Annotated in this window: 49 protein-coding genes and 3 tRNA genes (1 of these 52 running past the window's edge); 30 read left to right on the plus strand and 22 right to left on the minus strand. The window is 38.3% G+C overall.

The window, feature by feature from the left end:
- A protein-coding gene (gene dnaA, locus ABFX33_RS11880) for a chromosomal replication initiator protein DnaA (RefSeq protein ID WP_077436883.1) crosses the window boundary here: on the minus strand, window positions 1-836 show its 5' portion. The gene continues 589 nt to the left of window position 1, outside the view; only the first 836 of its 1,425 coding nucleotides appear in the window; its start codon is at window positions 834-836; the stop codon falls past the left edge of the window.
- Window positions 837-1,382: 546 nt separating this feature from the next.
- Window positions 1,383-3,311, minus strand: a complete 1,929-nt coding sequence (gene dxs, locus ABFX33_RS11885) for a 1-deoxy-D-xylulose-5-phosphate synthase (RefSeq protein ID WP_346086232.1) — start codon at window positions 3,309-3,311, stop codon at window positions 1,383-1,385.
- A gap of 161 nt (window positions 3,312-3,472) precedes the next feature.
- Here dxs and ABFX33_RS11890 point away from each other — a divergent pair, with 161 nt between their 5' ends.
- Window positions 3,473-4,261 carry a segregation and condensation protein A gene (locus ABFX33_RS11890; RefSeq protein ID WP_257096017.1) on the plus strand — a complete coding sequence of 263 codons (789 nt, stop codon included), beginning with the start codon at window positions 3,473-3,475 and terminating at the stop codon, window positions 4,259-4,261.
- Between the two features lie 123 nt (window positions 4,262-4,384).
- On the opposite strand, the gene thiL is transcribed toward ABFX33_RS11890, so the two are convergent.
- The gene (thiL, locus tag ABFX33_RS11895) at window positions 4,385-5,437 is read right to left on the minus strand and encodes a thiamine-phosphate kinase (RefSeq protein WP_346086233.1); all 1,053 of its coding nucleotides are present in this window, start codon (window positions 5,435-5,437) and stop codon (window positions 4,385-4,387) included.
- A gap of 158 nt (window positions 5,438-5,595) precedes the next feature.
- A complete protein-coding gene (gene nadA / locus ABFX33_RS11900; RefSeq protein WP_120261293.1) occupies window positions 5,596-6,591 on the minus strand; it encodes a quinolinate synthase NadA in 996 nt (331 codons plus the stop codon).
- Window positions 6,592-10,019: 3,428 nt separating this feature from the next.
- Here nadA and nadB point away from each other — a divergent pair.
- Window positions 10,020-11,612 carry an L-aspartate oxidase gene (gene nadB, locus ABFX33_RS11905; RefSeq protein WP_346086234.1) on the plus strand — a complete coding sequence of 531 codons (1,593 nt, stop codon included), beginning with the start codon at window positions 10,020-10,022 and terminating at the stop codon, window positions 11,610-11,612.
- A gap of 5 nt (window positions 11,613-11,617) precedes the next feature.
- Window positions 11,618-12,124: a gamma carbonic anhydrase family protein gene (locus tag ABFX33_RS11910; protein ID WP_120261297.1), complete on the plus strand. Its 507-nt coding sequence runs from the start codon at window positions 11,618-11,620 to the stop codon at window positions 12,122-12,124.
- Window positions 12,125-12,178: 54 nt separating this feature from the next.
- Here ABFX33_RS11910 and ABFX33_RS11915 read toward each other — a convergent pair whose 3' ends face one another.
- The 4 genes from ABFX33_RS11915 to apaG all read right to left on the minus strand — a co-directional run bounded on the left by ABFX33_RS11915 (window position 12,179) and on the right by apaG (window position 18,503).
- Complete coding sequence (locus ABFX33_RS11915) at window positions 12,179-13,777, minus strand: Ig-like domain-containing protein (RefSeq protein WP_346086235.1); 1,599 nt, start codon at window positions 13,775-13,777, stop codon at window positions 12,179-12,181.
- Window positions 13,778-13,935: 158 nt separating this feature from the next.
- Window positions 13,936-15,795, minus strand: a complete 1,860-nt coding sequence (mnmG, locus tag ABFX33_RS11920; RefSeq protein ID WP_346086236.1) for a tRNA uridine-5-carboxymethylaminomethyl(34) synthesis enzyme MnmG — start codon at window positions 15,793-15,795, stop codon at window positions 13,936-13,938.
- 93 nt (window positions 15,796-15,888) lie between these two features.
- Window positions 15,889-17,754, minus strand: coding sequence for an ABC-F family ATP-binding cassette domain-containing protein (locus ABFX33_RS11925; protein WP_346086237.1), 1,866 nt, complete (start codon window positions 17,752-17,754; stop codon window positions 15,889-15,891).
- Window positions 17,755-18,116: 362 nt separating this feature from the next.
- On the minus strand, window positions 18,117-18,503 hold the full coding sequence (gene apaG / locus ABFX33_RS11930; RefSeq protein WP_223584040.1) for a Co2+/Mg2+ efflux protein ApaG: 387 nt from the start codon (window positions 18,501-18,503) through the stop codon (window positions 18,117-18,119).
- A gap of 148 nt (window positions 18,504-18,651) precedes the next feature.
- On the opposite strand from apaG, the gene ABFX33_RS11935 reads away from it, so the two are divergent.
- The 10 genes from ABFX33_RS11935 (at window position 18,652) to ABFX33_RS11980 (ending at window position 28,957) form a co-directional block, all read left to right on the plus strand.
- The gene (locus tag ABFX33_RS11935; RefSeq protein WP_346086238.1) at window positions 18,652-19,362 is read left to right on the plus strand and encodes an SAM-dependent methyltransferase; all 711 of its coding nucleotides are present in this window, start codon (window positions 18,652-18,654) and stop codon (window positions 19,360-19,362) included.
- Between the two features lie 217 nt (window positions 19,363-19,579).
- On the plus strand, window positions 19,580-20,335 hold the full coding sequence (locus tag ABFX33_RS11940) for an alpha/beta fold hydrolase (RefSeq protein ID WP_346086239.1): 756 nt from the start codon (window positions 19,580-19,582) through the stop codon (window positions 20,333-20,335).
- A gap of 19 nt (window positions 20,336-20,354) precedes the next feature.
- Entirely contained in the window at window positions 20,355-20,840 is a 486-nt protein-coding gene (locus ABFX33_RS11945; RefSeq protein ID WP_120261304.1) for a hypothetical protein, read from the plus strand.
- The gene (locus ABFX33_RS11950; RefSeq protein WP_346086240.1) at window positions 20,830-21,930 is read left to right on the plus strand and encodes a Nif3-like dinuclear metal center hexameric protein; all 1,101 of its coding nucleotides are present in this window, start codon (window positions 20,830-20,832) and stop codon (window positions 21,928-21,930) included. Before ABFX33_RS11945 ends, ABFX33_RS11950 begins: the two co-directional genes overlap by 11 nt.
- On the plus strand, window positions 21,930-22,682 hold the full coding sequence (locus ABFX33_RS11955) for a zinc ribbon domain-containing protein (RefSeq protein WP_223584035.1): 753 nt from the start codon (window positions 21,930-21,932) through the stop codon (window positions 22,680-22,682). The genes ABFX33_RS11950 and ABFX33_RS11955 overlap by 1 nt, the downstream gene beginning before the upstream one ends.
- Window positions 22,683-22,823: 141 nt before the next feature.
- The gene (locus ABFX33_RS11960) at window positions 22,824-26,144 is read left to right on the plus strand and encodes a S41 family peptidase (RefSeq protein WP_346086241.1); all 3,321 of its coding nucleotides are present in this window, start codon (window positions 22,824-22,826) and stop codon (window positions 26,142-26,144) included.
- A gap of 224 nt (window positions 26,145-26,368) precedes the next feature.
- The gene (locus ABFX33_RS11965) at window positions 26,369-27,292 is read left to right on the plus strand and encodes a CPBP family intramembrane glutamic endopeptidase (protein ID WP_346086242.1); all 924 of its coding nucleotides are present in this window, start codon (window positions 26,369-26,371) and stop codon (window positions 27,290-27,292) included.
- The gene (locus ABFX33_RS11970) at window positions 27,267-27,476 is read left to right on the plus strand and encodes a putative signal transducing protein (protein WP_346086243.1); all 210 of its coding nucleotides are present in this window, start codon (window positions 27,267-27,269) and stop codon (window positions 27,474-27,476) included. The genes ABFX33_RS11965 and ABFX33_RS11970 overlap by 26 nt, the downstream gene beginning before the upstream one ends.
- 1 nt (window position 27,477) lies before the next feature.
- Window positions 27,478-28,278 (plus strand): phosphatidate cytidylyltransferase, encoded by an 801-nt coding sequence (locus ABFX33_RS11975; protein WP_346086244.1) that lies wholly within the window; start codon window positions 27,478-27,480, stop codon window positions 28,276-28,278.
- 7 nt (window positions 28,279-28,285) lie between these two features.
- Window positions 28,286-28,957 carry a DUF2461 domain-containing protein gene (locus ABFX33_RS11980; RefSeq protein WP_120261311.1) on the plus strand — a complete coding sequence of 224 codons (672 nt, stop codon included), beginning with the start codon at window positions 28,286-28,288 and terminating at the stop codon, window positions 28,955-28,957.
- 1 nt (window position 28,958) lies between these two features.
- Here ABFX33_RS11980 and ABFX33_RS11985 read toward each other — a convergent pair whose 3' ends face one another.
- Window positions 28,959-30,155, minus strand: a complete 1,197-nt coding sequence (locus tag ABFX33_RS11985; RefSeq protein ID WP_346086245.1) for an anhydro-N-acetylmuramic acid kinase — start codon at window positions 30,153-30,155, stop codon at window positions 28,959-28,961.
- A gap of 100 nt (window positions 30,156-30,255) precedes the next feature.
- Here ABFX33_RS11985 and gcvH point away from each other — a divergent pair, with 100 nt between their 5' ends.
- Window positions 30,256-30,636 carry a glycine cleavage system protein GcvH gene (gene gcvH, locus ABFX33_RS11990; protein WP_120261313.1) on the plus strand — a complete coding sequence of 127 codons (381 nt, stop codon included), beginning with the start codon at window positions 30,256-30,258 and terminating at the stop codon, window positions 30,634-30,636.
- Between the two features lie 59 nt (window positions 30,637-30,695).
- On the opposite strand, the gene ABFX33_RS11995 is transcribed toward gcvH, so the two are convergent.
- The 3 genes from ABFX33_RS11995 to mqnB all read right to left on the minus strand — a co-directional run bounded on the left by ABFX33_RS11995 (window position 30,696) and on the right by mqnB (window position 33,306).
- On the minus strand, window positions 30,696-31,451 hold the full coding sequence (locus tag ABFX33_RS11995) for a DUF6263 family protein (RefSeq protein WP_346086246.1): 756 nt from the start codon (window positions 31,449-31,451) through the stop codon (window positions 30,696-30,698).
- 103 nt (window positions 31,452-31,554) lie between these two features.
- The gene (locus tag ABFX33_RS12000; RefSeq protein WP_346086247.1) at window positions 31,555-32,541 is read right to left on the minus strand and encodes a pyruvate dehydrogenase complex E1 component subunit beta; all 987 of its coding nucleotides are present in this window, start codon (window positions 32,539-32,541) and stop codon (window positions 31,555-31,557) included.
- 123 nt (window positions 32,542-32,664) lie between these two features.
- Window positions 32,665-33,306 (minus strand): futalosine hydrolase, encoded by a 642-nt coding sequence (gene mqnB, locus ABFX33_RS12005; RefSeq protein WP_346086248.1) that lies wholly within the window; start codon window positions 33,304-33,306, stop codon window positions 32,665-32,667.
- 172 nt (window positions 33,307-33,478) lie between these two features.
- Between mqnB and ABFX33_RS12010 the strand changes: the two genes are divergently transcribed.
- From ABFX33_RS12010 to ABFX33_RS12045, 8 genes are all read left to right on the plus strand, one after another.
- Window positions 33,479-33,892: a 6-pyruvoyl trahydropterin synthase family protein gene (locus tag ABFX33_RS12010; protein ID WP_282251461.1), complete on the plus strand. Its 414-nt coding sequence runs from the start codon at window positions 33,479-33,481 to the stop codon at window positions 33,890-33,892.
- Window positions 33,893-33,920: 28 nt separating this feature from the next.
- Window positions 33,921-34,550 carry a GTP cyclohydrolase I FolE gene (folE, locus tag ABFX33_RS12015; protein ID WP_104384782.1) on the plus strand — a complete coding sequence of 210 codons (630 nt, stop codon included), beginning with the start codon at window positions 33,921-33,923 and terminating at the stop codon, window positions 34,548-34,550.
- A gap of 241 nt (window positions 34,551-34,791) precedes the next feature.
- Window positions 34,792-35,427 carry an O-methyltransferase gene (locus ABFX33_RS12020; protein WP_346086284.1) on the plus strand — a complete coding sequence of 212 codons (636 nt, stop codon included), beginning with the start codon at window positions 34,792-34,794 and terminating at the stop codon, window positions 35,425-35,427.
- 22 nt (window positions 35,428-35,449) lie between these two features.
- Window positions 35,450-35,971, plus strand: a complete 522-nt coding sequence (locus ABFX33_RS12025) for a glucosaminidase domain-containing protein (RefSeq protein ID WP_120261318.1) — start codon at window positions 35,450-35,452, stop codon at window positions 35,969-35,971.
- Between the two features lie 15 nt (window positions 35,972-35,986).
- Window positions 35,987-36,820 (plus strand): glucosaminidase domain-containing protein, encoded by an 834-nt coding sequence (locus tag ABFX33_RS12030; RefSeq protein WP_223584024.1) that lies wholly within the window; start codon window positions 35,987-35,989, stop codon window positions 36,818-36,820.
- 61 nt (window positions 36,821-36,881) lie between these two features.
- On the plus strand, window positions 36,882-37,643 hold the full coding sequence (locus ABFX33_RS12035; protein ID WP_346086249.1) for a hypothetical protein: 762 nt from the start codon (window positions 36,882-36,884) through the stop codon (window positions 37,641-37,643).
- 22 nt (window positions 37,644-37,665) lie between these two features.
- Window positions 37,666-38,727, plus strand: a complete 1,062-nt coding sequence (locus tag ABFX33_RS12040) for a DUF3078 domain-containing protein (protein WP_257096050.1) — start codon at window positions 37,666-37,668, stop codon at window positions 38,725-38,727.
- A complete protein-coding gene (locus tag ABFX33_RS12045) occupies window positions 38,727-39,593 on the plus strand; it encodes an N-acetylmuramoyl-L-alanine amidase (protein ID WP_346086250.1) in 867 nt (288 codons plus the stop codon). Before ABFX33_RS12040 ends, ABFX33_RS12045 begins: the two co-directional genes overlap by 1 nt.
- 185 nt (window positions 39,594-39,778) lie before the next feature.
- Here ABFX33_RS12045 and ABFX33_RS12050 read toward each other — a convergent pair whose 3' ends face one another.
- The 6 genes from ABFX33_RS12050 to ABFX33_RS12075 all read right to left on the minus strand — a co-directional run bounded on the left by ABFX33_RS12050 (window position 39,779) and on the right by ABFX33_RS12075 (window position 45,969).
- The gene (locus ABFX33_RS12050) at window positions 39,779-41,512 is read right to left on the minus strand and encodes a sodium:solute symporter family protein (RefSeq protein WP_346086251.1); all 1,734 of its coding nucleotides are present in this window, start codon (window positions 41,510-41,512) and stop codon (window positions 39,779-39,781) included.
- 97 nt (window positions 41,513-41,609) lie between these two features.
- Window positions 41,610-41,819, minus strand: a complete 210-nt coding sequence (locus tag ABFX33_RS12055; RefSeq protein WP_104384789.1) for a hypothetical protein — start codon at window positions 41,817-41,819, stop codon at window positions 41,610-41,612.
- 9 nt (window positions 41,820-41,828) lie between these two features.
- Window positions 41,829-44,282 (minus strand): PIG-L family deacetylase, encoded by a 2,454-nt coding sequence (locus ABFX33_RS12060; RefSeq protein ID WP_346086252.1) that lies wholly within the window; start codon window positions 44,280-44,282, stop codon window positions 41,829-41,831.
- A 392-nt stretch (window positions 44,283-44,674) separates the two neighbouring features.
- Window positions 44,675-44,929, minus strand: coding sequence for a DUF6952 family protein (locus ABFX33_RS12065; RefSeq protein WP_346086253.1), 255 nt, complete (start codon window positions 44,927-44,929; stop codon window positions 44,675-44,677).
- Window positions 44,910-45,224, minus strand: coding sequence for a thioredoxin family protein (locus tag ABFX33_RS12070; RefSeq protein WP_257096061.1), 315 nt, complete (start codon window positions 45,222-45,224; stop codon window positions 44,910-44,912). Before ABFX33_RS12070 ends, ABFX33_RS12065 begins: the two co-directional genes overlap by 20 nt.
- Window positions 45,225-45,309: 85 nt before the next feature.
- The gene (locus tag ABFX33_RS12075; RefSeq protein WP_346086254.1) at window positions 45,310-45,969 is read right to left on the minus strand and encodes a peroxiredoxin; all 660 of its coding nucleotides are present in this window, start codon (window positions 45,967-45,969) and stop codon (window positions 45,310-45,312) included.
- 260 nt (window positions 45,970-46,229) lie between these two features.
- Here ABFX33_RS12075 and ABFX33_RS12080 point away from each other — a divergent pair.
- Both ABFX33_RS12080 and ABFX33_RS12085 read left to right on the plus strand, forming a co-directional pair.
- Window positions 46,230-46,310, plus strand: a tRNA-Tyr gene (locus tag ABFX33_RS12080).
- 317 nt (window positions 46,311-46,627) lie between these two features.
- Window positions 46,628-46,699: transfer RNA gene (locus ABFX33_RS12085), tRNA-Arg, on the plus strand.
- Between the two features lie 112 nt (window positions 46,700-46,811).
- On the opposite strand, the gene ABFX33_RS12090 is transcribed toward ABFX33_RS12085, so the two are convergent.
- The gene (locus ABFX33_RS12090) at window positions 46,812-47,021 is read right to left on the minus strand and encodes a SymE family type I addiction module toxin (RefSeq protein ID WP_346086255.1); all 210 of its coding nucleotides are present in this window, start codon (window positions 47,019-47,021) and stop codon (window positions 46,812-46,814) included.
- A gap of 732 nt (window positions 47,022-47,753) precedes the next feature.
- On the opposite strand from ABFX33_RS12090, the gene ABFX33_RS12095 reads away from it, so the two are divergent.
- Entirely contained in the window at window positions 47,754-48,317 is a 564-nt protein-coding gene (locus ABFX33_RS12095) for a phosphatase PAP2 family protein (protein WP_487047294.1), read from the plus strand.
- A 183-nt stretch (window positions 48,318-48,500) separates the two neighbouring features.
- Here the strand turns inward: ABFX33_RS12095 and ABFX33_RS12100 are convergent, their stop codons facing one another.
- Both ABFX33_RS12100 and ABFX33_RS12105 read right to left on the minus strand, forming a co-directional pair.
- The gene (locus ABFX33_RS12100) at window positions 48,501-49,688 is read right to left on the minus strand and encodes an MFS transporter (RefSeq protein ID WP_346086256.1); all 1,188 of its coding nucleotides are present in this window, start codon (window positions 49,686-49,688) and stop codon (window positions 48,501-48,503) included.
- Between the two features lie 24 nt (window positions 49,689-49,712).
- Window positions 49,713-50,018, minus strand: coding sequence for a hypothetical protein (locus ABFX33_RS12105; protein WP_257096065.1), 306 nt, complete (start codon window positions 50,016-50,018; stop codon window positions 49,713-49,715).
- Between the two features lie 190 nt (window positions 50,019-50,208).
- On the opposite strand from ABFX33_RS12105, the gene ABFX33_RS12110 reads away from it, so the two are divergent.
- The 4 genes from ABFX33_RS12110 to ABFX33_RS12125 all read left to right on the plus strand — a co-directional run bounded on the left by ABFX33_RS12110 (window position 50,209) and on the right by ABFX33_RS12125 (window position 54,909).
- Complete coding sequence (locus ABFX33_RS12110; protein ID WP_346086257.1) at window positions 50,209-53,394, plus strand: S41 family peptidase; 3,186 nt, start codon at window positions 50,209-50,211, stop codon at window positions 53,392-53,394.
- A gap of 273 nt (window positions 53,395-53,667) precedes the next feature.
- Window positions 53,668-54,498, plus strand: a complete 831-nt coding sequence (locus tag ABFX33_RS12115) for a peptidase associated/transthyretin-like domain-containing protein (protein WP_346086258.1) — start codon at window positions 53,668-53,670, stop codon at window positions 54,496-54,498.
- Window positions 54,499-54,531: 33 nt separating this feature from the next.
- Window positions 54,532-54,777, plus strand: a complete 246-nt coding sequence (locus ABFX33_RS12120) for a hypothetical protein (protein ID WP_346086259.1) — start codon at window positions 54,532-54,534, stop codon at window positions 54,775-54,777.
- Between the two features lie 59 nt (window positions 54,778-54,836).
- Window positions 54,837-54,909, plus strand: a tRNA-Lys gene (locus tag ABFX33_RS12125).
- 240 nt (window positions 54,910-55,149) lie between these two features.
- Here the strand turns inward: ABFX33_RS12125 and ABFX33_RS12130 are convergent.
- Window positions 55,150-55,683 (minus strand): MFS transporter, encoded by a 534-nt coding sequence (locus ABFX33_RS12130; RefSeq protein ID WP_346086260.1) that lies wholly within the window; start codon window positions 55,681-55,683, stop codon window positions 55,150-55,152.
- A gap of 425 nt (window positions 55,684-56,108) precedes the next feature.
- On the opposite strand from ABFX33_RS12130, the gene ABFX33_RS12135 reads away from it, so the two are divergent.
- A complete protein-coding gene (locus ABFX33_RS12135) occupies window positions 56,109-57,671 on the plus strand; it encodes a serine hydrolase (protein ID WP_346086261.1) in 1,563 nt (520 codons plus the stop codon).

The raw sequence follows: 57,671 nt of genomic DNA on the forward strand, positions 1-57,671 counted from the left end.
GGTGCTTTGTCAGAAGTCAGAATGATTTGTTTTCCAGATTGATGCAAATGATTGAATATATGGAAGAAAATATCCTGTGTTTTCTCTTTACCAGCAAAATTGTGCACATCATCCATGATGATCACGTCCATTGCCTGATAGAAATTAACGAAGTCATTGATTGTGTTATTTTTCAATGAATCCACAAACTGCTGACAGAATTTTTCACAGGACACATAAATGACCAACTTATCGGGAAGATTTCTTTTGATTTCATTACCGATAGCTTGGGCAAGGTGTGTCTTTCCCAAACCTACATCACCATAGATCATTAAAGGGTTGAATGAAGTACCTCCCGGTTTGTTTGCTACAGCGTAGCCTGCAGAACGAGCAAGACGGTTACATTCACCTTCAATAAAATTCTCAAATGTGTAGTTTTGATTCAATTGCGGGTCAACCTGCAATTTCTTTAATCCAGGAATAACAAATGGATTTTTGATATCTCTATTCAAAGATACCGGCACAGGAATAGATTGTCTCTTACCCTCTGCCCCATTGCCATTCGATGGAAGATTAGTCGTATAGGGATGAGAAGCCGATGACTTCTCAACTACAATATTGTATTCCAATCTACCTTGTTCTCCTAGAAACTTCTTTACGGTCTTGCGAAGAATACCTACATAGTGTTCTTCCAACCACTCGTAAAAAAATAAGCTAGGTACTTGAATAGTCAAAACGTCACCCTCCAAACGGACTGCTTTCACAGGTTCAAACCAGGTCTTGAAACTTTGTGCTGGGATATTATCTTTGATAATCGAAAGACAATTATTCCAGACACTTGAATACGTTTTTTCCATTCTAAAATTGTTAATAAGTTGATTTACAATACGCGACAAAAAATATGTTGATAACTTTCTCTGAGAACGAAGATGACAAAAAAAAATCAGCTAAAAAACTAAAATATAAAATAATTAATAAAACCTTATATATCAGCAAATTACCTTGTAAAATTGTGGAAAACTCGCGCTAAAATTGATCTCTAAAAATAATTATTAACATTCCAAATTTATTTCAAAAAAAAGAACAAAAAAAGTAGCAAACATACTACAGCTCAGTCTTAAAGGTATAGAACTAAATTAACCAAAATAAAAGCGAAATACAACCTTTAGTTCATATATTTTTAATATTAAATTTATAAGAATTTAAACTCTACTTAACAACATTACTCAACATCTTTCTACTCTATTCTGAAGACCTTGTGAAATAAGAAAGTATAATAATGACGGGTCATTGAACAATCGTTTTTGTAACATAGTCGATGAGAAAGTAAACCGATTTCAATCCATAAAAAAAGGAAATCCCTGTAGAGGATTTCCTTTTTGGTAAATTATAAGTGACTGGATCTATCCAACCATTGTATGGGTGAATTTTCCGTCACACATCTTTTTTCCCTCTTCGACAATTGCAGCAGCATCGTAATGAGAACTTCGCCATTGTGCATTCTGTTCCGCGTGTTCTACAATTCGGTCAGGAATACCTAATCGTACAATCTGACTATTGTAACCATGGTCTGCCATAAATTCTAATACAGCAGAACCTATGCCCCCCTGCAGACAGCCATCTTCAACGGTGATTATCTTCTTGAATTTTTTAAAGACTTGATGCAATAGGGCTTCATCCAAAGGCTTAGCAAATCGCAGATCATAATGCGCAGGATGTATTCCCAATTCATTCAATTGCTGTACGGCTTTGACGGCTTCATTTCCAATAGCACCGAAGCTTAAGATAGCGAGTTCCTCCCCTTCAGTAATCACTCGTCCTTTTCCTATTTCTATTTCCGTAAATGGACGGCGCCAATCTGGCATCACCCCATTTCCTCTCGGATAGCGAATGACAAAAGGTCCCTTATTAGGTAACTGTGCAGTATACATCAAGTTTCTAAGCTCCTCTTCATTCATCGGAGCAGAAACAGTCATATTCGGAACACAACGCATAAAAGCGATATCATAAGCTCCATGATGTGTTGCACCATCAGCTCCCACTACGCCAGCACGATCTAAGCAAAACACAACATTCAAATTTTGCAGGGCGACGTCATGGATAACCTGATCATAGGCACGTTGCATAAACGATGAATAAATATTGCAAAAGGGTAATAAGCCCTGCGTCGCTAAGCCCGCACTAAATGTGACGGCATGTTGTTCAGCAATACCAACATCAAATGCTCTGTCAGGCATTGCTTTCATCATGATATTCATCGAGGAGCCAGAAGGCATTGCTGGCGTGATACCAACAATTTTTTCATTTGCTTCAGCAAGTTCCACCATAGTATGTCCAAAAACATCCTGGTATTTTGGTGCTACAGGTTTTTCACTTGAAGATTTCTTTATCTCCCCAGTAATTTTATCAAATAAGCCTGGCGCATGCCACTTCGTCTGATCCTTTTCAGCAAGCGCAAATCCCTTTCCTTTCATTGTTACAACATGTAGCAATTTAGGACCAGGTATATGTTTAAGATCTTCAAGCGTCTTAGCTAACTTCTTTACATCATGTCCATCAACTGGACCAAAATATCTAAAGTTCAATGACTCAAAAAGATTAGCATTCTTCAATAGGGTACCTTTGATGCTTTTCTCTAGTTTTTTAACAATACCAAGCGCATTTGGCCCCACTTCAGAAATTTTAGTCAACACAGCAGCTATATCATCCCGAAATCTATTATATCGTTTTGATGTAGTAATACTTGTTAAATACTCTTTCAGCGCGCCAACATTGGGATCTATGGACATACAATTGTCATTCAAAATCACCAATAAGTTAGATTTAGAAATACCGGCATGGTTCAAAGCTTCAAATGACATACCGCCAGTTAAAGCTCCGTCTCCAATAACCGCAATATGCTGACGATCTTTTTCTCCTTTTATTTGGGAAGCTACAGCCATACCTAAAGCTGCTGAAATTGACGTAGAAGAATGCCCTACCCCAAAAGCGTCGTATTCGGACTCAAAACGGTTGGGAAAACCCGAAATTCCGTTTTCTATGCGATTCGTATGAAATATCTCACGACGTCCAGTCAAAATTTTATGACCATAAGCCTGATGACCTACATCCCAGATCAATTGATCATAAGGTGTATTCATTACATAGTGTAATGCCACGGTTAATTCAACGACTCCCAAACTTGCTGCAAAGTGACCACCATTCACCGAAACTTGATCAATAATAAATTGACGTAATTCCTGGCTTAGTTGTTCTAATTGGTCTTCCTTTAGCTTTTTAAGATCAGAGGGATCGTTTATTTTACTTAATAGTTCTCCAGCCTCAAATTGCATAGTACTGCTATTTTACATTAAATGTTTACACAAAGTAACGACAATTTTATTTAATCTTTAAAATAAATCGCATTTCCATATTGAGCTACAACAAATAAAAGCACCAATAGTTTCTATATGAACAATTCCAAAAGATTTTATTATGTAAATTTGTATTAGATATGCAAGTAGAAGAAGGTTACGAAATCAAGCTTCCTCAATTTGAGGGACCTTTTGATTTATTACTATTTTTTATCGAGCGGGATGAATTGAACATTCATGATATCCCTATTTCGAAAATTACCGATGATTTTTTGTCTTACGTAAGTCAAATGCAGGCACTCAATATGGAGATGGCCAGCGAATTTATTTTTGTAGCCTCTACATTGATGCGTATTAAGGCGAAGATGCTACTGCCTAGACCAGATCTTGATGAAAACGAAAACGAAATAGATCTGAGAGAAGACCTCGTTCAGAAACTTATCCTCTATAAACAATTTAAAGAGGTATGTGAAGGCTTAAAGGTAATGGAAGAAAATCGTCTCCAGTTATTTAGTAGAGGCAACATCCAATATGATATACGACAACGACTACAATTGGATGCAACAGGTGAAAACCTAGACAGCTTTGATCTCTATGGACTAATGATGATCTATGAGCAAATGATGTATCAATTTCGCAATAGACCAGCAGAAGTAACACATACTGTTGTAAAGTATCCCTATACTATCGAACAACAGAAAAAGGCGATAGCTGAGCTTATTGAAATCAATAAGAAATTGGATTTTCAGGAGATATTGAAAAACTCAGAAAACAAGATTCAGTTTGTATATAATTTTCTGGCCATACTAGAGATGCTCCAACAGCGTTTACTGCAGATAGAAGTAGGTCTTGGATACAATAATTTCAATGTTGGTGAGCGAGATCCACAACAAGAAGATTTGGTGCTTGAAGAAGAATTAGAGCAATAAAAAAAGGCTGCCAAATTAGTTTGGCAGCCTTTTTTTATCTTGCTTTAACGAAACATTCCACATCGAACTTTTTCAATATTTATTCGTGGAAAATTCGTTTCTTGTTTTTTAGATATCTTCTTTTTAATCCTTTTTCTTGAAAGCATTCCAGCCTTGGGCTGTAATCGGATATAGATTTCCAGATTTCGAAATCATTTCACAACCCTCTGAAGCCGCTGTCATATAGCCTATGATACTGATATCGGGCAAATTCTTAATCTTATCGTGATCTGACTGTGCTATTGTAAACAGCAGTTCATAGTCCTCTCCACCATTAAGAGCTGCAACGGTTGGGTCGATACCAAATTCACGTCCAGTATCATAAGTCATCTGATCCAATGGAATTTTTTCCTCATACAGTCTACAACCTTTATCAGATTGGCGACAAATATGAAGTACTTCGGAAGCCAAACCATCTGAAATATCCATCATTGACGTAGGTATAATGCCCAATTTTGCAAATAATTCAACAATATCTTTTCGTGCCTCTGGTTTTAACTGACGTTCCACGATATAGTCTTTACCTTCCAGATCAGGCTGCACATTAGGATTTTCTAAATAAATATCTTTTTCTCTCTCCAGTAGCTGTAATCCCATGTATGCTGCTCCTAAATCTCCGGATACACACAATAGGTCACCTTCTTTTGCTCCGTTACGATAAACGATCTTTTCAGCATCGGCATAGCCTATACTTGTTATTGATATAACGAGCCCTTGGGCTGAAGCCGAGGTATCCCCACCCACGAGATCAACATTATACTTTTTACAGGCAATCAAAGCGCCCTGATAGATCTCTTCCACCGCCTCCAATGGAAATTTGGAAGATAAACCAATAGAAAATGTAATCTGAGAAGCAATTCCATTCATGGCATAGATATCACTCAAATTTACCTGTACAGCTTTATAGCCCAAGTGTTTTAATGGAACATATCGCAGATCAAAATGAATTCCCTCGAGGAGCAAATCAGTAGAAATTAAAGTCTTCTTTCCTTCAAAATCCAATACTGCTGCATCATCACCAATTCCTTTAATGGTCGATTTCTCGGTCAGCTCTACTGCTTTACTTATATAGTCAATTAAACCAAACTCCCCCATTTCTTCCAAATTGGTACGTTCAGTATTATCAAAATCAAACATGTTAAAAAATTTAAAATTTCAAAATATCATGTAATGCTTTATCAGGATATTCCCTCGATCCTCATCAAGATAACGTGATGAATAGCATTATAAAATAATAATCGATATGAAAACCAATTTGTTATCATATCGATTATTATCAAAAATTATGCAAATTACTACAGTCCCAAACTTGCCGATATCTCTAACATCCGTTCAATAGGCCGTTGTGCGCGAAGTATGACATCTTCAGGAAGTAAAATTTCAGGCGATTCATATTTCAAACAATTATAAAGCTTCTCAAGCGTATTAAGCTTCATGTGAGGGCAATCATTACATGCACAGGCATTGTTCGGGGGAGCAGGAATAAAAGTCTTCTCAGGGCTTGCTTTCTGCATCTGATAAAGAATTCCAGATTCCGTGGCAACAATATAAGACTGGGCACTATCTGTCTGTGTAAACTTAAGCATTCCGGCTGTGGAACCAACATAATCTGCTTTAGCTAAAATATGGTCTTCACATTCTGGATGTGCAATAAATTTAGCCTCAGGGTATTCGCTTTTCAAACGATCTATTTTGTCCTGAGAAAAAATTTCATGCACCATACACGCTCCATTCCACAACACTAGATCACGTCCAGTTTTTTTCTTTACATACGCCCCAAGGTTACGATCTGGCCCAAATATGATTTTTTGGTCTATCGGAAGACTCTCGACGATTTGTACAGCATTGCTTGAGGTACATACGATATCCGAAAGCGCTTTCAATTCAGCGGTACAATTTACGTAAGTAATCACCAAATGATCTGGGTATTGCTCTTTAAACTTAGCAAACAAATGTGGTGGACATGAATCCGATAATGAACAACCAGCTTTAGCGTCTGGCAAAATAACTTTTTTTGTTGGTGAAAGTATCTTGGCTGTCTCGGCCATAAAATGTACTCCAGCAAACACTATCAAGTCTGCATCCGTTTTCGCCGCTTCTTGCGACAAGCCCAAACTATCTCCAATATAATCTGCTATATCTTGAATTTCAGACTCTTGATAATAGTGTGCTAAAATTACAGCATTCTTTTCTTTCTTTAATCGTTGGATCTCAGCTACTAAATCCAATGAGGGGTCAATCGGAGCATCATTATATCCTTTTGCCTGAAGCTCATAATTTACAATTTCCATGCGGGTACTTTCAACAGTTTATGAGCAACAAAAATAAGCATTGTTACATATATAAAAGTCAGCAAAAAGCAAATTAATCAAATATGTTGATAGCGTAATTTAAAAATAATACAAAAACTAAAGTTAAATTATTATCGTAAAACAAAATAACTTCAGAAATATTCAATTTTAAACCCTCTTAGAGTCGTATATCCTATAAATAACCAAGCTATATATCCTATATCAAAATCTCAGCGGGTTTGTTTCAGAATCTTTCTAACACAGAAAACGATTTTCTATAAATTTATAGCCTTATGAACGTTCTTAGGCATGATACAAAACAAGGAAAAATATAGCATAAACGGAAGCTTTATTTATTAACATTTTCTATCCGATCGAAATTTGTAGCCGTTAGAATCCACTATTCAAAAACGAATTTATGCAGGAAAAAAATATTGATGTCTAGGGAAATTTAGGAAGAAACTTCAAGAACCATCCAGCCTTCTAATAACTAACATATCGAGCCGCTATAGAGGATAAAAATATGTCGACTTCAAAGAGAATAGCATCCTCGGCTATAAAGTCGTTTAGAATTGAATATTCATATACTGGAAGTCAGCCGCAAGTTTTAAGAAAATCTGAAAGACTTATTTTTAAATCGACCCGTTTTTGAAAAAATAAAAATCTAAAAAAATTGATAAAGGATTGTCTATACAGAATCCACCCTCAAATAAGGCCGCTGAGATTTGAATATTCGCGTACTAACAGTAAACGCTGAAGTTTTACGAAAACCTGAAAGACTTTATTCTAAATAAACCAATTCTTGAAAAAATAAAAATCTAAAAAATAGGGAAAAGGATTATCTATACACAATTCATTCTCAAATAAAGCCGCTGAGATTTGAATATTTACATATTGGTAGCTAGTGATGAATTTTTAATAAAACCTGAAAGACTTTATTTTTTTAATAGAGCCATTTTTTTAATGTGCGAATCGAAAAGAGTAAAACAAGCGTAAACTAAACGCTATCCATTATCAAATAAAGTCGCTGAGAATTGAATATCTGTCTCCATTGTCAACATAATGTGCTGCAGCAAAATCTCGAAGACTTTAAATTCTCAAGTAAAGTGTTTTATGCCTCATAATTTCGAAAATAAAAATTTGTATTATGAATAGGTTTAGACAGTCAGAAGTAGTTGATTAAATAATCCAGATCGATTTTGAAAATAAATCGATTCCGAAAGACAAATATTGGTTATTCGGAATAAAAAGTCTTTTAGAATCCAATTTTTTAATAAAATAAGAAAGTAAAAAGTTATATAGAAAGCTAGGAGGCTTTGGTCTTGTTATAAGGTCAAAATTCAGCTAAATAAAGGCTGTAGGAATAGGATATCCTTATGAAAAATCTGTAAATCGGAATTTATTCAAGTCTAGCAGGCTTTACTATTTTACAAGACCCTTATGGATAAACTATTCAATTTAATAAATAGAAAATAGGCTTATATCGGAATCTAGAACGCCCAATAAAAACTATTAGTCGAATAGAATTGAATTAAGTGTTTATAAATAATGTATTTCTACAAAAAGCGTCTACTAATACGTTCAAAATAACTCAGAAATATATAGAAAAGATAGCCATTTCTATGCTTTCTATCGGCGTAAAGGAATATTATTTAAAAAATTTCTATATAATTAAATATAAAACTATATTACAACAACATTATTAATATAATTTAAAAACTATAAAATTTTATTATAATTAACTATTGTAGTTTGTAAAGTCTCTTATAGGCTCTAAGAATTCAATAATCTATAAACATAAATCCAATAATTCGAATAAGCCAATCTTAAAGCCTTTAGAATCCGCTGCCAGCACAAATAAACTCCTTTAGAATCGACCAAAATTTATATGTTACAAAGTATATAATTCTATTGCATTCATAGAGACCTTATTTTGAAAATAAACTCCTTGACATTGTCATAAAAAATATACAATATCCAATAATACCATTTATCAAAAGCTAAAGCACTTAAATTTTAAATTTCCAAAGTGCCCAGTCGATACTGGGTCGCAAATATAGTAAGAATGTTCATTTCTCAATAAACTTTTTTCAAATAACACAATCATATTCGATTTCAGTGTATCTGCTGTGAAATTATACTAAGCTCATCAAATGCGCGGTTCATGCGATTCGATTAGTATATTTCAAAATGTCATTTAGAATCAAATAACAATTTTTAAGAAAAATTCAATGGTAAATATTCAATTCTAATCGCGTCTATATTACAAAAATTTATAATAAAGCCGCTGAGAATAGCATAAATACCAATAAATGCTTCAAAAATTTTAATATCTCAAAGAAATCGATAATAAATCACCACTAAATTGCATTTTTCAAAATTTTCACTCGTATAAAATTATCTTTTTTTAATTATTCGATCTCAAAATAAATTTTTCTTGTTTTAAACCCAGTAAGAATCCGATATAACGTCGAAAGTATACTAACGAATCGTTTATCTGATTCTGAAAGGGTCAAAAATTTCAAATTTCAAAATATAGAAATCACCAAAAATTACTTTCGAAATTCAATAAAAAATGCTCGTTTAAACTATTTTAAACCTAGTAAATCAAGAAAATTCTTAAAAAAAAGTAAATATTAAAACCAAAACGGCCTAAATAAACAGATTTTTTCATTTAAAATGATTTTAAACCCATTAAGATTCAGATAAAATCCGAATAAAGTTATCAGAAGTGAAATAAACAAATCTAATAGCCTCAAAAACGAAATTCCATAATAAAAAGCATAAAAATGCCAATACAAACTCTTTTATAATCTCATAAAATTTTGTTTTTTAAATTTTTAAAAAAATATTCAATTCTAAAGAGCTCAAAAATCCCTCAAGAATTTGATTTCCGAAAATAAACCCGTTTAGATTTCGATATTTCAATAGGGGAGTTAATCACTTCCAAATATCGTAACCTAAAAAGGTTTGATTCGATGTTGACAAAACTAAACAAAGATTTTCGAACGTATTCCACAATCTTTTTTTTTAATAAATACTAATATTTTAAATTAAAGAATCTCTTATTGTTTATTAGGGTGTGGAAAAGTGGTATAAATTGATTTGAATCGATTTTGATTTTAGGTTTTTATAGAGTTTTCAACAATTTTTCAACAGAAATTTGGTATTAAATAGCTGATTTTTAAAATTCTAATTTTTCCTGTTTTTTATTTTCCATATTTTTTTGTTGAATAGTTAATGTTTGTAAAATGTGGAAATCTGCCAATTTTTGTGCGGAAAAATAATTGGAATTCGTAGTGAAAGTAGGGGATTTGTGGAATGTTAAATACTTTTCATTTTTATTTAACCTTTTATTTACACGTTTTCCACATTTTTCGTTAATTTGAACCATCACTTTTGGGGATAGTTTGTGAATTTTAAAATATATGGCAGATAGAAAAGTAGATTTTTTGGTCATTGGATCAGGTATTGCCGGATTGAGCTTTGCATTGAAAGCTTCTAAATTTGGTAAAGTGTTGATAGTCACTAAGTCCAATGAGGATGAGTCTAACACGAAATACGCACAGGGGGGAGTAGCTGCCGTTGTGGATAAGTCAGATAGCTTCGAAAAGCATATCATTGATACTCAGATAGCTGGAGATGGATTATGTGATGTGGAAATTGTGGAAAACGTGGTCCGGGAGGCTCCGGATCGGATTGCCGAACTTATTTCTTATGGAACCTCATTTGACAAGGAGGAATCTGGAGTTTATGATCTAGCTAAAGAAGGGGGGCACTCGGCTCATCGTATTCTACATTATAAAGATATAACGGGGTATGAAATCGAACGAGCGTTGTTGGTGCAAGCACACAACGATCCTAATATCGAAATGGTTACTCATTATTTTGCTATCGATCTGATCACCCAGCATCATATGGGGGAGTATGTTGATAAGAATAGGGAAGATATTACCTGTTATGGTATCTATGCATTTGATACCTCATCGCATCTCGTAGACAAGATTTTGAGCAAGGTGACTGTCATGGCATCCGGTGGTGCGGGACATGTGTACTCGAGTACAACTAATCCGACTATTGCTACTGGTGATGGTATAGCGATGGTTTACCGGGCGAAAGGCAAGGTGCGTAATATGGAATTTATGCAATTTCACCCGACCTCATTATATAATCCGAAGGATTCACCCGCTTTTTTGGTTTCGGAGGCCGTTCGTGGTTTCGGAGGGATTCTTAGAAGGATAAATGGTGAGCCTTTTATGGAGGAATATGACGAAAGAGCCTCTTTGGCTCCAAGAGATATTGTTGCGCGCGCTATAGATGCCGAAATGAAGAGGTCTGGTATAGATTATGTGTATCTGGATATTACCCATAGGGATAAGAAGGATATTATTAAGCACTTTCCAAATATTTATGAAAAATGTCTTTCTATAGGATTGGACATGGCTACAGACTTTATACCGGTCACTCCGGCTGCCCATTATTTATGCGGTGGAATTTATGTAGATGATTTTGGACGAAGCAGCATACGTAATCTATATGCCTGTGGAGAGTGTTCATCGACTGGATTGCATGGAGCAAATCGATTGGCTTCTAATTCCTTACTTGAGGCTCTTGTATATGCTCATCGGATCTTTTTGGATGCTACAAAATCCGTTGGAGCTATAAACCATGTTTCCGATGTTCCCGAATGGGATGACTCGAAGACCTCCCTTTCCAATGAGGATATTCTAGTCAGTCATAATCTACGTGAGTGTCAGAAGATCATGAGTGATTATGTTGGTATTGTTCGATCAGATTTTAGACTAGAAAGGGCCCTTAAACGCCTACATTTACTATATGAGGAAACAGAGGAATTCTATCGCAACACCCGGCTTTCTGTGAAGCTTTGTGAACTGCGGAATGTGATCCAGGTTGCTTATATTGTAACCAAGTCGGCTATGCTTAGAAAAGAAAGCAGGGGCTTGCATTATACAACAGATTATCCCCAGCATTCGGATATATTACAAGACACGATATTTTAGTAGATATGGCACTTATTTTACCTGTTTTAGATAAGTCTCCAATGATAGCTGAGGAATGCTTTTTGGCCCCCAATTCGACTATTGTTGGCGATGTAGAGATTGGACACCATTGTTCGGTTTGGTTCAATGCGGTAATTCGCGGGGATGTTAATTATATTCGTATAGGTCATTATACCAATATACAAGATGGTGCTGTTATCCATTGTACCTATAAAAAATGCGGAACTACCATTGGTAATTACGTTAATATTGGCCATCAGGCTATGGTACACGGATGTGTCGTGGAAGATCATGTTCTGATCGGGATGGGCGCTATAGTAATGGATAATGCAGTGGTGGAATCCAATGTAATTATTGCTGCTGGTGCTGTTGTTTTGGAAAATACCCGTTGTGAATCAGGATATCTATATGCTGGAGTTCCTGCAAAAAAAATAAAAGCGCTGACTGATGAACAGAAAGCGCTTTTACAGCAGCTGCCACATAACTATGTATTATATAGCTCTTGGTTTTAGCTTAAACGTATTAGCAATATTTTTTTTCTTGTTTTTTTACAATTAGTCTCAATTTTATTCCTTTTTGAGTCCACTTAATGAAAAGCTATCTTTTTGTTCCCAGTTTGCACGTATCGTAAAAACCTTATTTAGGTAGACAACAGGCTCTGGGAAAGTCTTCTTCTCAACATCTCCGGTATCCCATATTCCATTATTATTGTCATCGCGGATGACACGTATGGTATATCTTCCTCCTGGAAACTGTTTGTAAACTACTGATGGATTAACACTATTGATCTTATCCATTCTATATATCCTATCTTTTTTCTCATTGATCAATTCGACCAAGTAGGTAGTATTGCTGTCCAGATCCGTAAAGTCAAATGTTAGATCCCCATAGTTTTCACTATCATCGTAAGTCAGATCGAATTTCTTCTCTTTATTTTGTTCCCCAAAATATCCTGTTATGGCACCTTCTGTAAATTCTATCTGATATTTTTTATCTTTTCTCCAATTATAACGGATATGGTAAATATTGGAGTCATTTGTATCCACTGCCAATTGATAGTTCGTTCTTATAAGAGAATCTTCTTTGAACTTTAACTTCGCTTTATCTATATTTTTTATCGGAGTAAAAGCTGATACCTGAAGATGATTGATCCTATCTACTTTACCATTATTTGGTGTAAATTGTGGGTCTATAACCTGCTCTATTTTCACATTTCCTCTTCTGACAAGAATAGTGTCCAAAGGTTTCTCACCTTCTGTTAGAACGAGTTTGAGTGAGTCTATTTTTAGGTTGGGAAGAAACAACGTTGCAGAATCGGAACTCTTCGAGAATCGTACTATTTTATCCTTATTATTGACTTCATCGTTTAGAATATTAAGCTTTGGTTTATCCACTCTTCTATTGAAAATGAGGAGCACACTTCCATTTTTCTCAAATTTCTTTTCTTGCGTGCGGAATTTTTTTGGAACAGCTTTGAATACTTCTAAATTGATATTGGTAAGGTCCCGTTCTAATACGATGGAATCTTTTAGAAAGCCTATTTCTTCATCGGGTGCATTATAGATCCGATCGTTGTTCTTTTCCTGAAGAGCATATATACGATACGTTCCCTCACGGAGGTTATTTAGTTTGTAGTTTCCAGCAGTATCTGTTATGGTGAAAATATTGGCTTTCTTTTTTCCAAAAATAGAATCTTGGCTTGTGGGTATTAGAAGAACTTTAACCTCTTTTAATACTTCTTTTGTCATCGCACTTTTTACATTGCCCGATATACTGAGTGAGTCAATTTTGTCACCTGTTGCAAATACATAAGCGTAATTTACCAATGCATTCCCTGCATTATAATCTACTAGGCCCTTGCCGAAATAGATGCTATAAGTCGTATTTTTTTCCAATGAATCTGGTAATGTGATTTCCAGATTTTTTTTCTTGACTTTGAATTGGGGATTACTTCCCATATCCGGTGTGATGCTAAACTCTTTTTGCTGATTGGCCAGCTTGACATACTCATCAAAAGTTATGACGATTTTTTTTTCGGTAAAATTCTTCGAAAAGTTCGTAGGGCTTTCCTGCAGAATTTTTGGAGGAATAGAGTCTTTAGGTCCTCCTGTTGGCTGTTGTATACTCGCACATTGTATAGACAAGCCAATGAGCATTATAAACATGCTTAAAATAAGTAATCTCGTTTTTAAGCTACTTTTTAGCCTTTCTGAACTACTTTTATTACTTTTTAAAGAAGTTGTCATAAAAAATAGAATATTGTCTTAAATCGCTTATTTTAAGCTTGTTTATTTTTATTTATAATTATCTGTAAATCAATTAATTAACTCATGTGTACCATTAAAACACTGATATCTGATGGTGATACACCCGAAATTCGGGAAGCTTGACCTAATGTTCTAGGTTTTACCTTCGCTAATTTTTGTCTTGCTTCAATTGACAGTGAAGTTAGTAAACCATAATCGAAATCAGGATTAATTTCTCTATCTTCCATCTTCTTCATGCGATTGACTATTTCTATTTCTTTTTCGAAATAGCTCTCGTATTTCATGTTAATTTCTGCCTGCTCTATTGTTTCATTATCAAATTGAGAAACATATTGAGCAAAGGCTTCATCGCCTTTGACGATATCTTGTATGCTGACCTGTGGTCGGGCTAGTACATTACTTAAACGTGTTTTTTGAGCAAGTGCACTGGATCCAACTTCTGCCAATACCGTATTCATCTTTTCAAGATTCGTTGAATTCTGTTTGAGGTATTCAATGATGTTATTGGAGTTATCTATTTTATCTTGCACTTTCTCTAGTCTCTCCTCTCCGACTAATCCTAGCTTGTAGGCTAATGGTGTAAGACGGATATCGGCGTTATCCTGACGCAGCAGTAAGCGGTGCTCTGCTCTAGAGGTAAACATGCGGTACGGTTCCTCTGTTCCTTTTGTGACAAGGTCATCTACTAATACACCAATATATGATTCGGATCTTTTTAGAATAAGTTCTTTGTCATCATTGATACGTTGATGAGCGTTTATACCAGCAAGGAATCCTTGTGCCGCAGCTTCTTCATACCCCGTAGTACCATTGATCTGCCCCGCAAAAAATAAATGTTTTACCAATTGGGTTTCCAATGTTAGATCGAGCTGCATTGGTGGAAAATAGTCATACTCTATTGCATATCCCGGACGGTACATCTTTGCATTTTCAAATCCGGGTATAAATTGTAGCGCTTTTAATTGTACATCTTCTGGAAGTGATGTGGAGAATCCGTTTACATAAATTTCCACTGTTTTGAATCCCTCCGGTTCCACAAAAATCTGGTGTCGCTCACGCTCCGCAAAGCGATTGATCTTGTCCTCTATCGAGGGACAATAACGAGGACCTAATCCCTTAATTCGTCCAGTAAACATAGGTGATTTTTCGAACCCTGTACGAAGCATTTCATGTACCTTATCATTGGTATATGTAATCCAGCAACAGCGTTGTTCTGTCGGCATCTCTACATCTGTATAAGAGAATCGTCCTTTCTTTTCATCACCCCATTGTTCTTCCATGAGACCATAGTTAAGACTACGGCCATCAATTCTTGGTGGCGTACCAGTTTTCATTCTACCTGATTCGAAGCCCAGTGAAACGAGCTGCTCCGTCAGTCCTGTAGCAGCCTTCTCTCCTGTTCTACCACCTCCAAATTTTTTATCACCGATATGGATTACGCCATTTAAGAATGTCCCGTTTGTTAGGACAACAGCATCCGATTCAATTTCTATTCCCATAGAAGTGATGACTCCGCATGCCTTTCCGTTTTTAACGATTACCTCCTTGACGGTATCTTGCCACATATCTAGATTTGGCAGAGATTCTAATTGTAATCTCCACTCCTCTGCAAATCGCATCCGATCATTTTGTGTACGTGGACTCCACATCGCAGGACCTTTTGAAAGATTAAGCATGCGGAATTGAATCGTTGATTTATCTGCAATGATACCTGTGTATCCTCCCATCGCATCTATTTCTCTTACGATTTGTCCTTTGGCTACACCACCTATAGCAGGGTTGCAACTCATTTGAGCTATCACACCCATATTCATTGTAATAAGCAAAGTGGAAGAACCCAGATTAGCTGCTGCTGCTGCTGCTTCACATCCGGCATGTCCTGCACCTACTACAATTACATTGTATTTTTTAAACATCTCTATATCCTTGTTCCACGTGAAACGTGGTTTTTTATTTATTTACAAATTTACTCTTTTATCTACGTTCCACGTGAAACCCGATTGAAAATTTTACATAAAATCTGCAAGATATAACCATCGTTCCGATTTTTGGTCTATCTGTTCTTGCATAGTTTTAATCTCCTCTGCTAATGTTGAAAGCTTGACGTGATCTGTTAATTGATTTAATTCTTCAGTCTTTGCCTTTACCTGTAGTTCGAGATTTTCTATTTCTGTTTCCAGTTTATTGTATTCAAGTTGATCCTTGTAAGAGAGCTTTTTCTTTTCCTCTTTTACCTCGGGTTTAGCTTTGTCTTGGCTATTTTTCTTTTGTTTTTCCTTTTCTAATTTTTGGATTTCATCTTGTTCTGATTTAAAGTCGGCATAGTTTCCATTATAGATACGGATCTTACCTGTTCCCTCAAATATGAAAAGTTGATCTGTCAACTTATCCAATAGATATCTATCATGGGATACCAATATAAGTACGCCCCTATAATTATCAAGGAAATCTTCTAATACATTTAATGTGTCAATGTCCAGGTCATTGGATGGCTCATCTAGTATAAGGAAATTAGGATTCTTCATTAATACCCGCATCAATTGAAGACGCTTTCTTTCCCCACCACTAAGTTTGTTGACAAAACCAAATTGCTTCTCTGGAGGAAACAAAAAGTGTGTGAGTAATTGAGATGCTGTAATCATTTCTCCATTTGCCATCTCAATATAATCAGCAACATTTTTTACAACATCAAGTACACGATCATTTTCATTTACTTCAAGTCCCCCTTGCTTATAGTATCCATATACAGTGGTCTCTCCTACTGCTATTGTTCCAGCATCTGGAGTTTCTTCTTTTGTGATAAGATTTAAAAAGGTTGATTTACCAGTTCCGTTTTTTCCAGCTAGACCTATACGGTCTCCTTTTTTGAATGTGTAGGAAAAATCTGTTATGATTTCTTTCGCTCCATAATGCTTGGATACATGTTCCAGTTCGAGAATTTTAGAACCCTGTCTACTTACTTTTACACTAAGCTGAACAGAGTCATTTCCTTTTATTGATTTGGATTTTTCTTCTAGATCGTAGAAAGCTTCGATGCGGGATTTGGATTTGGTACCTCTTGCCTGAGGTTGACGCCGCATCCATTCCAATTCCTTGCGAAGTAGATTTCTGCTCTTCTCGACCATGACTGCATCGATCGTTTCTCGATCCGACTTCTTCTCCAAAAAATAGGAATAGTTACCTTTATAAATGTAAAGATTCCCCCTATCAAGTTCTCTGATTTCTGTACATATATTATCGAGGAAGTAGCGGTCGTGTGTAACTAAAAGCACCGTCTTGCTGCCAGTGGTCAGTAACTTTTCTAACCATTCAATGGTTTCTATATCCAAGTGGTTGGTTGGCTCATCCAGGATATATACATCCGGCTCGTCTATCAAAAGTTTGGCCAGTGCGAGTCTTTTACGTTGTCCCCCGGAGAGACTTTTTATATCCTGCTGAAAGTCCATAATATTTAAACGATTTAAAATCGTCTTTATATTATGCTCATATTCCCAAGCATTCAATGAACTTATTTTTTCGGTAAGATCTTCTAATTTTTTTTGATCAATATCAGTACTTTCCAGAAGTTCTTCATATTCCCTGATTAGACGTTGCTGATCGTTGTCTGCACTATATATAAAATCATTGATTGATTTTAATCCTGTGAAATCAGGATCTTGTTCGAGAAATCCTATTTTTATACCCTTTTCTTTGACAACTTTTCCTGATGTTGGCAAGGTACGATCTGCTAAAATAGAAAGCAATGTTGATTTGCCTGTACCATTTATTCCGACCAAAGCCACCCGCTCTCCTTTTTGGAGTCCGAAGTGTAAATCTCTAAAAAGCCACCTATCATGGAAGGAATGGCTTACTTGTTCTGTAGCTAAAATACTCACGTTATATCACCCAAAAATTAATTTTAGTCATTTTAATACAATAAAATTCCATTCAAGAATTTATTACCCCTGACGGTTTTTTAATGTATTGAAAATCAAGTAATTATATTATTATTTTTGATTTTCAATTATTTATATATTGAATCAATAATCTTTTTTGATTGCTGACTAATTAAATCTAATGGATGGCTTTCTATGCTATGTTTAACTATGGGCTGAGGAACAAAATTATCCTGTTCAGCATAATCTCAGTAACAAGTTGATTTAGAATGCACGCAAAAATAAAGAAATAGTTTCTTATTCGATGCGAAAAAAGCTTCGTTGTGTGATAAATCGGCAATAATGATATTACCTTGATAAATTTAATTCAATGCATAATCCGCAATCAGATTGAAACGAGGTATTTCAACCTGGAAACTGCTATTATCCAAAGAACGGATCATATTGTAATGACCTTCCATGAAACCAAATTCACTGTTGAGATTACATCCCGAAGTATATTGATGTACCTGGCCCGGTTCGATAACAGGCTGCTCACCTACAACACCTTCTCCCGACACTTCCCGATAGTCGCCTTTTGCATCAAATATTTTCCAGTAACGACTGATCAATTGTACCGTGTAATCGCTCAAATTTTCTATGCTAATGTGATAAGCAAACATAAAATGTTCACGGTCGGGATTAGAATACTCCGATTGATAGATGGTTTCAACCGAGATTTTTACGCCTTCTGTAATTTGTGTGATCATTTGGATGATGTTTATTGTTGCAACAAATACTTATGCTAAAATACTAATAATGAGTTTAAAATTTGCAAACTTAATCATTTTTAAAGGTTAAATTATGCTAAGTTTAAAATTACTATAGCCAAATGGTCGTTAATTAGTAGGTTTGTATATGGCAAAAGGTATATTATATTTAATTCCCGTTCCTTTGAGCGATGATGCTGCATTCCAATCTTTTACTCCTTATTTGGTTGAGACAATCAATGCATTGGACGAATATATCGTGGAAAATGAAAAGACGGCGAGAAAGTTTCTCAAACTGGCTGGATTAAAAATTCCTCAAAGTGAATTGACGATACATGATTATGGTAAACATGCGCGGGACAAGGGAAATATCAATGATTTTTTTGAAGGCTTGAAGCAAGGAAAAAATGTAGGATTGATGTCGGAGGCCGGCTGTCCGGGAGTAGCCGATCCCGGTGCTTCTGTGGTTGCTCGTGCTCATCAGCTTGGGATAAAAGTGGTACCGTTGGTTGGTCCCAGTTCCATCCTATTAGCACTTATGGCTTCAGGATTTAGTGGACAGAAGTTTGCTTTCCATGGTTATTTGCCTATTGATAAAAATGAGCGTGCAAAGAAAATTAAAGATCTAGAGCTACAATCTATGCGTGAGAAGCAAACTCAGATATTTATTGAAACACCATTTCGAAACAATCATCTTCTCGAAGATATTCTAAAAAACTGTAAATCCAATACCCAGCTTTGCGTAGCCTGTAATGTCACTTCCGCTGACGAGTCTATAAAGAGTTTAACCATTGCTGAATGGAAAAAACAGAAAGAGGATTACCATAAAAAACCAACAATATTTTTGCTGTATGTCTAACAAGTTGTGTCGAGTTCTCCCCTACCCTGCTTTATCTGTTAGGGCAGTTTTAATATGAAATCTATCCTTAAACAAGGATAAAGCTAGGTGCAGTTTTATGAGTGATTACTCACATATATCGTTTTCGACTGCAAAATGAAAAATGCTTATTGGAACATAGCAAATTGTTGAGTAGATTTAGGAGGAGTGACGTGTTAATTTGAATAAACATAATGTAATGAAATTTAATAAATTAGGTTGTTTTATATTGTTTTTTTCATTAGTTGTAGGCTTAAAATCTGCTTATGCACAGCAAACTACTTATGTTGTTGTACATGGTGCCTGGGGTGGCGCCTGGCAATTTAAAAAGACAGCAAATGAATTAGAGAAAGAAGGACATAAAGTATATCGTCCTGCACTAACCGGTTTGGGAGAACGTTATCATTTAGCGGATACTTCTATTCGTTTACAGACCCACATCAACGACGTTGTCAATACCATATTATTTGAAGATCTTCGAGATATTGTATTGGTTGGACACAGCTATGGGGGAATGATAATAACGGGTGTAGCAGATAGTCTTCCGGATAGAATAAAAAAATTGGTATATTTAGACGCCATCCTTCCCGATAATCAGGAATCGGTCTTGAGTTTGATGGTAAAGCCTGGGGACAATGGTCTTTTGAAATTTGAGAAGGAAGGTTTTATTATTCCATTTTGGGTAAAAGACGAAAGTAAGTTTCCGCGGGACGTCCCCCACCCTTTGAAAACGATGACTGATAAAATCAGTTTAAGAAACCCAGAAAGGGAGAGAATTCCCGCTACTTATATCTTGACCTACGAAGAAGGTAAGGCAATGGAAAAAGATGACTTTTATCCATTTTACGCGAAAGCTAAACAACGTCATTTTAAAACCGTTGAATTGATCGGAGATCATAATCCGCAAATAAAAAAGCTGAAAGAATTAGTAGATTTGTTATTACAGGAAAAATAAATAAGAGCAAGATATTTCAATGACGCAAGAAGAATTATTAAATGAATTAAGTAAACCCGAAATACTCTATCCGGCTTTAGGTCTAATCGTTATACGCACCATTATTTGGTTATTATTTGCGAATACGATTCGAAAAACTTTAAACTTGGTCGCGGTGGAAAATAGATTGATGACACCTAATCAATCTTGGTTGGTGGCGATTCCATTAGTCAATATTTATTGGAATTTTCAGGTCGCTTCCCGCCTAAGAGATTCCCTCATCAATGAGTTCTATGATCGTAAGATAGCTGTAGAGGAAAACCCAACTTATCGGAAAGGATCATTGTATGCATGGATTTATTTGGCTGCAAATATCCCCTTGCCGATTTCTATTCTAGGTGTTTTGGGTATTATGCACTTTGTCACATTGGCCAACTATTGGTTCAATATCAGTGCAAACCGTAGAATTTTAGAAGAACACGATAAATTTAGAGAAAAGGAGGTGATTATAAACGATGAAAATTAAAGCAGTTATTCAATATCTGGAGCAGCTGGCTCCCTTGGATTTGCAGGAATCTTATGATAATGCCGGACTTATCGTAGGCAATGCAAATCAGGAGATTACCAAAATATTAATTTCGTTGGATTGTACAGAGGAAGTTGTACAGGAGGCGATCGAAAAAGGATGCAATTTAATTATTTCACATCATCCCATTGTTTTCAAAGGCTTAAAAAAGTTCAATGGAAAGAATTATGTGGAACGCACTGTCATAAAAGCTATTGAGAATAAAATTGCGCTATACGCGATACATACCAATTTGGATAATGTCACTGGCGGGGTCAATTCAAAGATAGCAGATAAACTTGGATTGGTTAATCAGGCGATATTGGAATCGAAACCCAATGTATTGCGCAAGATGGTTGTGTTTGTGCCAAGGAGTCATGTAGAAGAAGTCAGGACAGCATTATTTGATGCTGGAGCGGGCCAAATTGGGAAACATTATGATCAATGTAGTTTTAATACTGCAGGTTATGGAAGTTTCAGACCTTTGGCGGGATCCGAACCTACTATCGGCGAAATAGGAACACAGGAGCGTGTCGAAGAAACGCGGATAGAGGTGATCTATACACGTTCAATAGAAAGAAAGCTGCTTTTGGCACTTTATGAAGCGCATCCTTACGAAGAGGTGGCTTATGATCTTTTCGATTTGCAGAATACAACAGTGGAAATTGGAGCTGGGATGATCGGGAATTTACCCGAGCCTATGGACGAACGGGATTTTTTAGCTTATTTGAAGGAAAACCTTAAACTAAACGTTATTCGGCATACAGCACTTCTTGGCAGAAAAGTCAGTAGAGTTGCCGTCTGTGGTGGCGCAGGAGGTTTTTTGTTAGGTGCAGCAAAGCGATCTGGCGCTGATTTTTTTGTGACAGCTGATTATAAATACCATGAATTTTTTGATGCCGAGGGTGAAATTGTCATCGCGGATACGGGACATTTTGAGAGCGAACAATTTACGCAAGAATTATTGTACGACATTATTACGAAAAAATTTCCTAACTTTGCAACCTTAACAACAGAAATAGATACAAATCCTATAAAATACTACAGTTGATGGAACAAACCGTAGAACAAAAATTGAAAGCACTATGGCTTTTGCAAGCCATACATACTAAAATAGACAAAATTCGCCAGGTTCGTGGTGAATTGCCTATGGAGGTTGCAGATCTTGAAGATGAGATTGCGGGTTTAGAAACTCGTATTGAGAAGATCAGAACAGACTTAGACGATTTAGAAGATTCGATCGTTAAGCGTAAAAACATGATTAAGGATGCCCAAGCTGCTATCAAAAAATACGAGTCGCAGTTAAATGAGGTAAAGAACAATCGTGAGTACGACGCTATTTCGAAAGAAATTGAAATTCAAGGTCTTGAGATTCAGGTTTGTGAAAAAAGAATCAAAGAAGCAGAGTTCGAGATTCGTAACAAAACAGAAAACTACGATACTACTGTAGGTAACCTGGAATATAGCAAAGGCGAACTTGAGGGTAAAAAGAAAGAATTGGAAACAATTACTTCCGAAACTCAAAAGGAAGAAGATGCTTTATTAGCAAAAGCTGCTGAAGCGGAAGCTAATATTGAAGAGCGTTTGGTAAAAGTTTACTACCGCTTACGTAATTCTTTCAAAAATGGTTTAGCGGTCGTTTCTATCGATCGTGATAGCTGCTCAGGATGTCACAATAAAATCCCTGCTCAGATGCAATCTGAGATTCGTCAACGTAAAAAAATCATTATCTGCGAACATTGCGGTCGTGTTTTGGTTGACGAAGGTATTGTATTGGAAATCGAACAAGAATACGGTTTCTAATCTTTGATAACAGTATATAAGCCCTGCTCAACAGCAGGGCTTTTTTTTTATGATATTTTTTATGCAACTTTGTTGATATACGAAGCAATGTACTAGACAAAATAGTAGCTTTGCATAATAAATTTTAACCACTAAACATTTATGAATAAAACTCATTTTAAGTTTATTGCTGCGTTTTTAGTAGGAACATCATTTCTACAGGCCAAAGCGCAGGAAACTTTATTGCTCCGAAATCCAAGTATCAGCGCCAATAATATTGCTTTCGTGTACGGCGGCGATATTTGGATCGCAGACAAAAACGGTGCAAATCCAAAACGTCTAACAACAAACCCTGGCGTAGAACAAAACCCAATGTTCTCTCCTGATGGAAAAAAAGTAGCATTTACAGGCAATTATGATGGTAATACAGATGTATATGTACTTCCTATTGAAGGAGGTGAGCCCAAGCGTATTACGTATCACCCATCTTCGGATGTATTGCGTGGCTGGTTGAATAATGACGAGGTATTTTATACAACATCGCGTGATTTTACCTATGCGCTGAGCCCGCGATTATATAGTTCTAATATCCAAGGATTGGGTATGGACAAAGCTTTATTGATGCCTGAGGCTAACCAAGGAAGCCCTTCTGCGGATGGGCGTTATTGGGCTTATATCAAAAATACTGATCCTACGGAGCGCGATCGTGTCGCTTTCAAGCGTTATCGAGGTGGTGGTACACCTACTATTTGGATTTTTGATACAAAAACCAAGGAAATTGAAGCAATTCCACAGGTGAAAAGCAACGATGTTAAACCCCTTTGGTTAGGCAGTAAGGTCTATTTTCTATCGGATCGTGATAAAATAGTAAACATCTTCAGTTACGATACCAAATCAAAGAAAGTTGAAAAACTAACTGATTTCAAAGACTACGATGTACGCTCGCTCAATGGAAATGGCAATGAGCTGATTTTTGAATATGCTGGCGTATTGAATACATTAAGCTTAAACAATAACAATAAGGTAACCGCCCTACATATTAGCGTAAATACGGATGCTATGTTTAAGCGTCCGTATTACAAAAATATCAAAGAGGACATTCGCTACGCGGCCCTCTCTCCTACAGGCCAACGGGCGCTATTTGAGTCACGGGGTGAGATCTTTACCGTGCCTAAAGAGAAAGGTGAGGCACGTAATTTATCGAATTCACCAGGTTCTCATGAACGTTTTCCAGATTGGTCTCCCAATGGAAAATGGGTTTCTTACATCTCAGATAAAAAAGGTTCCTATCAGTTGGTTTTAGTAGATCAATTTGGAAAGGATCAGCCTTTATATTTCAATCTGGGCGAAACCAATTTTTATTTTGAGCCTACCTGGTCTCCAGATTCGAAGAAATTATTCTATAATGACGCTCACCTCAATCTGTACTATATTGATATCGCATCTAAGGCTATTGTAAAGGTCGCAGACGATAAGCTGAGTGGACAAACCGGTAGAGTATCCAATCATTTTCAACCGAGCTGGTCTCCAGATTCAAAATGGATTTCGTTTACACGTACTTTGGAAAACGGCGTACCGGCTGTATTTATGTACAATCTGGATACAAAGAAAACGCAGCAAATTACAGATGGTATGAGTTCTGTTCGCAGTACTGCCTTTTCACAGGATGGCAAATATCTTTTCTTCACGGCGAGTACCAATACAGGATTGACCAATTCCGGTCTACATATGTCCGCTACGCAACGTAATGTTGATTATGCTGTATATGCCTTTATTTTGTCAAGTAAAACCCCTTCGTTCTTTAAGAATGAAAGTGATGAAGAGCAGATTCGTGAAGATAAAGCGGACAAACCAGCTGAAAAAGAAGACAACAAAACAGCTCGCGTAAAAGAAAACGATAAAAAAGCACCGAAAAAAGATAAAAAGGAAGAAGCTCCGGCTAATAAGCCTCAAGACAAATCCATTCAGGTAGATTTTGACCGTATCGAGAACCGTATTGTCGCTTTACCTTTGCCGGTAGGTACCTATTGGAATCTGAATGGCTTGGTTCCAAACCAGTTGACCTATCAGCGCGGAGGTACCATTGGGGCCTACGATTTTAAAGATCTGGAAAATAAGACATTGGTCGAGAATGCCCGCAGTTTTGTGATCAGTGCCGATGGCAAGAAAATGTTATATCAGACAGCGAATGGTTATAATATCGTAAATGCCGGACAGAAAGTTGCATCTCCAACTGCAGGTGCAATAAAATTGGATGGTATCCAACAATTGGTAGATCCTGTTGCCGAATGGAAACAAGTCTTCAATGAAGTTTGGGCAATGCAGAAAGATTATTTCTATGTAGAGAATATGCATGGTGCTGATTGGAAAGCCATGAAAACCAAATATGAGAAGTTTCTTCCATTTGTTAACCATCGTTCTGATTTAGGCTATTTATTGAACGAAATGATGGGCGAAATGGTTGTTGGACACAATTATATCTATCCGGGTGATCAACCTTCTACCCCATCTGTGTCAGTAGGTGTATTAGGGGCTGACTATACGATCAAAAATGGATATTACCAGATAGCGAAGTTATTTACACGTTTGGAGTGGAATCCTTCTTTTAAGGCACCATTGGCAGAACCGGGATTGAATATCAAAGAAGGTGATTATATTGTCGCTGTAAACGGTATTGAATTAACGGAAGATAAGGATATCTATAGTCTATTTGATAATACCGTAGGCAAGCAGGTAGCCTTAAAAATTAATTCCAAGCCGTCTCTGGTTGGTGCTCGCGAAGTCATTGTAAAACCGATTTCTTTTACAGACGAAATGAGCTTGCGTAGCATGGAGTGGGTGGAGCGCAACCGTAAAAAAGTAGATCAGCTAAGCAATGGACAAATCGCTTACGTATACATGCCAAATACAGGACCTGAGGGGTATACCTACTTTAACCGTTATTATTTCTCCCAGATGGATAAAAAGGCCCTTCTGATGGATGAAAGAAACAATGGTGGAGGCTGGGTAGCCGATTATGTCATTGACCTACTATCCCGTGAATTAATATCTGGCTGGGGTATTCGCGATGGCAAGGGATTTACGACTCCAGGTAATGGTATTTACGGACCAAAGGCGATGATCATAAATGAAAATGCCGGTTCTGGAGGTGATATGATGCCGTACATGTTCCGTTTCAAAGGCCTCGGTAAATTGGTTGGCCGTACAACAATGGGAATCTTGGTCGGTATCAGTGGGTACCCGCCGTTATTGGATGGTGGACGTATTACTTCACCAAACTTTGGTGTATATGACCTGAAAGGCAACTGGATTATAGAAAATGAGGGTGTTGCTCCGGATATCTTTGTTGAGCAATTACCAAAAGATTTGCTAGAAGGACGTGATCCACAATTGGAAAGAACGGTGAAGATTTTATTGGAAGAAATGAAAACCTATCCTTACAAAAATCTACAGAAACCTGCAGATCCAATACGGGTGAACTAATAAAGGAATAGCGATAAAAAGGGCTTTGGAAACTATTTCCAAAGCCTTTTTGCATGTTTTTGGAGCAGATTATCTTGCTTTGATAATTATTTTAAGGTATCTGGGGTCAGGCTTTTAGTAAATGGTCTTTTTCCACTACTTTAATGAAGTAATGGCTATTGAAATGCAGTGATTTTATAAAGTAACATGCTTTTATTGTTATCTTTAAAGCATATTTTAGATTTATGTACCCCGAGCAAACTACTTCCCCTTTTCAATCGTTATTGCGTTTGGTCCTGTTGGTCATCGGATTTACCTTTCTCTCACAGGTCATCGGTATCCTTATCATCTTTTTCTACTACAAGTTTACAGGACAGGCATTTTCAATGGCTACCCTAATGCAAGGATCAGCGAATGAAATGCGTTTTCTATTGCTGTTGAGTAGCTTGGGATCCTTTGTTGTGCCCGCCTACCTGATGAATACCCGAGAGGGGTATGGGATCTCTTATTTTAAACAGGAATATACGCCACAGGCAAAGCAGTTTGCGTATATTTTTTTCGCAATGCTCGCTTTTATGCCATTGATGAGCTTAATAGGGCATTGGAACGAGTCATTACAGTTGCCTGATAATATGAGATCTGTGCAGGTATGGATGGAACGTAGTGAGCGAGAATCAGGAGATCTGATCAAGGGGATTATCGTGGAAACAAGTTTTATCGGATTTCTATTTAATCTGGTGGTTCTGGCATTGATACCTGCAGTAGGCGAAGAACTATTATTTCGAGGTGTTCTTCAAAATATTGTCGGAAGATGGATTTCCAACCCCCACGTTGTTATCTGGATTGTGGCTATTGTTTTTAGCGCCATACATCTGCAGTTTTTTGGATTTATACCACGGATGTTGTTGGGTGCATTTTTTGGTTATCTCTATTTATGGAGCAGAAATATTTGGTTGCCTATTTTTGGTCATTTCGTCAACAATGCAGGCGCTACGATCATGGCCTTTTATTATACAAAAAATGGTAAAAGTTACGCTGAAATCAATGCATTTGAAGTGCAATCTTGGTGGATATATGTTGTAGGCTTCATTTTTACTGCTATTTTTGTATTCTTATTTTATCTGTCAACACAAAAAGGAAACCATGGAGAACGATTGGAAGAAAATTAAAATATATACAAATGCTATTCAGGCTGAAATAGTAAAACAAATGCTGGAAGAGAATGGTATTCCCGCGGTTATATTAAATAAGCAAGATTCTTCTTATCTGTTTGGAAAAATAGAACTATATGTTAGTGAAAACTCGGTTGAGACTGCCGAAAGATTGATTGAAGAAGTAGGGGGAGAGAACTAAAATGAAGACAAGAGCGATAACCGGTGCTATTTTTGTAGCTGTCATGGTGGCATCCACCTTATTTGGACCATACCTATACAGCATCTTTTTTACACTCTTGAGTGCATGGTGTCTGTATGAGTTTTACGGTATTGTGTCATCCGAAGAACGTGCGCCTAATAAGGTCTTAGGGATCATTTTAGCGTTGACGGGATTTGCTGTAGGGTCTATGGTAGCTATGAACCTTTTGGAACCTAAATTTCTATGGCTCGTTACACCACTGGTCGGTTTGACCTATATTATTTCACTTTTTCAAAAACGAAGTTTTCCCTTTAATGATATAGCCTATACTTTTTTGGGGATCTGTTATGTCACATTTCCATTCTTTCTTTTTGCGAAACTAGGATTTATCAATGGTGTATATAATCATTATATTCCCCTCGGTTTTTTAATATTGCTCTGGACCAACGATACCGGAGCATATCTTGCAGGTCGGAGTTTTGGTAAACATAAATTGTTTGAGCGGATCTCTCCGAAAAAGACTTGGGAGGGATTTTTCGGTGGTTTCATTTTAGCTATTGTGGTAGCTGTAAATCTTGAAAAATATTTTGGAAGTTTGCCATTGTGGCAATGGATTATCGTTGCTATGATCATCAGTATTGTTGGAACATTGGGCGATCTGGTCGAATCGATGTTAAAGCGGAGCTTGCACGTTAAGGATTCAGGCAGTATCTTACCGGGACATGGAGGTTTCTTGGACCGTTTTGATGGCTTATTATTGGCAGCACCGATAGTTTATATTTTCTTAATTTTAATCAGTTAAAAGAATTATGAGTCACATTCAGAAATCTACCTTTGATTTTTTGACCGAATTAAAGGAAAATAATACAAGAGAATGGTTTGCAGATAACCGGGAGAAATATGAGTCCGCATTGGCTGATGTACGGAGTTTTCTAACGGATTTAATAGCTGCCCTGAGTGAATTTGATCCTAAAATAAATACCTCCATACAAGCCAATAAATGTCTGTTCCGTATCTATAGAGATACCCGTTTTTCAAATGACAAGACGCCCTATAAGACCTGGTTTGGAGCCGGAATATCTGTTGATGGAAGAAAATTGCGTGGCCCTGAATATTATATTCATATCGGTGCTGAAAATTCATTTATTGCCTGTGGCTACTGGAGGCCGGAGAAGCCGCATCTGGAGGCTATAAGACAGGAGATAGACTACAGTGGCGAACAATTGGCTAAGACGCTGAATGGATTGTTGGATGAGGGGAAAATAAATCTTTTCAAAGAGGATCTGTTAAAACGTGCTCCTGCCGGTTATGGCGAAGATAATCCCTACATTGATTTTATCAAGTTAAAAAGCTTTGTTCTGGATCAACCTTTGACGATCAAAGACCTGTCAAACAAAAACGCATTGGATAATATTATCGCCTCTTATAAAAAAATGTTACCCTTCAAAGAGTTTTTACAAGAGGCGATCGACAGCGAATAGTCTACTCTGGTAGACTAATTTTGCCCATACAGACCGCAGGAGAATCTTTTATATGCTCGACATTGGATTTGTTTCCAGTGAGGGTCTCATTGGCTAGCAAGGCGAATAATACCGCTTCCTTCGCATCGGGATCAACCCCTAATGTGGCGAAGCTCTCTACTTTGATGTCCGGCAGATTTGCTTTGATGTACTCAAAAAGTAGCGGATTATGCAGTCCCCCGCCACTGATATATACCGAGAAATTCGCTAACCCAAGGGCTTGCCGACGTATGCCGTTGATCATCGCTTGGGCCGAAAAGCGATTGAGTGTTGCCATGACATCTTCTGCTGAGAGATCTAATGTCTCAGAACGTTTTTGAGCCTCTTTCAGGTAATCAAGATTGAATAATTCCGGACCCGTTGTTTTCGGAAACTCCAAAGTTAGGAATTCTTCCGCCAGGAGCTGCTCTAATAATGGCCCATTAACCGTCCCCTTTTTTGCAATCATGGCATCTCTGTCCATCTCTTGGTCAAAATGAGCTTTCATATACTGGTTCATCATTGTATTTCCCGGCCCTAGATCTGTTGCATAGGCTTCCAGATTGCTTTGATGGCTAGGGATAAAGGTGAAATTCGAAATACCTCCTATATTCAGTAAAAATCGGTTTTCGGTGGGATGGGAAAAAAGAAGATAGTCTCCATAGGCTGCTAACGGTGCCCCCTCTCCTCCTGCGGCAATGTGTTTTTGTCTAAAATCTGACAGTGTAATTATACCGGTATGTATGGCAATATGATCCCCATCACCGATTTGTAGTGTGCTATTGGGCCAACCGAGGTCCTTCGTCAACGATTGCGGAGCATGATATACCGTCTGTCCATGACTAGCGATGCAGTCTATCTCTGTAGATGAAATATTCCAGCTTTCAAGGGCTTGGTTGATCAGGTTCGCATGGGTGATCCCTACATATGCGTTGAGGCCCGAAAGTAACTGTTGGTCGATGGTTCTTTTTGCAAATATTTCACGGACTTTGGTTCTGAATATATCCTCATAATCCATTGTGATAAACTTTTCTAAGCTTATTTTTGTGGTCTTTCCGGCATTTTCGATACGGCATAATGCGATATCAAGACCGTCCAATGAAGTTCCGGACATTAAACCAATAATAAAACGCTCTTTTTTTAGGGCTATCTGATAAAGTTTTTCGATTTGAGGATTCATAATCTAAAAATAAACACAAAAATCTTATAATGAATATCATTTTTGACAATTGAAGATATTTTGTAACTTCACGGCATTAAAAATCAAAAAATTAGATACAATGAATTTTCCAGCAGAATTGAAATACACCAAAGATCACGAATGGATTCGTGTTGAAGGTGATGAAGCAGTTGTAGGGATTACCGATTTCGCTCAACGTGAATTGGGTGACATCGTTTTTGTTGACATTAACACTGTAGGTGAAGAAGTTGCCGCAAATGAAGTTTTCGGTACAATCGAAGCTGTAAAAACAGTTTCTGATTTGTTTTTGCCTGTAGCAGCGACAATTTTATCAGTTAATGATGCAATTGATGCTTCTCCTGAATTGGTGAATTCTGATCCATATGGTGAGGGCTGGATTGTTCGTATTAAATTGAATAATGTAGCAGACGTAGATGCATTATTATCTGCAGATCAATACAAAGAAGAAATCAACGCTTAATACCGTTGTGATAACAAAAAAGGGCTTAATTTTAAAATTAAGCCCTTTTTTGTTGCTATCTATTGGCATTTTATAACTGTTTTGATCTTTGCTTCAGGCATATCGACATCACTTGTCATCTCCGTTATTTTAGTCAGACAAGTCTTTTTATCCAATACATAGAACCCTTGGATACTACCGACCTGGTTTGCGTCCGATCCAAACATTTTTCCTTCCACATTTACCTTATAACCCTGTTCATTTACTTCGGCGAGAGTCATTTTGTTTTCGACCAGTAGACCCGATTCTTCCGATTCTGATTTTGAACTCCATGATTCTCCAATACCAATGGCATGTTCAGGCAATACGGTGCTAATATTTTCAAACATACTGCGATCAAAAGGAAGGTTGACGCCTTCCGGCAATTTTATATCCGAAGATTTTCCCAATTGATCTATTGAAAAGCTAATCTTACTATCTACTAGCTTGCCTACTGTAGCATGCATCTGTTTTGAAAATTCATTTGCTTCCGGATTTTTGGAGTCATAGGTCATTTCCATGGCTTCTCCGCTCATTTTCATATTGATACCAGTGTATTTAAGCTCAAATAGAAAGGAATTGTCTTTCTTGGCTGTATTTGTAATATCAAAGCCCATTGTTAAGTCTGTCACAATCTTCTGTTCGCCAGTTTCGATATCCATTGCCATAATCACATTTTGCGCTATTGTCTTCCCCTCTTCAGGGTTCACCCGCAGGGTATATTTCTTTTGGGCTGATACAGATAGGACTACAAATGCGAATACAGCCGTCAAAGCTATTGTTTTTAGTGTTTTCATCTATTGGAATTTTTGTTAATAATAACAGGACAGATAAATATATAAAAAAATCCCTTTTACAATCAGTAAAAGGGATTTTTATTTGATTCAAAAAAGAATCCAATTATTTTTTGATATAAGATACTTCTTTTACAGCTTTAACTACTTTTTCTACATTAGGTAAAGCAGCTTCAATCAATGTTGGCGCATAAGGAAGAGGTACGTCAGCACAATTCACACGAATTACAGGAGCGTCCAAATAGTCAAATGCATTGCGTTGTACATTAAATGCTAAATCTGTAGAAATTGATGCCAAAGGCCATGCTTCTTCTACGATAACCAGACGGTTTGTTTTCTTTACAGATTCAATAAGTGTTGGGTAGTCAATAGGACGTACAGAACGCAAATCGATCAATTCTACACTGATACCTTCTTTTTTCAATTCTTCAACTGCTGGAATTACAACACGAGGAAGCATTTTACCGAAAGAAACAACAGTAACATCGGTACCTTCTTGGATGATATTTGCTTTTCCGATTTCCAAGTAGTACTCTTCTTCAGGGACTTCGCCTTTATCACCGTACATGACCTCAGATTCCATGAAAATAACAGGATCTGGATCAATAATAGCAGATTTCAATAAACCTTTAGCTTCGTAAGGGTTTGAAGGAACAACCACTTTTAAACCTGGTGTATTTGCAAACCAGTTTTCAAAGTTTTGAGAGTGTTGTGCTGCTAGCTGACCTGCATTTCCTGTCGGGCCACGGAAGACCATTGGGATAGAAAATTGTCCACCACTCATGGAGTGGATTTTTGCAGCAGCATTGATAACTTGGTCAATCGCAACAAGTGAAAAGTTGAACGTCATGAATTCAACGATTGGTTTTAGACCATTCATTGCTGCACCAACAGCGATACCAGCAAAACCAAGTTCAGCAATAGGTGTATCAATGATACGTTTTGCACCGAATTCATCAAGCATACCTTGGCTTACTTTATAAGCACCGTTATACTCTGCAACTTCTTCACCTAATAAAAATATTTTGTCGTCTTTACGCATTTCTTCGTTCATTGCTTCACGAAGTGCTTCTCTGAATTGTATTTCTCTCATCAGTTGTAAAATAGTGTCAATTTTTAGATTACAAATCTACTATTTAAAATTGATATTTTGAAGATTTGACTAGCCTAATTGTATAGTTTTATGTCATTTTTTAATAAGTAGATGACTTTTGTATTAAATTTTGGAAAATAAGTCCGGCAAGAAATCCAATGTTTGTATAAGTGCCTTATTACTATTCATTATTGCCAGAGGAATGTTCCACGTGGCACGGTTTCTTTTTTCTACGTAATTGGAGATCCCACGGAGCTCAATCACCGGAAGATCCATCTTATCCGCGGCAAAGAAAACAGCGGCACCTTCCATGCTCTCGATACAACTGTTGGGGTTGAGCTGTTGCACTTTTGCGATACTATCGGTATTCCCATGAACCTTATTTACAGTAATGCCATGTCTTTGGGCTAAAAAGGGGAGCACTACATTTTCACCATAAAGCAAAGAAGACTCGAATTTGGATCTTCCGAAACCCAACTGTTCAATCGGAATAAATTGCTGATCATCTTCTGCACCCAATTCTACAAACGATTCTGAGGTGACCTGCACCACCTCTCCTATTTTCAGGTTGCGGTCAAAGCATCCTGCTATACCTATATTTATAAGGAGATCGTATTTGTTTTCATGTAATATCCTCCCCAATTCAAATGCTGTTGCCACCATCCCTACACCTGTGATCACTGTGTCACAATTGGGGTAGTTGGCGGCAACCTCCAAAAAAGGTTGAATTTCGAATTGCGTAGCGGCTACGATTAATATCTTCATGATAGACTTCTTTTATAGTATGCGAAAATTACGAATTATCGCGGAGGTCTTTAGCACATTAAAATAAAAATTGGCAGGTGATCTTTACTTGTTAATTATATTACCATATTCTGACGGCATTCCTAAAATAGAAATGTTAAAATTGGGCCTAAAGCCGTATCTTTGTATTATTATGATATTTATAACTCGTCGTGAACGTTTTTGTGCAGCACATAAGCTGTATCGTGAAGATTGGAGCAATGAACAAAACGAACAAGTGTTTGGACTTTGTTCTAATCCAAATTGGCATGGGCACAATTATGACCTTTTTGTCACAGTCAAGGGGGAAGTAAATCCCGAAACTGGTTTTTTGATCGATTTGAAGATCATGAAAGAAATTATCAATCGCAGCATCATTGATAAAGTGGATCATCGTAATTTCAACTTGGATGTTGATTTTATGAAGGGTGTCATGGCCTCTACAGAAAATATCGCTATTGAGATATTCAAGATCCTGAAACCACTTTTTGAAGAACAAGGAGTGGCATTGCATAGTGTTCGTTTGCACGAAACCGAAAATAACTACGTCGAATATTTTGGCGATTAATCTTTAATACATTTAAATAGTAGAAACTATGAGTCAACACTCATTTGACAACGAAGAGTTGGATGGATATATTAAGATCGACAAATACAATACTGAAAAAGTAGATCGCATCGCTTCTCATTATACAGATATATTGGAATGCCTGGGAGAGGATCCTAAGCGTGAAGGTCTGGTAAAGACTCCTGAGCGTGTCGCTAAAGCCCTGCAGTTTTTGACACATGGATATGATATCGATGCCGCTGAAGTACTGAGAGGAGCCATGTTTGAAGAAGATTATAGCCAGATGGTGGTTGTAAAGGATATTGAAGTGTACTCGCTATGTGAGCATCACATGTTACCTTTCTTTGGAAAGGCACATATCGCTTATATTCCAAATGGACATATTGTAGGTTTGAGTAAAATTCCGCGTGTCGTGGATATCTTTGCTCGCCGTCTGCAGGTACAAGAGCGTTTGACCAACGAAATCAGAGACTGTATCCAGGAAACGTTAGGCGCTCGTGGCGTTGCGGTCGTGATGGAGTGTAAACACATGTGTATGGCCATGCGTGGTGTGCAAAAACAGAATTCCGTTACAACAACCTCGGCATTTACAGGTGCATTTCAAAATGACGTGACCCGATCTGAATTTTTACGTTTGATCACAGCAGATCTTGCTTAATGTTTTTATCGATAAATAATAAAAACAGTCCCTCGAAAAGCACGTCTTCTCGAGGGCTTATTTTTTGATGAAATTTGGAAATAAATACAAAAATCAAAAAAAGTAGATATTGCGTTTTTGAGCTTTTAAGGCAAATCACTAAAAAATTCCTTTACAAACCGATAATTATATTAAACTGTTTTTCAGTTGTTTATAAAAAAATATTTTTATCATAAAAATGTTTTTTGGTACCTTTGTGGTTATGGAAATTGTTGCCAACGATTTGGAGTCCTATTTGGAACATACTACAGACGATGAAAATTCGTTGCTGAAAAGGGTAAATCGGGAGACATATTTGAAGGAAACAATGCCCCATATGTTATCTGGTCATTACCAGGGAAGAGTTCTTTCTTTATTGAGTAAATTGGTTGCTCCAAAACGTATTTTGGAGATCGGAACTTTTACGGGATATGCAACATTATGTCTCGCAGAGGGTCTTCAGCAAGATGGCATTTTACATACCATTGATATCAATGAAGAGCAACAGGAAAGAGTCCAAAGTTATTTTGATGCGTCTGAATTCGCAGATAAAATCAGATATCATATTGGCGATGCAGCGGAGATTATACCCACATTGAATGAAACATTTGATCTGGTGTTTATTGATGCTGATAAAAAGAGAAATTTATATTATTTCGAAACGATAATAAATCAAGTTCCGTCTGGGGGACTTATTTTGATTGACAACGTCTTATGGAAAGGTAAGGTGTTAGATTCAAAACCAGACAACCAAACAAAGCAGATCATTGATTTGAATGCACGTTTAGCTCAGGACAAGCGCGTAGAAAAGGTAATATTACCGATTCGAGACGGACTTTTTGCATTGCGCAAGAAGTAATTTGAGAACTAAAACATTCTTCATGAATTTAAAACAATTAAAAAGCTTTGTACTGGTACTGGCTTTGGCAACTTTTGGAATTTCAAAAGTTTCAGCTCAAAGTGCGGCATATGTCGATAAGTACAGTCCAATAGCAAAAGAAATGATGGAGGAACACGGAGTTCCAGCATCGGTTATCTTAGCCATCGCCATGCATGAAAGCGGAAATGGTGGTAGCAGGATAGCAAAGAATTTGAATAACCACTTTGGTGTCAAAGGAAAGAACAGAAGTACCGTTATTCGGTCAGCTTACAAAGGTTATAGGTCTGTATTAGACTCATATGATGACTTTGTAGGAATAGTAAAAAGAAAGAAGACTACTCAAAGCCTTTTTGAAAAACATCCAGGAGAAAAATATGAAGCTTGGGTCAAGGCAATAGCTCGTTCGGGATACTCTACGAGTAGAGACTGGACAGCGAAAGTACTTAAAACGATCAAACTATATCATCTTGATATGTTTGATAACGATTCCAAGCAAAATAAATTCTCGTCAACAAAAAAATAAGCACGACATTATTGCATGAAGAAGTTTTTTTATGGCATGATTGTATTCATGATGTTGATTACATCATGTTCAAGCCGGAGAGGCACCTTATCGTCTTCTAAATCCGGATCCAATTCAAAAACTTCTTCATCTTCTTCCGTAGGCCGACCCACCATGGCTGGAAATGACTACATTGCTCAATATAAAGATATAGCAATTGCAGAAATGAACAAATATGGTATTCCGGCCAGCATTAAGCTCGCTCAGGCTCTGTTGGAGTCTGGCAACGGCAATAGCTACCTGGCACGTGAAGCAAATAATCATTTTGGTATTAAGTGCGGCGGCGTATGGAAAGGTAAATCCGTGACCCGTCCCGACGACAATATTAATGATTGTTTTCGTGTATATGACAATCCTCAACAATCGTTTAGGGATCACTCCGAGTTTCTGCTACGCCCCCGTTATTCAGCTTTGTTTAAGTTGGATAAGGATGATTACAAGGGCTGGGCTAAGGGACTGAAGGCTGCAGGATATGCAACCAACCCCCGCTATCCGGATCTATTGATTGAAATGATAGAACGATATCATCTTGATCAATATGACCGAAGAGAGACTCCTAAGGAGAAAGTCGTGCGTGAAGAGGTTGTAAAAGAAGAAATTGTCCAGAATGTTCAGGAGACCCCTCCTGCTACTGTGAAGACTGAGGAGATCAAAAGCCCTTTAGCGATGCGTATTCATGAGGTGAAAGCGCAGGAAACGCTTTATTCGCTTAGCAAGCTCTATAATGTCTCTGTCGAACAGATCAAATCATTAAATGGCCTTACAGATGAAGCATTGTCCCTAGGACAGCTATTGGTTATATCTAAATAGTTACGCTTTAAAAGATGTTAAATATTTCAGTTTTGTATGGCGATATAGTAGTTTTACGAAAGTGAAACTAATACGCTATATTTTTCTGTTTGTAGCCATACTAGGCATTACCCCCCTACTTTTTTGCCAAGAAAAGAAAGTTGAAGGGATCGTATTTGACAAAAAAACCAAGCAACGTATCGGAAATGTGAAACTTGCCAATCTAAGGACGGGAGAGGTGTTCTATAATAATATAAAAGGTGAATTTGACTTTTCTGCCCGGATAGGTGATCAGATTGTTGCAATGAGCAAAGAATATTTTTCAGATACCCTTGCTGTTGACAATAAGGGATTATTGTTGTTTCATTTAATCCGGGAGTCGATCTATATTGATGAGGTGCAGGTATCAGCACGAAAGAATCCTGAGGAAATTCTGAAAAAAGCCAAAGAAGATTATGAGAAGGCCTACCGGTTGGCAGGATATGGTGATGTATTTTCGGTGGGACCTACTGGGGCGGGACTGAGCATCAACTCTATTTATAGCCTGTTTAGTAAGGAGGCTAAAAGAGCGCGTAGACTGACTAAAACCATAGAAAACGATTATAAGGAAAATGTAATTGATTATAAATTTACGAAGGAACTTATTAGTAAGGTCACGGGGCTCAATTTTGAAGAGGCCGAGCGATTTAGGAGAATATTTAGGCCCTCCTATTTTTTCATTCTGGCAGCAAGCGATTACGAAGTAACAAATTACATCAAAGATTGCTATTCCCGTTATCGAATAAACCCTTCTCAATATTTTATTGATCCTTTTCCAACAATTAATTATAAATTAGTACCGTAAATAAAAAATAGACGTTTTCAGAATGAAGTTATTCAATTTTGTCGGCATGGCCTTGCTTTGCCTTTCTTTTACAAGCATAAAGGCACAGGATCTGAAAGATCTTAGAGCAAAACCAGATACCGTAATTTCTGTCCAAAAAGAGCAACCTTTAAATATCAAAACTATTCGTCCGGTGGTACCCAAGCTCAATCTTGAGGTCGATTACTGGAAGCATTGGACCAAATTTGGGATCAATTTAAACCAAGCATCCTTTAACGATAATTGGAAAGGAGGTGGTGTCGGTTCTACTGCTATTGGTCTCAATGCCAATCACAAATCAGACTATACCCGGGACAACTTTAATTTCGTGACTGAAGTTGACCTCCGTTATGGAAAGATCAGGAATAAGGGTAATATCGCGAAGAAAAATAATGACCGTATATTTTGGGATAACAAGTTATCCTATAAACTATCCGCTAATTGGGCCTTGTTTACATCGGTTACTTTTGAGTCACAATTTGATGCTGGGTATAAGTATAAAACTGTGAATGGCAAGGACACGATCGATTATATTGAAAATGCATTTATGGCGCCAGCTTATTTGACCGAGTCTTTCGGTCTTGAGTATAAGCCGAGCAATGAGTTTTCGTTGCGTTTTGGTACGGGTACCGCACGGCAGACCTTTATTTTGGATGAGCGTGTAAAACCTCGTTCGGTAGATGGCTTTTATGATAAATATGGTTATTATCTGTTGCCGGACATGAATAAACCAGAGGGAGAGGGAAATCTTCGAAAAGGTACAGGAGAGCGGTTTGGTGTCAAGGAAGACCGTTCTTTTGCCAATGCATTGGCATTCCAGATCACAGGTAACTTGGATAAGAATTTTACGGATAAACTAAATGTGAAAGCACGTTATAATCTGTTTGCTGATTACGAAAAAATTTCAGATCCAACCCATCGTCTTGATGTCACAATAACAGCGAAAGTAACTCGGGTAATCAACGTCAATCTAAACGGGATTATGATCTATGATCCGGATGTTATTTCAAGAGTTCAATTGAGCCAGTCATTGGCTATGGGAATAGTTTATAGTTTACCAAAATAATGTTTAGACCAGTGTCAATTGGGATCATACTTGCTGTTTTTATGTCTTTGGCGGGCTGTAAGTCCAAGGGACAAGCTGCTGTGGCCAAGCCATTGGTGGCGTCTTTTGCCCCTGCGGTTGTACTGGAGGAAAAAGTTGTCGCCAAACCCGACACCAATCTATTGACACCCCAGGAGAGAAAGGTCATCTTCTTACAAAAGACAGGGACTCACCCCTACTGGCACCAAGCAGAAGCCATTCACTATGATGTGCGTAAGCCAAATTTTGTGATTATCCACCATACGGCACAAGATAGTGTTGGTCAGACGATAAAAACGTTTCAGATTCCACGCACCAAGGTCAGTTCACATTATGTGATTGGTCGAAATGGTGAAATTATTCAGATGTTGAATGATTATGTACGATCGTGGCATGCCGGTGTGGCTAAGTGGGGATCGATTGTGGACATGAACTCTTGTTCTATTGGGATTGAATTGGACAATAATGGTAGAGAACCCTTCCCAGATGCTCAGATCAATTCGTTGATGACCGTTTTAGATACATTAAAATCACGATACCTGATACCTGACAATAATTTTATTGGTCATGCAGACATCGCTCCGGCACGAAAGAATGATCCTAGCGTTTTCTTCCCCTGGAAGAAGCTTGCGAGCAGAGGATTTGGTATCTGGTATGATGAGGGCCAACTGGTTGCTCCTCCTGACAGTTTTAATGCCATTGACGCGCTTAAAATCATCGGGTATGATACATCCAACCTAAAGGCAGCCATCGTTGCATTTAAGCGTAAATTTATTGTACGGGATACAACACCCGAGCTGACCATATATGATAAGAGCGTACTTTACAATATTTACAAGAAATACTAATAAGCTGTCAAAATGCGAATTTTGATAGATGATGCTAGATAAGATATTGGCATCTCAGTCTATAAAAATAAAAAGTCCGGGTTCGCTATGAATCCGGACTTTTTTAATATTGGCGGGGATTAAGAAGACCTCTGCTAATTAAATACAACCTCGTAATCAGGTATCTTATTTGCGAGTAAGTCACTTTATTTTTCCAAGTTGTTCTGTTGCGTATTGCTTGTATTTGGTACAGCCGAATTATTTCTGAGCGAAAGCTGTATAAAATATGCAATTATCATGACGGCCAGACAGCCAATGAGATTCAGCCAGAGAAAAGGAATTTTGTCTAGGTACCAGATGCCAACGACAAAGATTTCAGAGAGGATCGCGGCGATGAAAACAGCCTTTCCCTGAATTTTTTTCATATAGAAAGCAACGATAAATATGCCTAGGATTGTGCCATAGAATAAGGACCCCAAGATATTCACTGCCTCTAAAAGATTGCCCAGCTTGTTAGCATATAGTGCAATGACCACGGTAAAGATGCCCCAAATTAAGGTAAATATACGAGACCAGAGGAGATCCTGCTTTTCGGTTGCGTTGCGGTTTATAAAACGTTTGTAGATATCTATGGTTGTCGTTGAAGCCAGTGAGTTTATGGCACTAGCGGTGGAGCCCATAGATGCCAGAAAAATAACAGCGATCAGCAAACCGATTAGACCTTTCGGAAAAGCTTTAGTTACAAACGAAAGGAAAACATAGTTATTGTCGTTTGTCTCAGCTGCAGGATTGTTTTTCTTGATAAGTGTCAGTGTGCTGTCTTTTACTTGTTGCATTTGGGCATTCAGTTGATGCAATGCTGTTCGGGAGAACTCGATGTTCTCCTGATCATCCTGATCCAGTGCTGTACCGAGACCATTGACGAGAGATTCACGTTGTTGGAATAGCTGAGTATGTTTTTGTTCAAGCTCTTGGTAGGAAGCCGCATATGGACTTTCTTTCAACTTCTGGACTTCGACCTGGTTAAAGAAGATCGGCGGCTGGTGGTATTGATAATAGGTAAATACCAGGATACCGATCAGCAGGATGGCAAATTGCATCGGGATCTTTAGAAGTCCGTTCATAATTAGCCCCATTCTGCTTTCCTTTATGGAAGATCCGGTGAGATAACGGCCTACCTGGCTCTGGTCTGTACCAAAATAAGAAAGCTGGAGGAAAAATCCTCCGATCAGCCCAGTCCACAACGTATAATTGTTATTCAGGTCAAATGTGAAGTCCAGGGCATTGGTTTTGCCCGATTTGCCGGCGATATGCAGTGCTTTCGAAAGACCGATGTCCGCCGGAAGAAGATGGATAACAAGCATGCCCGCAATAAGCAGAGAGCCGAATATTATGCTCATCTGGAGCAATTGTGTATGTGATACCGCTTTTGTACCACCATAGGTGGTGTAGATAACCACAAAACTCCCAATGACCAGAGTTGTTAAAGTCAGATCAATATGGAGAATCGTTGAGATGATGAGCGCTGGTGCAAAAATGGTAATACCAGTGGAAATACCCCGTTGGATTAAAAAAAGTAGTGCTGTAAGCCCGCGGGTCTTAACATCGAAACGTTTCTCAAGAAATTCGTAGGCAGTGAAAACTTTAAGTCTGTGAAATATTGGGATAAAGGTAATACAGAGTACAATCATGGCCAATGGGAGACCGAAATAAAACTGTACAAAACTCATTCCTGAGGAGTATGCTAATCCGGGAGCAGACAAAAAAGTAATGGCACTCGCCTGAGTGGCCATTACCGAAAGCCCGACATGGTACCAAGGCAAAGAACGATTGCCCAAAAGATAACCATCAATATTTTTGATCCCTCGACTTTTGTAGATGCCGTAGGCGACAATCGACAAAAGTGTTAGTAATAGAACGGCCCAATCTGCTGTACTCATGAATAATGTTTCGTAAAAAAGTACAGAAAAAGGATAAATATAAATAGCCAGATAACGACCATCCAATAGTAGCGTTTCCAGCTATTCATCCTGTATTTTATCTGTCTGAAGGCTTTTGAGGATAGATAACACTGTTAAAAAACGCAGCGATAATCAATCCAATAACTGCACCGCCAATGATGCTTAAAAATGTCTCATTTGCAGTGAAGCCAATTAATGCACCAAAAACTACAGCGACCAAAAGGATGATCCCTTTTGCTTTGCCAGCATCTATCGTTGTGCAGTTGTTGTCAATCTGATTTTCCATTGTGATATTTTATTTTGATTTTGATAACAAATTTACAAATAATCTGTAAGCTCCAGGAATTCCAGCAGGTAATTGTCTAAAAAAAGATAGCGATGTATAGACAAATTTTCCTTTCCCGTAGTCCGTAATCAATAATGATCCCTTATGCAAAGGCTCACCAGGGTCCTGTATGGCGATTGGTGTACGGTATCTCTTGTCGATATTTTCAGCGAAATACAATCCCCTCTCCTGTACCCAATTGTCAAAGTCTGCTTTTGTAATTTTATTGGGATAATTGAAAACCGGATCTTTTTCATCAAAATGAACATCGGCAAGTTCATCGGTAACCCGACTCCTTCCAAGACTAAAAGCATAGGGGCCAAAAGTTTTCGAAACTAAGCCATTGCTTACGTTGTATTGCTCGAGCACGGTTCCGCCGTTATTCACATAATCCAATAGTCTATTTTGAATCTGTGCGATATCTTTATTGACATTAAAGATCCTTACGCCCAAGATGACCGCATCATAGCCTGAGAGATCACTTTTTAATAGCTGTTCGCCTGTTAACACATCCACTTTGATGCCAATTGCACTGAGCGATTCCGGAATGAGATCTCCTGCGCCATGGATATAGGCTACTTTTTTAACTTCATTGTTTAGATTGATATTGCTCATTTTTATAGCAACATCAGGGAAATATACAATCTCCGGGATATGGTTATAAGCTATTGTTTTTATCTCTTTTAGTCTATCCTTTTGATTGACTTGAAAAAGCAGTGTATCAATGGACGAAACAGTGGCATCTAAGGGGCTTATAGTGATCTCTTTGGAGAGAGTACTGACATCAGAGGCAAACTGGAGGTCAAATGAAGCGGGAGATATTTCCCAGCCTTTTGCTCCAATAGTCTTTACATTAAATGATTGTGCCGGATCCTGTCCATTTTTTTGGAACAACAGGTTTACTTTGACAGATTGGGCATTTTGAGTCAAAGCCAATGGGCTTGAACTCCTTGCTGTAAGCTGTGGAAGGACAACTATTGGATTATAGATTTCGCCACGAACGGGGTCGGTATATTTATATTGTATATTTTGGTCAAATGCGATTGCAGTACCATTGATCAATAATTCAAAGCGTACTTTTGGATTGTTGGGGTTTTCGGGATAACCAGTGAGATTGAAATCACTGACATTAAATTTTCCTTTGGCGTGAGGTTCATTTAGCCAATAAGGCTGTGTTGAATTTGTAGCACTAATGGTGGTAGCATCTTTTAAAAGAAGGTTGTTGACAAGGGTTTTATGGATTTCTTTGCCATTTAGCTTTGCCAATTGTACGGTAACATCCGGACGTCTTGCAATAATGGCGTTGTCGACATTGATCTGATCACCTACCGCATAATCTGGATTTTTTGCGATACTTTCAAACCAAATTCCAGCACAGGCTAAGATTAATTTTTCTACCTCCTTTTTCTTCTCATTTTTCCAGTACGTATCATTGATTTGATCCAGGGCTTTATAGAGCTGAATCAGATCGGGCAAAGCCGATTCAGGCTTGTCCATTTGATAGGTCTGATTGACTTTAGCGATCAGTGACTGTACTGTTCCGCTATTTGGGACCCTTTTCCAGGAAGTATCTATTCCTTCCAGTGGAGAAGCTTTTGCGGGAGTACCGTCGACATATTCAAAATACTCGATGGATGAACCACGTTGAGCGGCAGATCCGAAGCCTTGGCTTTTGTGGGAGGAACGGCTATGCGCAGCAATTTCACCATAGGAAGCCCCTATCAGTGCATTATAGTTTCCGATATCCACTTTTAGCTGATCTTCGCTTGTGTTGTCCTGTCCCCCGAAATTAAATGTATTCCAAAGGAGACGTTTCGCCTGCCAGGGTTTCACGTATTGCAGCTGCTCTGAAAACTGTTTGGGGTCTGCGGCAGCCTTAAAAGCTTCGTGTGCTAACATCGCTGAGGCTTGATGGTGGCCATGTCCGCCCCTAGCATCAGGAGGAAACCTTGTTATGATCACATCAGGTCTGAATTTGCGGATCAACCATACTGCTTCTGCGAGCACCCGTTGTTTGTCCCAGAAGGCAAACGTTTCTTCGGGCGTTTTGGAAAACCCAAAATCATAGGCTGAGGAGAAAAATTGTTCCCCTTTGTCGATCTTTCGCGCAGCAAGAAGTTCCTGTGTACGGATCAGTCCCAGTTCAATGCCCTGTTCAGTACCGATAAGATTTTGTCCCCCGTCACCACGGGTCAGGGATAAGTAACCCGTTCTATATTTTTTCTCTTGGGCCAGCCAAGCGATCAGACGGGTGTTTTCGTCGTCCGGATGTGCTGCAAAGTACAGGACAGAGCCTAAAACATTCAGTTTTTCTAGGTTAAGCTTAATCTCGGCGGCATTCCACTGCGGGTTTTGCGCTTGTACAGTCGATTTTGACAGCATACTAGCCAATAGAATAATGACGGAAAGAAAGGGTTTTCGCATGCTTAAAGATAAAGATTTCATCCAAAACCGCATCGTTGTACATTGTAATTTTAATGTATATTATTCGCCATAAAGTGGATGAAACCCCACGAAAATAAAGGAGTTAGCTTAAAATCCAGCTGAAAACAAAAAACGGAAATTCCAACCAAGTTGAAATTTCCGTTTAACAATTAAAATATTTTTTCCTGAAACGAATTTTTAGAGAATAGTTATTTTGTCGCTTCGCTCCAAGTGGCAACCTTTAACATAGTAAATATATGTAGAAAATATTTAGTTCTGTCAGATTCCTTCAATTAGTTTTCCACATTGCTAAATTTTGTCAACAATTTAGCTTTTGGGCAACTAAAAATATGAAAAGAAAGTTTCACTTCAGTGTGTTTAATCAAGCAAAATTATTTGTCAATTGCTCCTAAAACACGTTTCATGAACATATTTAAGGCATCTTTTTTCGGATTGCCTTCTTTTATCAATTTATCAACCTCTACTGCTCCGTATAGGTTAGAAATTAATTCACCGATCACGTCGAGTTCCTCATCTTTCAATGGAGCTTCAGTAAGCGCTTCCAATGTCTCGATGGTCTCCAATACATAGTCGACATCATTCTGTTCGATGAATTCTGTAAGATGTTTAATTACCGGCAGCTTCATTGAATAATTCTACTAATGCGTCCAACTTATTTGTTTGTACTTGATTCACCAATTTACCATTTTTAAATGCAGCAAATGTAGGCAGGTTATTGACGTTCGCCAATTTGCGTGATTCAGGAAATTTTTCTGCATCAGCGATGATAAAAGGAACATTCTCATTTTCGCCAGACAATTTCTTGAATTTTGGTTTCATGATTTTGCAATTACCACACCAGGTAGCAGCATACTGAACCATCACAATATCGTTATTGTTTACAATTTCTTGTAAATTATCGTTTTCTAATTCTTGTAACATGATTTTATTATTAAGGTGATTGATGGAGAAATCAACAGGAGCCGGGATAAAGGCCCCTGTTGATAAGACCTAGGGTCTTTTATTGTTAGTGTTTAGCTAAATAGTCAGCTACACCTTTTCTGTCTGCATTCATTGCATCTTTACCTTCTTCCCAGTTTGCAGGACATACTTCGCCAAATTTTTGTACGTGCGCGTAAGCGTCGATCAAACGTAAATATTCTTTTACGTTACGGCCCAAAGGCATATCGTTTACAGACTCGTGGAATACACGGCCAGTTTCGTCGATCAAATAAGTAGCTCTGTAAGTAACAGCAGATCCTTGTGCTAATGTACCGTACTCAGGATGCTCAACCTCTTGAACGTCTAAGATACCCAATACACTAGATAAGTTGCGGTTAGTATCAGCTAAAATAGGATATTCAACACCTTCGATACCGCCATTATCTTTTGCAGTGTTTAACCAAGCAAAGTGAACTTCGTTTGTGTCGCAAGAAGCACCGATTAAGATTGTGTTGCGTTTTTCAAATTCAGCAGCAGCCTCTTGGAAAGCATGTAATTCTGTAGGACATACAAAAGTGAAATCTTTTGGATACCAGAATAAAATTACTTTTTTACCTTCTTTAACTGCTTTTTCGAAAATGTTGATCTGCAAATTGTCGCCTAAATAATCGATTGCATCTACCGTAATGCTTGGAAAACTTTTACCTGTGAAACTCATAATATATCTTTCTTTTTTTGTTGCCACAAAGATAAGGCAACTGCGATCAAAAAGCGAATTGATTTTACCAATACACTATCATCAAAATCTATTATGACTAGAATATAACAATAAGTTTTTATTATAATAATATGTGGTTGATAATGTGTTTATACGGAATCTGGGATGTTTCGAAAAAATAAAGCAATTCATACTGGGGTAGTTACAGATTAATGCATCAAAATAGTTGCACAAGTGCTATGCAAAACCTACTTTTGCGACGTTCTATTTCAAAATAGCGCAATGCTGGAGGGGTTCCAGAGCGGTCAAATGGGACGGACTGTAAATCCGTTGCTTCGGCTTCGAAGGTTCGAATCCTTCTCCCTCCACATTTTTTTCTTTATAAAATTCACTTTAAATTTTCCTGTTAAATAGATGAGCACATTGCACCGACTGCAATTTGTTTAAGATAGCTGCTTTGGACTGTTGTGTCTATATCTATGAGTGAACTGTCTCAGGGTATCTAGGGCTATTCCAAATTAACCATTTGGATGTATATGGCCATGCAATGATCGTTGAGGCATTGTCGAACATCATCATCGAGCTATTTTTTTCTTAATGATGGAGGGCTGCAAAAAATATAGTGCGGATTTTCATGTAGCTATTGACTTATTTATAAAATAAACCTAAGTTTGGCTTTTGAAAGGGCCCCGTAGTTCAACGGATAGAATAGATGTTTCCTAAACATTTGATAGCAGTTCGATTCTGCTCGGGGCTACATAGAGATACGTGATAGCAATAGTGTCGCTTTTCAAATGCAGGAGAAATACGATAAAAGGTATTTCTCCTGTTTTATTTTAAGACATAATCATCTTTGCTATTCTGTAGTGCTATTCCTCTAATTTGATAATGAGCAGCTTGTCCATGGTCATGACAGAGACCCGCTTTTCGGGGGTAAAGCCTAATTTTTCTAGCCAGAGACCGCTTAACCTGATAACAGGTACTCTACTCTGGCTCCAGCGGTTAAACTTGATTGTTGGTTGGATTTTTAAGCTCTTGACCTCAGGTCGTGTGCTTATTTGCTTCTTGAGTGTTCGCATAACTTTTTGAAGATTTTAAATAAGTAGCCCAACGGTGCTGCGTACACTCAAAAAGAATTGATATGTGCAGGACTTGCACCTGCTCTCCGCCGGGCATATTGTTAAACATTAAAGTTGTCATTTTGATTTTCTTTTCGATTTTAAATTTGTTCGCATAACAGATTTAATAAAAACCGATGTTATTATAAAGTATTGCATGGATATTATTCTTACCGGAATACTTTTTGGAAACGCCCATCAATATGAAATAACATTTTTTGGCTTTTGAATAATTGGCTCTTGAATAAAAAACATACTGTGTTCCTGAAATATGATCAGCTGTTAGTTCAAAATAAAAAGATTGCGGATAGCCCCATTATAGAACGTCGAACTCCGAGAACAAGAGATATATCAAGTGGTATTGATCATCAATCAACTCATTATGTCATTAATTCTGTAACATTTCCGGACTTTTGTCATAATATTTTCAGTATTGGTAAAAATTGTCTTAATTTAAATTTTATTACAAATTAATGACTTACTAATATTCGGCAGCTAAATTTGTCCGATAAAGCCTGTGAAATGATAAAAGTGATTCAGAATCAATTTAAAAGGATATATAATACCAATCGTGCCTTTTTCATAACCTTCGGTATATGGTTTATACTGATTGCCTCTATCCTACTTTTTGTTACAAAGAGCGAATCATTTCAGTTTATTAATAGTCATCATGCTCTGTGGGCAGATATTCTCATGACATTGAACACATATGTTGGGGATGGGATCTGTATTATAGCCCTAGCTCTTGTGTTTTGCTTTCTGAAAAAATGGAATTTCGCCAAGGGAATTTTTGGAACTTATGTTTTTTCGGGCTTGGTATGCTGTGTTTTGAAAAGTATATTTCATGCAGAGCGTCCGGCAGCGATGTTTAAAGGGGACCCGACATTCCATGTTGTCTCTTGGTTACCTGTGGCCTACGCCAATTCCTTTCCTTCTGGGCATACGACTTCTGCATTTGCTATGGCAGCTACTGTTGCTATTATTTCCAAGGACAAAAGAATAGGTCTGTTTTGTTTTATTCTAGCCGCGTTAACAGGCTATTCCAGAATTTATTTGGGGCAGCATTTCCTTGAAGATGTCGCGTTTGGATCACTATTGGGTGTGGGGGCTACCTGTATTTATTTTATTCTTATGCCGATGATTTCATTCAATAAACGTCCGGTATCCAACTTTAAATTCCCTCAAATCAAATTGATGGGAGCAGTCCTTCCGGTCATGATAAACAGAAATAGGTCAAAGCAAGAACGAAGGCCATAGCGAACATGGTTAAGCACGAATTTGGCTGCCTTTCCTTAAATAACGATAATCTTTCGACCATGGCAGACATGGTTAAGCTGGACGAAAACACCACAGGGAATGGTGGTAAAACACCAATGAAATAGCGGAGGTTGAAGACAGAGATACATACTAAAAATAGCCGATCTAAAGTCTATAAAGTTACTAATTAGATTGTGTTTCCTTAAATAGCGATAGTCTTCCGACCATGCCAAACATAAGTAATCCGAAGCAGGCGAAAACGCCGTAAGAATAACGGAGACTAAAGACCTCTGCGATATAACCGATCAGCGGCGGTCCCATTAAAAAACCAAGATAGCTAATGCTGGAAACCATGGCCAATGCCACGCCCGATGGTACATTTTTGTTTTGGCCAGCGATACTATAGATAGACGGTACATTACAGGCAACACCGATTCCCACAAGCATAAAAGCAAGGGTACATACAATAAATTGAGGAAAAACAACCGAGGTCATCATGCCCACAAACATCAGGATTCCACTATATTGTAAGGTTCTTTTGCGTCCCAGTTTGCGAATTACACCATCACCTACAAAACGGCCTATAGCCATCATGATCATAAAAGAGGCATAGCCCACGACAACGAATTTTTCGGGAGCGTGTACAATTTCCTTAAAGTATACCCCGCTCCAGTCAAACATGGCTCCTTCGGTTGCCATACTGAAAAATCCAATGATGCCCAGTTGCAAAAGGCTTCCCTCCGGTTTGGAAAAAAAACTCCGCTTTTCTTTCTGCGGCGATTTTCCCGGAACGAGATACCGCTGATTAATCAATGTATTGGCCGTGACGAAAGCCAATATAATCAAGAAATGGGGTAGCGTATCCAGACCAAGATTCATGGTCAGCAGTCCAACGAGCGCTCCTGTAAAACCAGCAATACTCCAGGCGCCATGGAAAGACGTCATAATAGACTTTTTATAGATCTGCTCCGTAGCTACTCCTTGTGTATTGACCGAAATATTGCACATATTACCTGTAACACCAAAAAGAAATAGAATAACCCCCAGTTGCCAAGCATTTTGGGCAAAAGCGATGGAGCACAGGACCAATGCATAAGCAATCGGCACGATACTTAGGACTTTGGCGCTACCATATTTGGTAACCAACTTCCCGGAAAGAGCCATTGTCGCCAGTTGTCCCACAGGAAGCATCAAAAGGATTGTTCCTAGTTGTCCTTCGCTCAAATGGAGGCGCTCCTTGATGACAGGGATGCGACTAGCCCAGGACGCGAAAGCAATACCCTGACAAAAAAAGAAAAGTGATACTGCAATCCGTATGCGATTGCGCTTATTGTAAAGATCTTCTTCTGAGAGAGTTAACGTTGCGTTCATAGTATTTGATTTGAGCGTGCGAAGTTACGGATAAGTATTCCATTTTACGACAGGATCGATAAAGAAATTCGACGGCCCGGCCTTAACCGAAAAAAGCTCGTTAAGCTGAGCGAGCGTGTCATCGGCAATTAAAGTCAGGTGATAATCGTCTTCATGAATGACGCTAATTATCTTCCTTCGTTTTGCTTTCGGTGCAGATATGTCGCGATAATTATCTTCGTCCATTTGTCGAGATAAATAAGTTTGCTTTAAATTGTTTATTATCAGCGTTCTATGTGTTGTCTGTACCTGATTCAAACCTTGCTTATCTCGACTATGATCAGGTGCCATATGTTGAACACATCTCCCCTACTTTACATTAAATATACGAAGATGTTCAAACAGGACCGATTAACATGGTGCTAAATTCAATAAAATTGTAAAATTCGCAATACTTCAATAGTTTTTCAATAAGCTATTCTATTTTTGTTAAAGGCAAACAATTATTAGCCTCCTAGATATAATGATAAAAAAACTGCTTTTGAGTGCAGTTCTGGCCTATGGCGGAACTGCTTATGTTGTTGCGCAGCAACCGACATTCTTGTCTCATCCCGCATTAACGCCCGATGGGAAAGAGATGGTATTCAGTTATGAAGGTGATCTTTGGAAAGTAGCAAGCCAAGGTGGGGTTGCTGTCCGGCTTACTGGTATGGAAGGTAATGAGATCAATCCCCGAATCTCTCCAGATGGCAAATGGTTAGCATTCTCGGCCAATCAAAACGGGAATATGGACGTCTATGTCATGCCCTTAGCGGGAGGAGACATCCGTCAATTGACCGCGCATGATGCTTCGGATGAAGTGGATAGCTGGAGCTGGGACAGTAAAACACTCTATTTTACTTCGACACGTTATAATCGTATGGGAGGTTACCAGGTCTCAGTAGATGGCGGAACGGCAACAAGGCTATTTCCACATTTTTTTAATTACATCAGCGGGATCGTTCCTACACCATCAGGAGAGCTTCTGTTCAACGATAGCTGGGAAGGATATAGTTCGGCAAACCGCAAGCGCTATAAAGGAGCGTTCAACCCAGATATCCGCTCCTATAATCCCAAAACAAAAGTCTTTCAACAATATACAGACTACGTCGGAAAAGACCTATGGCCAACGATAGACCAAAAAGGAACGATATATTACGTTTCGGATGAAAACAACGGGGAATACAACCTGTATCAGCTCAACGGTAAGACCAAGACTGCGCTGACAAATTTTCCTGAATCCATTAAACGACCCTTTGTGTCAGCAAACGGCGAAAAGATCGTATTTGAAAAGGGTTATCAGCTCTATATTTACGATGTCAACGGAAAGAAAACGACACAACCCAATATTGCTTTAAACCGCAATCAGGTCCTCGGCAAGCTAAAGGAATTCAATATTTCGGGTAATATCAGTAATTTCGATGTCTCGCCTGATGGCAAAAAAATAGCTTTTGTATCCCGAGGAGAGCTTTTTGTTTCCGATAGCGAGGGCAAGTTTGTCCGTCAGATGTCCGGGCAGGGAGAGCGCGTCATGGAGGTCAAATGGCTTAAGGATAGCAAAACCTTACTCTATAGCCAAACATTCCAAGGCTATCAAAATTGGTTTTCCCGCACTGCGGATGGAAAAGGTGAAGTGAAACAGCTGACCCAAGATCTTCGCAACAACCGTGATATTACCTTTAATGCCGACCGGACAAAAGCGGTGTACCTAAGCGGCCGTGATGAGGTACGTACCTTGGATCTAGGTAGTCTCAAGAGCCAGACCGTAGTCAAAGACGAAATCTGGGGATTCCAAAATTCTTCACCCTCATTTTCGCCAGACGGCAATTATTTGTTATTTACCGCAATGCGTAATTTTGAGCAGGACATCTTTGTCCATAACCTCAAGAGTGGACAAACGACCAACCTGACCAATACCGGTGTCTCCGAGACCAGCCCTTATTGGTCGCCAGATGGCAAGTATATTTATTTTGCAAGTAATAGAACAAAGCCCTCATACCCTACCGGAATGCAAAATTCGAGCATCTTCCGTATGGCGCTGACTAATTTTGACCAACCTTATCGCAGTACAAAGTTTGATGAATTATTTGCTCAACCGGCAGTAAAAAAAGATTCGGTCGCAAATAAGCCGACAGCGCCTAAAAAAGAAAACGATGCCAAGGATAAGAGCAAGGCCAATACAGATAAGAATAAGCCGACAGCTCCTAGTGCAGAACCAAAGAAAACCGTCTTGGTACAGCTTGATCTTGAGGGTTTGCGGGATCGTATTGAGCAAGTCAGCCCTGCATTTGGGACACAATATAACCCTTTGGTGATCCAAAAGGCAGACAAGACCTATGTCTTCTATGGGTCTGACCATGAGGGCAAGTTCAGTGCTTATCGTACAGTATATGAACCGTTCACTGCTCCAAAAACAGAAAAAGTAATTGAAGGCGGCATGGGACAGGTACAGGAATCGGCGGGCAAGTATTTTGTGCTTAACCGTGGTATCATACAGAAATACAGCCTGGAGGGAAACAAACTCGATGCAATTACCATGAGCTATAAATTTAATAGAGATCTGGAGAAAGAGTTTAACCAGATGTTTTATGAGACTTGGGCCAATCTGGAAGAGAATTTTTATGACAGCAATTTCCACGGGGTAGACTGGACGGCAACCAAAAAGAAATACGAAAAATATCTGCCCGGCATCAACGATCGGAATGACCTGCGTATTCTCCTGAATGATATGTTGGGTGAGCTAAACTCATCACACCTGGGCTTCAGTTCAATGGGAGCTGAAGAGCGTAAACCATTTGGTTTTGTGACCAACGAAATCGGCGTGGAATATGATAGCCAGAATCCTTATAAAATCATTCGCATTGTGACCAATGGACCAGCGGCTAAGAAAGAGGTGGATATCAAAGAAGGAGATGTGCTGGTTGCGGTCAATGGTGTTAAATTGAATACTGCAGCAGATCGGGACAGCTATTTTACCTGGCCATCATTGGAAGAGGAAATTCAGCTGACTTTGAGCCGTAATGGAAAAGAGGTTCAAACGAATGTACGACCTGCTTCCAGTACGGCTTTTAGGGAACTGATTTATGATGAATGGATCAGGGATAATCGCAGTCGTGTGGATAAACTGAGTGATAATAAGATCGCCTATTCGCACATGAAGAATATGTCGGGGGGCGAATTGCAACGTTTTCTCATCGATATGGCCGAGCAGGAAAATAACAAGCAAGGTATCATCTTAGACTTACGTTATAATACCGGTGGAAATGTGCATGATGAGGTATTGCGCTTTTTGTCGCAGCGCCCTTACCTACAATGGCAATATCGTGGAGGAAAGCGTGCACCGCAAAGTAATTTTGCGCCTGCATCCAAGCCGATCGTGCTGTTGATCAATGAGCAATCGCTGAGTGATGCGGAGATGACCGCAGCGGGGTTCAAAGCATTGAAACTGGGTAAAATTATCGGTAACGAAACCTACCGCTGGATTATTTTTACCTCCGGTAAAGGATTGGTCGATGGCTCTTTTTACCGTTTACCTTCCTGGGGATGTTATACCCTAGATGGTCAAGATCTGGAGCAGACGGGCGTTGCACCGGATATTTTTGTGAAAAATACAGTGCAGGACCGTATGGAAAATAAAGATCCGCAGCTAGAGCGTGCAATAAAGGAAATCCTAGCTGATCTTAAATAATGCGGTAGCATGAATAAATGGCTACATGCTGGGGGGCTCCAGCTTGTAGCAAGACTATATCGAAAGGCGATTTCGAAAAACAGCTTCCAAAGTTGATTTGAAAGCGATAATATATATTGTGAACAGGCTGTGTCCGACCTTTTTCCGGATGCAGCCTGTTTTTTTTACTTGTTTTCCCTTATTCCCTCTTTACAGCTATTTAAAATTATTTTATTCTGCCCTTGTGGAATCTTGAATTTTTGTGCATCCCTTACCAAACATAAAGACATAGACATGGAAAAGATCATATTACAAGTAAAAGAATCCTGCACAGCAGATTGGGGTAAAATGACAGCACAGGAACAGGGACGCTTTTGTGGCAAGTGTGAAAAGGTAGTCGTTGATTTCTCGGAGATGAGCGATCAGGAAATTGTAGATCAGATCAAAAAATCCAGTAAAGGGCTTTGTGGCCGATTTTATGAAGATCAGCTGTTACGTGAACTGGATGCCAGTGTTTCCTTTGCAAAAAATCCGCTATGGCGTAATCGATGGAGTGGTATTGCTGCAGGACTGATGTTGATCGGTTCATTGAGTTTTCATACTGCACAGGCGCAGAAGACCTTCACAACGGGAGAAGTCGCTGTGGTACAATCAAAAGGGGCAAGTAAAACTGTCGGAAAGCAACCAAATCCAGAGCCTCGTATTAATAATAAGACGACTGGAGAAGTGATTGTGGTCCAATTGAAGGGAGATGGAACAAGTAAATCTGCCGGGGGAAAAATAAATTCAAACCTTCGAGGTAACAACAGGCAGGTATCATCAAATCAGGATAGCAGTAAAGTAAAGATTGCAGGAAAAATTGTATGTGCTGCTGGCGGGGAAAGTATGAAGGGTACCAATGTGACCATAGGAAACTACCATACACAGGCTGATGAAAAAGGTAATTTTCAACTCTGGGTACCTCAATCGCTCTTGAACAAGAATCAGGAACTTCGGGCAGAAATGATCGGCTATCGAACTGTTGTCATCCCTTTAAAAAAGGGCGCTAAAACAGCGATAAAAAAACCGATAGAGATGGAGGTCAGGCCGATGATCATGGGGAAGATAGCTGCTCCTATGGAGTAAGAGGACATTCCTAAGATGAATAAATATTAGTGTATGCCGATTTTACCTCCATTTGTTTACGAAAATTTTGAACCCGCCAATATTGTTTCTGTCGATGATGATCAGCAGGCTTTTTTGGAAGCTTATCAGGAAATATCTGGTCCGTATATGTCGAATCTAGACTTTGCAGAGGAGGTTTTTGACAGTTATAAGATGTTATATGAATTTGTAGAGCCAATGTACGAACGCACATCCAAAGCGATCGAAGCAATGGCGCAAAAAATGAAAGGCAAAGAATAAAAAATCTACTTTTATACTTGACTTTCTCTTTGGTGAATCTTACATTTGATTTATCGAATGACTTCGTAGCTCAGTTGGTAGAGCAACAGACTCTTAATCTGTGGGTCCTGAGTTCGAGCCTCAGCGGGGTCACTGTCAAAAAAAGCCGTTTTACAAATGTAGGATGGCTTTTTTTGTTTATTGGAAAATTATCGCCTTCCTTTCCTGTAGTGCAAAAAATAATAGGCTAATAGCGCGCTGGACAGCATCAGCAATGCCCCCAAATAAAAGGGGTGCCGAGAAAATGTATTGGCGCGTCGCCCTGGCTGAAATAATAAAAAGTCTGCGTCATCATCAGGGGGCCAAAGATTGCCGCAAGGCTCATAATACTATTCAGTCCACGTTGTAGCGCACCCTGTTCGTTGGGTGGTACCTGTCCGATATTAGTGACTGTAAAGTGGGATAAGCAATGTTCCCTAGTACATAAGGGATCAAAAAAGCATAAAGCATCCAACTTTGGGTAGCAATGGCTAACAATATCATACCTAGTGCATACAAAAGTAAACCTAAGTACACGTTTTTTTCATTTCCCAATCGTGGGAACATATAATCGGCAAAAAAGCCGAGTAGTGCAATAAGTATTATCGGTCGCATACCGTACTTGTCGCTCAGGTTTCGTATAAGAAGTGAAAAAGCAATTTGCATAATGGCATATACTGTAAGTAAATAACCGCCCCAAAGACTGGCTTGCCTAATGGAAATATTTTTAAGCGTTGCAATCAACTTGGGCATTACCGGTATGATAAGGCCAAAACCAATGACATCAATTGTGAGGGTGATAAAAATAAATACTATCGCAGTGCTGTGTATCTTCTTTTCTGGTTTTGTCGCTGTTAGACCCGGCTTAAAATTGAATAAATTGGCCATTTTTTTCTATTGGAGGTTATGTTGTTCAATTTATATGTAGTAAAGGTCAGTATACTAGAGGTTTGTGCTATTACATAATTATGGAAAAGAGTTGTAAAATTTTTAGTGCTTTTCGGTGTTGATTGGAATTATGGCGATAAAGAATAATAATGTGCTTTCAATAGAATCTATCAATAAACTGACCTCAAGGTATCTAAAACTTAGTTAGAGTTACAATTTTGGAAAATCTTTCTCAGCAAAACAAACCAAAGAACTGGAAAAAGATTCGAGAATTGAATAGAAACCCGTTACTTTCTACGTAAGTAAGCCTCGATCGATAATAAATAAACCCATAATTAATGTAAATTAGAATATTGCAATTTCTCCTTAAAAAAGGAGTACTGACCATGATATTGTAAACTGGATGTATCCATATTAAATATGACATGAAGATTTTTAAACGATTTCTATTTACGGCATTGATCAACCTTGGAATATCAATGCAAATCATTGCTCAGGTAACAGCGCTTCAGGTAGACTCGCTTATGAAGTCCGCATTGGCCAAGTTAGAGGTAACGGGTGCAGCCATCGCAATTGTCAAAGATGGAAAAGTAGTCATTCAAAAAGGATATGGAACCCGCGATATAGATGCACCATTCCTTGTTAATGAGTATACTAACTTTCAGATAGCTAGCACGTCCAAAGCTTTTACCGTGGTCGCATTGGCAATTTTGGTTGAAGAGGGAAAGATTACCTTGGAGGATAAAGTAAAGGATCACATTCCGGAGTTTAAGATGTATAACGATTATGTCACCGAAAACATGAATATTGCTGATCTGTTGACTCATCGCAGTGGACTTGGACTTGGTGTTGGCGATCTCATGTTCTTTCCGGATGGGGGAGATTTTGATGCAAAGGATGTCGTAAAAGTTTTTCAATATTTTAAACCCGTTTCCGCATTTCGGACTCAATTTGACTACGATAATTTACTTTATATTGTCGCTGGAGAGGTAATCCATCGTGTGAGCGGACAACCTTTTGGAACGTTTGTCGAAAACCGTATTTTGATGCCTTTGGGAATGAATCGCTCAAAAGTGGATAAAAAGTCCATGCTGAAAGATGAGAATACTGCTAGCCCGCATAGTTTGATAGCCAATAAAGTGAAAAGGATAAATTTTTTCGAAAACAGTGAATCCGCAGCAGCAGGGGGAATCTACTCAAATGTTGCTGACATGACCAAGTGGATGTCTGTTCAATTGAATCGAGGAAAATACGGACATAATTTAGATTCAACCTTATTCTCTGCAGCCAATAGCAAACGGATGTGGACAATTCATACACCATTGGGGGCAGAGGAATCAAAACGCTATAAATCACATTTCTTAGGTTATGGGCTCGGTTGGTTTCTTACAGATAAAAATGGTTGTATGGTTGTTTCACATTCTGGATATGTACCAGGAATGCATTCTGAGGTGATATTGGTGCCAGATCTGAACTTGGGTATTACTATACTAAATAATTCAGATCACTCCGGAGGGGCACTTAATCATGCTGTAATAAACGCTATTTTGGATAAGTATTTAGGCTTAAGTGAACTGAAATGGGTCGACATGGGTGTCAATTTCCTTGCGCAAAACAAAGGTAAGGATGATGAGGCAACAACAAAAGTATGGGCGAAGGTAGATTCGCTAAAAAAACAGAAGGTTGATATTCAGAAATATATTGGTTCCTATTCTGATCGCTGGTTTGGTGAAGTACAAGTCTATCTAAAAGATAAGGAACTTCGGATCCGCAGTGTTCGATCTCCCAAATTAAATGGTGTAATGCATATGTATGAGAAAGATATTTTCGCTATCCGATGGGATTATCAGGACATGAACTGTGATGTACTTGCAACCTTCACCTTAAATAAAGAAGGAAAGGCCGAAAGCATCAAAATGAAAGGGATTTCTCCAAATATTGATTTTAGCTTTGATTTTCAAGATCTGGACCTTCGTCGTAAACCCTAA

Source organism: Sphingobacterium ginsenosidimutans (genome assembly GCF_039536865.1).
Lineage (GTDB): Bacteria > Bacteroidota > Bacteroidia > Sphingobacteriales > Sphingobacteriaceae > Sphingobacterium > Sphingobacterium detergens.

What these genes read in the sequence shown, in the direction of transcription:
- ABFX33_RS12065 (WP_346086253.1), bottom strand. Translation starts at nt 44,929, where the DNA reads ATGAAGCTGCCGGTAATTAAACATCTTACAGAATTCATCGAACAGAAT.
- ABFX33_RS11985 (WP_346086245.1), bottom strand. Translation starts at nt 30,155, where the DNA reads ATGAATCCTCAAATCGAAAAACTTTATCAGATAGCCCTAAAAAAAGAG.
- gcvH (WP_120261313.1), top strand. Translation starts at nt 30,256, where the DNA reads ATGAATTTTCCAGCAGAATTGAAATACACCAAAGATCACGAATGGATT.
- ABFX33_RS11940 (WP_346086239.1), top strand. Translation starts at nt 19,580, where the DNA reads ATGAAATTTAATAAATTAGGTTGTTTTATATTGTTTTTTTCATTAGTT.
- ABFX33_RS12120 (WP_346086259.1), top strand. Translation starts at nt 54,532, where the DNA reads ATGCCGATTTTACCTCCATTTGTTTACGAAAATTTTGAACCCGCCAAT.
- ABFX33_RS11995 (WP_346086246.1), bottom strand. Translation starts at nt 31,451, where the DNA reads ATGAAAACACTAAAAACAATAGCTTTGACGGCTGTATTCGCATTTGTA.
- ABFX33_RS11890 (WP_257096017.1), top strand. Translation starts at nt 3,473, where the DNA reads ATGCAAGTAGAAGAAGGTTACGAAATCAAGCTTCCTCAATTTGAGGGA.
- ABFX33_RS11945 (WP_120261304.1), top strand. Translation starts at nt 20,355, where the DNA reads ATGACGCAAGAAGAATTATTAAATGAATTAAGTAAACCCGAAATACTC.
- ABFX33_RS12060 (WP_346086252.1), bottom strand. Translation starts at nt 44,282, where the DNA reads ATGCGAAAACCCTTTCTTTCCGTCATTATTCTATTGGCTAGTATGCTG.
- ABFX33_RS12050 (WP_346086251.1), bottom strand. Translation starts at nt 41,512, where the DNA reads ATGAGTACAGCAGATTGGGCCGTTCTATTACTAACACTTTTGTCGATT.
- ABFX33_RS12010 (WP_282251461.1), top strand. Translation starts at nt 33,479, where the DNA reads ATGATATTTATAACTCGTCGTGAACGTTTTTGTGCAGCACATAAGCTG.
- ABFX33_RS12030 (WP_223584024.1), top strand. Translation starts at nt 35,987, where the DNA reads ATGAAGAAGTTTTTTTATGGCATGATTGTATTCATGATGTTGATTACA.
- ABFX33_RS12040 (WP_257096050.1), top strand. Translation starts at nt 37,666, where the DNA reads ATGAAGTTATTCAATTTTGTCGGCATGGCCTTGCTTTGCCTTTCTTTT.
- ABFX33_RS11950 (WP_346086240.1), top strand. Translation starts at nt 20,830, where the DNA reads ATGAAAATTAAAGCAGTTATTCAATATCTGGAGCAGCTGGCTCCCTTG.
- nadB (WP_346086234.1), top strand. Translation starts at nt 10,020, where the DNA reads ATGGCAGATAGAAAAGTAGATTTTTTGGTCATTGGATCAGGTATTGCC.
- ABFX33_RS12090 (WP_346086255.1), bottom strand. Translation starts at nt 47,021, where the DNA reads ATGCGAACACTCAAGAAGCAAATAAGCACACGACCTGAGGTCAAGAGC.
- ABFX33_RS11975 (WP_346086244.1), top strand. Translation starts at nt 27,478, where the DNA reads ATGAAGACAAGAGCGATAACCGGTGCTATTTTTGTAGCTGTCATGGTG.
- ABFX33_RS11935 (WP_346086238.1), top strand. Translation starts at nt 18,652, where the DNA reads ATGGCAAAAGGTATATTATATTTAATTCCCGTTCCTTTGAGCGATGAT.
- ABFX33_RS12130 (WP_346086260.1), bottom strand. Translation starts at nt 55,683, where the DNA reads ATGGCCAATTTATTCAATTTTAAGCCGGGTCTAACAGCGACAAAACCA.
- mnmG (WP_346086236.1), bottom strand. Translation starts at nt 15,795, where the DNA reads ATGTTTAAAAAATACAATGTAATTGTAGTAGGTGCAGGACATGCCGGA.
- nadA (WP_120261293.1), bottom strand. Translation starts at nt 6,591, where the DNA reads ATGGAAATTGTAAATTATGAGCTTCAGGCAAAAGGATATAATGATGCT.
- ABFX33_RS12095 (WP_487047294.1), top strand. Translation starts at nt 47,754, where the DNA reads ATGACATTGAACACATATGTTGGGGATGGGATCTGTATTATAGCCCTA.
- ABFX33_RS11910 (WP_120261297.1), top strand. Translation starts at nt 11,618, where the DNA reads ATGGCACTTATTTTACCTGTTTTAGATAAGTCTCCAATGATAGCTGAG.
- ABFX33_RS12025 (WP_120261318.1), top strand. Translation starts at nt 35,450, where the DNA reads ATGAATTTAAAACAATTAAAAAGCTTTGTACTGGTACTGGCTTTGGCA.
- ABFX33_RS11980 (WP_120261311.1), top strand. Translation starts at nt 28,286, where the DNA reads ATGAGTCACATTCAGAAATCTACCTTTGATTTTTTGACCGAATTAAAG.
- folE (WP_104384782.1), top strand. Translation starts at nt 33,921, where the DNA reads ATGAGTCAACACTCATTTGACAACGAAGAGTTGGATGGATATATTAAG.
- ABFX33_RS12105 (WP_257096065.1), bottom strand. Translation starts at nt 50,018, where the DNA reads ATGGCACCTGATCATAGTCGAGATAAGCAAGGTTTGAATCAGGTACAG.
- ABFX33_RS11970 (WP_346086243.1), top strand. Translation starts at nt 27,267, where the DNA reads ATGGAGAACGATTGGAAGAAAATTAAAATATATACAAATGCTATTCAG.
- ABFX33_RS12020 (WP_346086284.1), top strand. Translation starts at nt 34,792, where the DNA reads ATGGAAATTGTTGCCAACGATTTGGAGTCCTATTTGGAACATACTACA.
- ABFX33_RS12055 (WP_104384789.1), bottom strand. Translation starts at nt 41,819, where the DNA reads ATGGAAAATCAGATTGACAACAACTGCACAACGATAGATGCTGGCAAA.
- ABFX33_RS11955 (WP_223584035.1), top strand. Translation starts at nt 21,930, where the DNA reads ATGGAACAAACCGTAGAACAAAAATTGAAAGCACTATGGCTTTTGCAA.
- ABFX33_RS12100 (WP_346086256.1), bottom strand. Translation starts at nt 49,688, where the DNA reads ATGAACGCAACGTTAACTCTCTCAGAAGAAGATCTTTACAATAAGCGC.
- ABFX33_RS12135 (WP_346086261.1), top strand. Translation starts at nt 56,109, where the DNA reads ATGAAGATTTTTAAACGATTTCTATTTACGGCATTGATCAACCTTGGA.
- ABFX33_RS11960 (WP_346086241.1), top strand. Translation starts at nt 22,824, where the DNA reads ATGAATAAAACTCATTTTAAGTTTATTGCTGCGTTTTTAGTAGGAACA.
- thiL (WP_346086233.1), bottom strand. Translation starts at nt 5,437, where the DNA reads ATGTTTGATTTTGATAATACTGAACGTACCAATTTGGAAGAAATGGGG.
- ABFX33_RS12070 (WP_257096061.1), bottom strand. Translation starts at nt 45,224, where the DNA reads ATGTTACAAGAATTAGAAAACGATAATTTACAAGAAATTGTAAACAAT.
- mqnB (WP_346086248.1), bottom strand. Translation starts at nt 33,306, where the DNA reads ATGAAGATATTAATCGTAGCCGCTACGCAATTCGAAATTCAACCTTTT.
- ABFX33_RS11965 (WP_346086242.1), top strand. Translation starts at nt 26,369, where the DNA reads ATGTACCCCGAGCAAACTACTTCCCCTTTTCAATCGTTATTGCGTTTG.
- ABFX33_RS12000 (WP_346086247.1), bottom strand. Translation starts at nt 32,541, where the DNA reads ATGAGAGAAATACAATTCAGAGAAGCACTTCGTGAAGCAATGAACGAA.
- ABFX33_RS12045 (WP_346086250.1), top strand. Translation starts at nt 38,727, where the DNA reads ATGTTTAGACCAGTGTCAATTGGGATCATACTTGCTGTTTTTATGTCT.
- ABFX33_RS12115 (WP_346086258.1), top strand. Translation starts at nt 53,668, where the DNA reads ATGGAAAAGATCATATTACAAGTAAAAGAATCCTGCACAGCAGATTGG.
- dxs (WP_346086232.1), bottom strand. Translation starts at nt 3,311, where the DNA reads ATGCAATTTGAGGCTGGAGAACTATTAAGTAAAATAAACGATCCCTCT.
- ABFX33_RS11915 (WP_346086235.1), bottom strand. Translation starts at nt 13,777, where the DNA reads ATGTTTATAATGCTCATTGGCTTGTCTATACAATGTGCGAGTATACAA.
- apaG (WP_223584040.1), bottom strand. Translation starts at nt 18,503, where the DNA reads ATGATCACACAAATTACAGAAGGCGTAAAAATCTCGGTTGAAACCATC.